The organism is Roseateles sp. P4_D2, assembly GCF_056401875.1.
The window spans coordinates 1-54,816 of the sequence record NZ_JBFUIM010000019.1; the positions used below are offsets into that span (position 1 = coordinate 1).

Here is a 54,816-nt window from a genome sequence, read left to right on the forward strand (position 1 = left end):
TTCGAATTCGAAACGACAAACGATGTCAATACGCAGACTTCGGCCGCGCGCCTCCGGATAGCTTGTGTAGATTTCGCCCGATTCGACGAACCCGAAGTAGCGATTTAGCTTTTCTGCAAGGAGCGTTGAGTGGCCACCGATGTCGCTCCACTCAAGGGGATCGACAACAGTCAACACTGCTTCGCCCGAGAGTCGGTCCAGGCCGAGAGCATCTATGGTGGAGGCATCCTTGATCGTCATCGTGCTGGATAACGTCAAAATTCAGCGGTCGCCGTAGGCGTCCGCTGCAATGCCAGGTTAGGCATTGACAGCATCCAGAAGGAAGTGCACGTCATTCTTGACAAACTACTTACCCAATCCGGATGCCTTTGAAGCTCCGGATGATGGTGCATCGGCGATCTGCTGCAGATTAACTTTTCCCACGCCACTTTCATGCAAAGAGGTCATAAGCATCCCAACGGTATTCGGGTTCACGTTGTAGGGAGCAACGACAGACGCATTGAATTGCCTGTTGCCGTGAAGCTTTCTCACGACGCTTCCGACTTCTCTGCAGTTTGATTTCACACCTCCCACGCTACAGCTAGCGTCCGCCAGTATTCGTATTTCAACGTCCAGCGTTAGCTCTGCGGCAATGCAACCGAGGGCGGCGTAAAGCAAAGAACCAAGGAGCCAGTTCTTCATGGTTCTGCCTAACGTGAAAGCTCAGCGGACGGCGAAGCCGTCCGCTGCAGCGAAAGGTTGGGCCTCATGATGCTCAGCATTAACTCATCCGTGTGATGAGGCGGGCAACAATCAAGTCGTTGCGCTGCAGTTCAAAACCTGCCCAGCCTAAGCCGAGTCGCCACTGCGATTCCGCAGAGCAAAACTCATACACCTGATCGCCGTCCGTAGCGGCCGAAATGAACGCAGCGCACTCCTCCTTGAACCGAGCGTGCGTGCTTGTACCTTCTTGCTTTCGGACATCCTCCAGCCCAGCGCGTCGTCGCACTTCGAACTTCGCCGGCAAAAGCTCAGCGGGCGGTTGGTGGCTGGTCATGATGCCCAACGTCGGCGTTGAGTGGCAGCCCGAAGCGCAGCTTTGGGCTGTCCGCTTGAACAACTGGTTGGGCGTCCCGTGAGCATGTACCTAGCCGCCTGAAACAAATAGCTCATGCTCGGATGCGTCGCGAATCGAACCATCCGGCGCGAAGACCAGACCCTGTTCGTGGTGGAAGCTGACAAGGCCAGCCATCGCGCGCCGTGCTACCTGTGCCACAACGAGCCTGCCCGTTGAAATGGGCTGCGCGAAAACTGTGAGCTGGCAACGACGGCCAGCAACGACGACTTCAGTGTCAGTCGCCTCGGGCAACGCCGACGCCTCGGTATGCGAGAGCTGCCGCAGCTTGCCAACATGCTCTTGCACCAACCGCTGGGCTTCGACGTCGAATGTCGCGATTTCGTTCATTGAGACGACCAACGTGTGAGCTCAGCGGACGGCGAAGCCGTCCGCTGCAGCAAAAAGTTGGGCAGCCGGATGCTCACAAGCGCCACCGCTCGTCGATGGCCGCTTTGATGACCGCCGCTGGGTCAGAACCAAGCTCGACGAGCTTCCGCCGAAGAACTTCAATGTGCCACCAAGGGCAGCCGGGATCACCGCACGGTTCATCAGGATCTCCCTGATGTTCGAATTCCAGATGAAAGCAGAGCCAATGCATGCGCTCGAAAACTTCATACGATTCTGCGTTTTTCTCCACCGGCAAATTGCAGCGGGCACAAATGAGCGGCGCGGCTGTCACGTCATCTCCCGTATGCCCAACGTTCGCGCTCAGCGGGCGGCGTAGCCGTCCGCTGCAGCAAAGGGTTAAACCGCCTCATAGTTGAAAGAACTTTCTTGCCGCTGGATGCATGTTGGCGATGGTTGCAGGCGGTGCCGAACCTTTGCGACGCCAGATCTCGGATAGAGATTCGCCCGCCGCATCTGCCACGTCGGGGTCCTCCGTGAGGTTGAGAGCGATCGCAAGCAACGCAGCCTCAACCTCCGGTTCGTCAAAGACACCAAGATCCATAGCGGCGTCGTGCCGATCGCCATATTCGGAAGTTGAATCCGTCAACACCGTCAGCAAGCCACGAGGCTGGTCTGCGCCGGGGATCAAAGCGGGCATAACAGGAGCGGTTTAACGTTTGAGCTGAGCGGGCCGCCGCCGGTATGGCGCTTGGCCCGCGCGGACGATGATAGACAGCACGGCCGCGCCGGCCAAGTGCCATGCCGGTGGAGGTCCGCTCGAGCGAAGGGTTAGCCGTCAGCTCCAACCGTGCTCCCAGATGTGGTGAGCACGGTCGGCCTTGTGGGCGGCCAGCCACTCCTGCTGACACTTGTTGATCAGCCCGCCGAAGATTCGAACCTTGGACAGAAGCGGTGCTTGACGTCCCCACGCCGCATGGACGTGTGTGGAGCACTCCCACCGACCGTTCTCGATCTGCAGATTAGTTGCGAGGGAGGAAGTCCATTCGCCAGCACAAGACTTGCAGAGTCCAGGGTGCTCGGCAAGCCATGCCTTCGCTGAAGGCGCCGCGAGGGAATTGAGTACCCACGCCCGATCTTCGCCTCCGCGGGCCGCCCAGTCAGCCAAGGAGGACGCGAGATGGGAAATCAGCTGGCGATTGAACTTGGAGCCTGCTTCCGGCGATTCATAGAACGCTCCGCGATAGCCAGTGCGGGAGTTGAAGAACCAGTCGAAGAGTGATGGGCTCACAGTACCGCAGAAGACGGCGCGCTCAAAGGAAGGATCCGTGTGCCCATGATCGCGATGGAAGCAGACGAGCTTCAGCTCCGTACGCAGCGCTTCCGGAAGGTCGGCAGGCGATCGAAGTTGCGCAAGTGTGGCAAGGCGCTCGGGTGTGGCGCCTCCAACAAACCGCCAGGATGATGGAGAAGACACGGCGCTCCCTCTGACGGCTAACGTTGGAATTCAGCCGACCAGCCAGCGAAGCTGGCGCAGGTCGGCTGCAATGAGAGGTTAGAAGTCATTGCGGCCTGCGCACAAGAACAAATGATTCCGCTTGCTCGGAAGGAATATGCAATACACCGGCGAAGTCAGTCTCAAGAATGACGCCATTTTCCAAGTAGCCCCACTCCAACCTCGCGAAGTTCTCGGAATACTCGCCCGAATCGAGGTTCGCTTGCACCGTGCCTCGGCCGCCCATAAGCGCGACCAGGTCGCCGACGCGAAGAACGGTTCCATCTGCGTAGCGGTGCATGACTTCTAACGTGTTCTCGGGAGACCGCCGCTGCTGCCTAGGCAGGCAAGCTGCGCCACAACATCGCCGTGGTGAATCGTGGCAAGTGCTTGACTCACCTTCAGAATTTTCCAGTTGACTGTTGTTTTATACAGCATTAAATTTCCGGCAAAAGCGGCACGTTGTTACAAGTTCTCGCCGGGCCTGTTCGGCGCCGCTGGAGTGGCCATGATGCCAGTCAGCTCACTCAGTTCGCCAGCTCGGGGAAACCTGCGGCCTGCGCCATCGGCGGCGCTGCCGCCGCTTCGCTCGGTGCGGGTGCTTGACCAGTTGCGAGAGCGGCTGCGCCTGATGCACTACAGCCTGCGGACCGAGGAGGTCTATGCCTATTGGCTCAAGGCCTTCATCCGGTTTCATGGCATTCGCCACCCCGCGGAAATGGGCGGCCCGGAGGTCGAGGCCTTCCTGACGTACCTGGCCAATGACCGCAATGTCTCGCCCTCCACGCACAGCCAGCGGCCGCACCGTGCTTCACATTGTCCGCAGGGTGTATTTCGTGCTGACGTTCGACCCTCAGGGTCGTGTCGATACCGACCGGATGCATCGGCAGCAGCGTGCCCTGGCAGGCTTGGCGATTGACGCCGTGTTTACTCAAGCGCGACCGTCTCGCGAGGTGTTGGACGCCGCGGATCGCTTCGTAGCGCAGGGCGGGCGCTGGCAACCTACACATGCCCTGGCTCAGCGGATCGATGCGGCGGCCCTTGGCGGACTGTGATTCAGTCGTACGCGACCACCGCCGGCCACCGCTGGTCGCTGCGCGAATACTCATGGCGGCGCCGGGCTGAACTGGACATCGGTACTTCCGCTTTGGTCACTTTGCTGACGCCCGCGTCGTTCGGGCCTGCGGCCGCGATAGCTGTCGTTGACCGGCCCGGTGACTCGCCAAGCGCGGGCATCGGTGGGTGGCCGGTCCCGGTGGTCCAGCATTCGCTCAGGCTGCGAACCGTTCAATGACCGTTGCCGCGGACAGCTGCCATTGGATCGCAAAGTCTGGGTGACAGCAGCCAGCCTGAAGCCGACAGCCGCTTTTCCGTGTGATCGACCAAGTGGGCTCCTGTTCCGCGAGCCCGGCTTGGGCTCAGCCCGGCGCCTTCGCCCACGCGGCGCACCAGCCTTTGTTCGCCACTTGCGACTTGCGGCCAAACATCGCGCAGCCGCTCCACGCGTCGGTGGGTTTGGCCTGCCAGAACTGGCAGTTGGCGCAGTGCTGGCTGGCCTGGTGCTTGGGGAACTTGGCGGTATCGACCTTGGTGGTGTCGTGCCGGTAGCCCAGAGCGACAGCGGTCTCGCTGGCTTCGTCGACCGGCGACGTCTGCGCGATGGCCGGGCAGGCGAGGGTGGCCAAGGTGGCTTGCATCATGAAGATGCGGCGGGTGGGGTGGGACATCAGGAACTCCAGGCGAGGATGCAAGACGAGCCCCTCAAGCGGCCGTCGTGGAACCGGCTTTGGCTTCGGCATCACATCGCTGCGCGATATGAGCCTTCACCGAAGCGCAAGCGCTTTGCCGGGCCACTGACGGCGCCCCCTTGAGGGGGCTCGCGAAGCGAGTAGGGGGTGGGCCTATTTCGGCAGCTTGAACACCCAGACCATGCCGCCCTGCTCCAGGAAGCTGACCTTCTTGGCCACGTCGCCGCCCCACAGCGGCACGGCGCCGCCCCAGCCCGACACGACGCTGATGAACTGCTCGCCGTTCTGCTGCCAGGACACCGGCGGTGCGACGACGCCCGAGCCGGTCTGGAACTGCCAGACGACCTTGCCGGTCTTGGCGTCCGCGGCCTTGAGCCAGCCTTCCGGCGTGCCCCAGAACACCAGGTTGCCGGCGGTGGTCAGCACACCGCCCCACAGCGGCGCGCTGTTCTTGATCTCCCAGACGATCTTGCCGGACTTGGGGTCGACCGCGCGCAGGGCGCCGATGTAGTCGTCGTTGAGCGTCTTGATCGTGAAGCCGGCGCCCAGGTAGGCGGCGCCCTTCTTGTAGGCGATGGGTTCGTTCCAGATCTCCATGCCCCATTCGTTGGCGGGCACGTAAAAGAGCTTGGTGTCGGGGCTGTAGGCCATCGGCATCTGGTTCTTGCCGCCCAGGAAGGACGGCGACGAGAACACCGAGTTGCCCTTCTTGCCATCGGCGCCGGCGGTCGGGTCGCCGGGGCGGTTCTCGGGCACGAAGTTGGGCCGGCCGGTCTTCAGGTCGATGCCGGTGGCCCAGCTGATCTTCTTGACGAAGGGAAAGGCGTTGGCGAGCTGGCCGTTGGTGGCGTCCAGCACGTAGAAGAAGCCGTTGCGGTCGGCCTTGGCGCCCATGCGCTTGCCGTCCTGGTCGAAGGTGATGAACTCGTTGACGCCGTCGAAGTCCCAGCCGTCGTTGGGCGTGCCCTGGTAGTGCCACTTGATCAGGCCGGTCTTCACGTCGATGGCGACGGTGGAGCAGCTGAACAGGTTGTCGCCCTGGCGCAGGTGGCTGTTCCACGGTGCGGGGTTGCCGGTGCCGAAGTAGGCCAGGCCGGTCTTGGGGTCGTAGGTGCCGCCCAGCCAGGTGGCCGCGCCGCCGGTCTTCCACAGGTCGCCGGGCCAGCTCTTGCCCTGCGTGCCGGAGATGCCGTTCTCGTGCTTCACGCCGGCCTTGTCCCAGGTGTAGCCCATGTGGCCTTCGACGGTGGGGCGGGTCCAGACCATCTTGCCGGTCCTGGGGTCGCGCGCTTCCACACGGCCGACCACGCCGAACTCGCCGCCCGACACGCCCGTCAGCAGCAGGCCCTGGGCAATGATGGGTGCGGCCGTGGCGGAGTAGCCGGCGGCGTAGTCATCGATCTTTTCCTTCCACACCACGTCGCCGGTGGCCTGGTCCAGCGCCACGAGCTGGGCGTCCAGCGTGGCGAAGATGACGAGGTTGTCGAACAGCGCCGCGCCGCGGTTGACGACGTCGCAGCAGGGCATGATGCCTTCGGGCAGGCGGTGCTCGTACTTCCACAGCTTGGCGCCGGTGGCGGCGTCCAGCGCAAAGATGCGCGAGTAGGAGGCCGTCACGAACATCTTGCCGTTGTGGATCAGCGGCTGCGACTCCTGGCCGCGCTGCTTCTCGCCGCCGAAGGAGAAGGCCCAGACCGGCGACAGCTTGGCCACGTTGCCCACGTTGACCTGCTTGAGCGTTGAGTGGCGCTGGCCCTGCGTGCCCAGGCCCCAGGACAGCACTTCCTGGCCCGACTTGGCCGAGGCCTCGATCATCTGGTCGGTCACGGCGGCGGCGGCACTGCCGGCGGCCACCAGGCCGAAGCTCACGGACAGCAGTGCGGCGAGAGGGTTGAGTTGCATGGCGTTGTCTCCTTTGTTGATGGATATGCACCGCCGTGCCGATGGGCATGCGGATGGCCGGTCAAGGCGCAAGCTCCATGCCAGTTGAAATCGCGCAGTTTTCGCGGCGCGATGGAGCAATGCGGCGGCGCGCGGGCAGGGTTGCTCCGGGGCCGGTGTCAGCCCCGTGAACAGGCTGCGCCGCGCGGTGACAGCGGGCGCCTGGAGCACTGCCGGCAGGTGCCGCGGCCTGTGTTTGCGCAGCGCTGTGCCGTTCTGTGCCGGACTGCTCCAGCCTGCAACAGCCCAAGGGTGATTTCCCTTGGCTACGACCCGTGCAGCGGGCTCTGGCGTGCCCGCCGTGTGCTGGCACGGGTTCTGCGTTGATGGACATGCCTCAACCCATTCGCAGGAGACAAGCCATGACTGTTTACGCCGCCCCCGGTGCTGCCGGCGCCAAGATCGCCTACAAGGCGCGTTACGACAACTTCATCGGCGGCAAGTTCGTGCCGCCCGTGGAGGGCCAGTACTTCGACGTCATCACGCCCATCAGCGGCAAGGTCTACACGCAGGCCGCGCGATCGAGCGCCGCCGACATCGAGCTGGCGCTGGACGCCGCCCACGCCGCTGCCGCGAGCTGGGCCGCCGTGCCGCCGGCCGACCGCGCCAACCTGCTGCTGAAGATCGCCGACCGCATCGAGCAGAACCTGGAGCTGCTGGCCTACGCCGAGACCGTGGACAACGGCAAGCCCATCCGCGAGACGTTGAACGCCGATATCCCGCTGACAGTGGATCACTTCCGCTACTTCGCCGGCTGCGTGCGTGCGCAGGAAGGCGCTCTCTCTCAGATCGACGGCAACACCATCGCGTACCACTTCCAGGAGCCGCTGGGCGTGGTGGGCCAGATCATTCCGTGGAACTTCCCCATCCTGATGGCGGCATGGAAGCTGGCCCCGGCACTCGGCGCGGGCAATTGCGTGGTGCTCAAGCCCGCTGAGAGCACGCCGGTCAGCATCCTCGTGATGGCCGAGCTGATCGCCGACCTGCTGCCGCCGGGCGTGCTGAACATCGTCAACGGCTTCGGCCGCGAGGCCGGCATGCCGCTGGCCACCAGCAAGCGCATCGCCAAGATCGCCTTCACCGGGTCGACCGCCACCGGGAAGGTCATCGCCCAGGCCGCGGCCAGCAACCTGATCCCGGCCACGCTGGAGCTCGGCGGCAAGAGCCCCAACATCTTCTTCGAGGATGTGATGGCCGAGGACGACGCCTTCCTCGACAAGGCCATCGAGGGCCTGGTGCTGTTCGCGTTCAACCAGGGCGAGGTCTGCACCTGCCCGAGCCGCGCGCTGATCCAGGAGAGCATCTACGACAAGTTCATGGAGCGCGCCTTGAAGCGCGTGGCCGCCATCAAGCAGGGCAATCCTCTCGACACCGACACGATGATGGGCGCGCAGGCTTCGGCCATGCAGATGGACAAGATCCAGACCTACCTCGCGCTGGGCAAGGAGGAAGGCGCCAAGGTGCTGATCGGTGGCGACCGCGCCCATCTCGGCGGCGACCTGGCGGGCGGCTACTACATCCAGCCGACGCTCTTCCAGGGCAACAACAACATGCGCATCTTCCGCGAGGAGATCTTCGGCCCGGTGCTGGCCGTGACCACGTTCAAGACCGAGGCGGAGGCGCTGCAGATCGCCAACGACACGCCTTACGGCCTGGGCGCCGGTGTATGGAGCCGCGATGGCAGCCGCGCCTACCGCATGGGCCGCGCCATCCAGGCCGGCCGCGTGTGGACGAACTGCTATCACGCCTATCCGGCGCATGCGGCATTTGGCGGCTACAAGGAATCCGGCATCGGCCGCGAGACCCACAAGGCCATGCTGGACCACTACCAGCAGACGAAGAACCTGCTGGTCAGCTATTCGCCGAACGCGCTCGGGTTCTTCTGAGCGAAGCGGCTCGCGCCGATCAGCGCGGGCGGCCTCGCACCAGCGGCAGTACACCTGACGTCAGCAAGGCCAGCATCGCCAGCGGCAACGAGCCAGGCAAGGGCAGTTGATTGGTCGTGCGCATGGCGACGCGCAGGTTGTCCAACCCCGTCTCTTCGTTGCCGCCGTTGCCTTCATGCGCTTCGGTCCAGCGGAAGGCCGCGATGGCACTGGTCGAGATCACGCCGACGAAGATCGGCGCGCCGCTGCCGCCCGAGATGGCGAGGTCCTGCGTCGTGCCGTCGCTGAACAGGAAGGAGAGCAGGCCCTGGTCGACTGCGGTGCTGGGAACGCCGGGTGTGGATTCGAAGGCGGTGATGTCCAGCGCGGCGGCCAGGAAGGGCAGGGCGTAATGGCCCTCGAAATAGGCATTGCCGAGGTTGCGCGCGCCAAAGGCCGTGGCCGTCTGCGCGAAGGCCTGCACCGGGCCGAGGTTGCTGGTCAGGGTGACGCCGGGCAGCACCGCCACGCCCGTCAGATTGCTGCCGGACGAGTAACCGGAGAAGTCCTGCGTCTGCGCCGCCCCGCTGATGGCACCCTGCCATGCCGCGAGGCTGTTGTAGACCGACACGCTGGCGGCCTGGGCTACGCCCAGGGTGGACAGGGCAAAGGTGAGCAAGGCACGGCGCATGGTGGTTCTCCCGAGGAGGCTGTCGCGCCATTGGGCGACCGAAATCCCCGCGGCGCCCACCCCAAAGCCTGGGGGGCGCCCCGCAGATGGAGGGGGCAGCCGGCAGGCCGCAGGCGTGCCCCGCGGCGGGCAAAGGGCATGGGCTTGGCGCCATCATTTGGCCCTGCCCCAGCAACCCCTGCCGCCATGACCGAAACCGCTGCACGCCGCGTCCTCATCCTCCTCGCCAGCACCCGCGCCGATGGCAACGCCGAACTGATGGCCCGCGCCGCGGTGGCGGCGTTGCCCGCCGGCACCGAGGTGCGCTGGCAGCGCATGGCTGAATTGGCCCTGCCGCCCTTCGAGGACATCCGGCACAGCGTTGGCCAGTACCCGGCCCCCACTGGCGACCTCGCCCGTCTGCTGGACGACACCTTGTGGGCGACGGACCTCCTCGTCGCCTCGCCGCTGTACTGGTACAGCCTGCCCGCACCGCTCAAGCTCTACCTTGACCACTGGAGCGCCTTCATGCGCGTGCCGGGCCTGGACTTCAAGCCGCAGATGGCCGGCAAGGCGATGTATGTGCTGTGCGCCACCAGCAGCGGCGACGAGCCCCACCTGGCTGCGCCCCTGGTGGACAGCCTGCGCTTCAGCGCCGGCTACATGAAGATGCGCTGGGGCGGCGTCGTGCTGGGCGACGGCACGCGGCCCGGCGACGTGCTGAAGGACGAGGCCGCGATGGCCGCTGCGGCGAAGCTGCTGGCGGCGTGATCGCCATGACCTCAGACTGGCGGCTGACCGCGCCGTTAGGCTCTGACTCATGCTGCACTTTCGCCCGCTGTTCCCGCAGGACCAGTCCACGCTGTGGGACTGGCTGCACATCGCGCTGTGGGACCCGCCGCCCGCGCCGCTGCGCCCGCGCGAAGTGCTGGACAACCCTGGCGTGCGTATCTATGCCGAGGACTGGGGACGGCCGACCGACATCGGCCTTGTGGCCGTGCAAGAAGGTGCGGACGCGGGCGCCTGCTGGATGCGTGTGCTGCCCGAGGGCGTGGGCCTGGCGTCGGTGGATGCGAGCACGCCGCAGCTGGGCATCGGCTTGTGGCCGGCCTTCCAGCGCCAGGGCATCGGCAAGGCGCTGATGCTGGCGGCACTGGACGCCGCCTGGCGGGCCGGCCATGCCCAGGTCGCGCTGACCGTCCATCCCGAGAACCCGGCGCGGCGCATGTACGCCAGCTGCGGCTTCGAGGAGGCGGGGCTGCGTGGCAGCTACCACCTGATGGTGGCGCGCCAGACAAGCTGATGTCGTTTGATCCCCGCGGCGAAGCGCGCGGGCCACCCAGCGACCACCGTGGAACCGGCTTCGCCGGGCCACTGGTGGTGCCCCCTTGAGGGGGCCGGCGAAGCCGGTAGGGGGTGGGCTATTTTTGCCCGGTGCAGTTGGCGTAGAAGCTGACGGTGGCCGGCCAATCCGAGAACACGCCGATCACGCCGACCTGCTCGGCCAGCACGTCCAGCATGCGGAACATGTCGCCCTCGCGGGTGATGGCGCTGTCATAGGTCTGGTAGTAGGAGCCGTTGTTGCCGTCGGCCAGGATGCCGCTGCGCTCCAGCGACCAGGTGATGATGTCCAGGCCGGCGGCCCTGGCGTTGCGCGCGTATTGCGAGGGCAGCAGGTTGCCGCTGGTGTCGGCGGCCAGCAGCACCCACAGCGGCGGCGCGACGATGCGCACGCCTTGGGCGCGGTAGGCCTTGAGCTGCTCGGCGGTGGGCACGTCGGCGGGCACGTTGGCGTCATCGAGGTAGACGGCCTGGCGGCCAAAAGACGGCTCGTTCTTGACCCAGTACAGGATGTCGTTGAGGTCGAAGCTTTGCGCCCACACGTCTCGCGCCGGCACGCCCGCGGCCTTGTGTTCGTCGATCATCTTCTGCGCATAGGCGGCCTGGCTGAAGCCGTCGAAGGGCATGGGCACGCTGGGCGACTTCAGCTCGGGTGTCATCTTCACGCCGAGCTGCTTGAACAGCGCGATGGCTTCCTTCAGCGTCAGCAGCGTGCCGCTGGTGGGGCCGGCGTAGAGGTCGGTGCGGAAGTTCGGCGTGCCGGCCATGTACTCGGCCACCGTGCGGCCGCGCGGGTTGGAGGCGTCCATCTTGCCGCGCAGCGTCTTGAACTCGGCCAGCGTCAGCTCGCTGGTGCGGCATTCGGCGGCGGCCGGTGCAACCAGAGTGCCGGCGGCGTCGAAGGCGGCCGGCGTGAAGGGCTTGATGCATTTGCTCGCCAGCGGCGTGGCGAGGATGTTGGTGGTCGTGTGCAGGTCGTTCTGCGCGTGGCGGCAGACCAGCTCCTTGTCCTTGGTGAAGGTCACGTCGCACTCGACGATGCCGGCGCCCATGCGCGCGGCGGCCTCGTAGCTCTCCTTGGTGTGCTCGGGGAACTGCAGCGGCGCGCCGCGGTGGCCGATGGAGAACAGCGTGGGCCTGTAGCTTTCGCGCGAGGCGGCGCAGTGCTGCAGGCGCTTCTTCAGCGGGCTGTCGTTCATCTCGCTGACGAGGAAGAAGGGGCGCGGGCCGAGCTGCACGCTGGCGATGCCGGTGTTGCCGCCGCGGCGGTCGCCATCGGCATCGTGGGCCCAGGCGGGCAGGCTGGCGGCGGCAAGCAGCAGCAGTGCGAGGCGGGTAAGGGTGCGGCGCATGGATGTCTCCGTTGGTTCAGCACGGCAGGCTAGGCAGCCGCCGTGAAGCCGGCATGACAACGGCGCCCGGGCGCGCAAGCTAGGGGGCGCGCGCAACAAACGAAACCAACCGCGTGCGCCGCTGAAGCGGGGCTGCAACGGGCGCTGTCGAGCATGAGGGTTCTTTGACACGGAGCCTTCCATGCACCCGACCTACAAGCCTTTCGCCCTCAGCTTCATCGCCGCCGCACTGTTGAGCGTGATGAGCCCCGCCTCCAGCCAGACCCAGGCCCGCACAGAGCCGCAGGCCGCCGGCCTCATCATCAAGTTCAAGGACGGCAGCCGCACGCCGGTGGCCGCCAAGGCGGCGCTGCAGGGCTTTCGGGCCATGAGCGAGGCGCGCGGCCAGCGCGTGGCTTTCGATCGCGAGAGCGCACTGGGCCATCGCGTCATCCGCCTCGCCCAGCGCGTGCCGGCCAGCGCACTGGCCCAGCTGGCGCGCGACATCCAGCTGTCGGACCCGAGCATCGAGTCCGTCGAGATCGACCACGTCATGCAGCCCACCTTCACGCCCAACGACACGAACTGGGCCAACCAGTGGGACATGAGCGACCCGACCGGTGGCATCAACGCGCCCAAGGCCTGGGACATCGGCATGGGCTCCGGTGTGCGCGTGGCGGTGCTGGACACCGGCGTACTGCCGCATGCCGACATCGCGGCCAACCTGCTGCCGGGCTATGACTTCATCATTGACAGCACCCGCGCCGGCGACGGTGGCGGGCGCGACAGCAATGCCGGCGACCCCGGCGACAACGTCACAGCCAACCAGTGCGGCGCGGACAAACCAGCCCAGAACAGCAGCTGGCACGGCACCCACGTCGCCGGCACCATCGCCGCCGTGGGCAACAACGCGCTGGGCGTCACCGGCGTGGCGCCCAAGGCCAGGATCGTGCCGGTGCGCGTGCTGGGCAAATGCGGCGGCGCCACATCGGACATCGCCGACGGCATCGTCTGGGCCGCCGGCGGCTCGGTGGCCGGCGTGCCGGCCAACGCCAACCCGGCGCTGATCATGAACCTGTCGCTGGGCGGCGAGGCGGCCTGTGCCAGCATCACGCAGTCGGCCATCAACTACGCCTACAACAAGGGGGCGGTGATCGTTGTCGCGGCCGGCAACGACAGCCAGGACGTCGCCAAGCAGACGCCGGCCAACTGCAAGCATGTGATGGCCGTGGCCGCGACGAACAAGGTCGGCGCGCGCTCCAGCTATTCCAACTACGGCGACATGGTGGACATCGCGGCGCCCGGCGGCGACGCGACCTACGGCAATGTGCTGTCGCTATCCAACACCGGCATGAGCGGCCCGGTGGCCGACGCCTACAGCTGGCTGCGCGGCACGTCCATGGCGGCGCCCCATGTCGCCGGCGTGGCCGCGCTGATGGCGGCCGTCAACTCGACGGTGTTGCCGTCGGACATGGCCTCCTTGATGCGCTCTACCGCGCGCGCCTTCCCGGGCAGCTGTACAGGCTGTGGTGCCGGCATCGTCGACGCCGAGCAGGCCATCATTGCGGCGCGCGGCTTGCGCCTGGAGAAGGAGCCCAACGACACGCTGGCCCAGGCCCAATACCTGAACGTGTTCCCGGCGCGGGTGCGCGGCACGCTGCAGCCGGCCTACCCGCAGTTCGTCGACATCTACTCGGTCAACCTGGCCGCTTCGACGACGCTGCAGAGCACGCTGACGCTGGACCCGCCGACGCTGCTGGATATCTTCCCCTTCAATGCGACGATGGAGCTCCTGGACGCCAGTGGCAAGCTCATCAAGAGCGCCGTGCTGATCGGCGGCAAGCCGGAAGTGAACTACTTCAACGCGACGGGCAAGACGATGGCCGTCTACCTGCGCGTGAAGAGCACCTCGTCGTCGCTGAGCACCAGTGACCGCGGCTACGAGGTGCAGTTGCGCAAGATTGCCTACGCGTTCTGAGCCCGGCGTTCAGGGCGCCGCGTAGGGGCCGCTGCGCAAGGCGTCGGCGATGCCCTTGCGGTTCTGCGCCAGCGCCGCCATGCTGAAGTGGATGTGGCCGCTGCCCGGCGAGGCGCGCCGGATGATGTCGATCTGGGCCAGCACCTCGTCGGGCTGCCAGCTTTTGTCGGTGTCGTTGATGCGGCTGGTGAACAGGCCCGGATGGATGGGCCGGCCCAGCGGGTTGGACGCGCGCCAGGCCTGCAACAGCGGCTCGAAGGACTGGGCCGTCTGCGCGCGCGGCCAGTAGAGCTGGGGCGCGAGATAGTCCATCCAGCCCTCGCGCAGCCACAGCTCCACGTCGGCATAGAGCTTGTCGTACTGGCTGAAGCCACTGATGCCGGCCGGGCGTGCGTCGGGCTTGGGGATGCCGAAGGGGCTGACGCCGACGCGCGTGCCGGGGCGCACTTCATGGGCCAGCGCGTACAGGCGCTGCACCAGCGTGTTGACGTTGTAGCGGCGCCAGTCGTGGCGGCTCAGGGACCCGCCCTTGGCCGTGTAGCGCTGCCAGCTCGGTTCGTCGGGGAAGTCGACCTCCTGCTTGGTGGCCGGATCGTTGATGGGATAGGGGTAGAAGTAGTCGTCGATGTGGATGCCGTCGACGGCATAGCGGCTCAGGATGTCGCGCGCCACGGCCAGGGTCTGCTCGGCAGCGGCGGGCTCGCCCGGGTCCATCCAGAGCTGGTCGCCATAGCGCTTGACCCAGTCGCGGCTGCGGCCGATGTGCGTCTCGGCCAGCGCGGATTTGGCCGTGCTGTGCCGCGCGCGGTAGGGGTTGATCCAGGCATGCAGCTCCAGGCTGCGGGCGCGAGCCTCAGCCAGCCAGACGGCCAGCGGGTCATAGCCGGGGTGCTGGCCCTGGGTGCCGGTGAGGTATTCGCTCCAGGGTTCCAGCTTGGATTCGTAGAGGGCATCGGCGCTGGTGCGCACCTGCAGGATCAACGCGTTGAGGCCGATGCGCACGGCGATGTCGCACAGGGACTTGATCTCGGCCTGCTGCGCTTCAGCGCTCAGGCCAGGCTTGCTGGGCCAGTCGATGTTGGCGACGGTGGCGATCCAGGCGGCGCGCCATTCGCGGGGCGGCGGGGCCAGAGCGGTGGCGGCCGATGCTGCGGGCGCTGGCGGCGTGGCCGCCAGCGCTGCCTCGCCCGGCGGCACGGGGGCGGGCGCCGTGGCGCAGGCGGAAAGCAGCGGAACGGAGGCAAGGCTGAGCAGGTCGCGGCGTTTCATGGCATCAGACTTTCATAAACCAGCGCTTGCGATACATGAGCCAGGCGATGGCGTACATGCAGAGCACGAAGGCGATGGCGTGCAGCAGGGAGGCGCTCTTCGGTGCGAGGCCCGAGTCGCGCAGTGGCGCGTACAGCGCGCGGCCGAGGCTGGCGCCGTCGGCAAGCTTGACGGTGTAGAGCGTCTTGGCAACGAGGCCCGACAGCGCAAACAGGAAGAGGGCGTTCATGCCGAAGACGACCAGTGGGTGGAACACGCGCGCCCAGCGCTGGCGGGCCAGCGGTTGCGGCATGGCATCCAGCAGCCAGTAGAAGACGGCGAAGACGAGCAAGGCCCAGCCGGCCATGGCGAAGACGAAGGACGGCGTCCACAGCGACTTGTTGATGGGCATCAGCAGCGCGTCGAGCACCTGGCCCAGCCACAGCGAGGCCAGGCCATAGAGCACCCAGGTCATGGCCTTGTCGGCGGGCTGCCTCTTGGAGGCCAGCACATAGCCGGCCAGCACACCCAGCAGTTGCGTCGACACGGCAGGCAGCGTCGACAGCAGGCCCTCGGGGTCCCAGACCTTGGCCTGCTTCCACAGGTGGCCGTCCAGCAGCAGGCGGTCCAGCCAGGAACTGGCATCCTTGCCCGGCTCCAGCAGGCCGACGTGGACGATGCCGTCTGCGTCGGGCACCGGCAAGCAGAGCTGTATTGCCGAGTAGATGGCCATCAGCAGCACGGCCCACAGCGCCACGCCGCGTGCGCTGCACCAGATGACGATGGGCGCCGCGGCCAGCGTGCACAGGCCCAGGCGCTGCAGCACGCCGGGGATGCGCAAGGTCTCGAAATTGAAGCTGGGGATCAGGTTGAGCAGCAGGCCGATGCCGATGATGACCAGCGCCCGGCGTGAGGTGCCCAGCAGCAGCTCGGTCTTGTTGGCGCCGGCCTGCGCGCGGCGCGCGAGGCTGAGCGTCATCGCCATGCCGGAGATGAAGATGAAGAAGGGGAAGACCCAGTCCGTGAAGGTCCAGCCGTTCCAGTGCGCGTGCAGCAGCGGCGCGTAGACGTTGCCCCAGTCGCCGGGGTTGTTGACGAGGAGCATCGCAGCGATCGCGAAGCCGCGGAAGGCATCAAGGCTGAGCAGGCGGCCGTTCACGCCTCGACCTTTTTGCCGAAGTTGTCCGGCACCTTGATCAGCGCCGCCATGACAAAGCTCGGCAGCGTGGCCACCAGCACCCAGGCGAAGAAGGGCACATAGCCGATGTGGTCCTGCAGCCAGCCGCTCCACATGCCGGGAATCATCATGCCCAGGGCCATGAAGCCGGTGCAGATGGCGTAATGCGCCGTCTTCTGGGCGCCATCGGCGACGTGGATCATGTACATCAGATAGGCCGTGAACCCGAGGCCGTAGCCGAACTGTTCGACGGCCAGCGCGCCGCTGATGACGGCGAGGCTGGTCGGATGCGTGATGGCCAGCAGCAGGAAGGCGACGTTGGGCACATGCATGGCCAGCACCAGCGGCCACAGCGCGCGCTTCAGGCCGATGCGGGAGATGATCCAGCCGCCGGCCAGGCCACCCAGCGTCAGTGCCGTCAGGCCGACCGTTCCATAGGCGATGCCAACGGCCTTGGTGGACAGGCCCAGGCCACCCTTGCCGACGGGGTCGAGCAGGAAGGGGCTGGCGAGTTTCAGCAGCTGCGCCTCGGGGAAGCGGTAGAGCAGCAGGAAGCCCAGCGTGATGGCGATGCCGGGCTTTTTGAAGAAGCTGGCGAACACGGCCATGAATTCGGCCGCCAGCCCGCGCGCGGCGCTGCGGCCTGGACCGCGCACGTCGGCCGCGGGCCGGGGCAACACAAGGGCATGCCAAGCCGCCAGCAGCACGAACAACCCGCCCAGCAGCCAGAACACCCAGGTCCAGGCCTGCACGACGCTGCCCGTGCGCTCGGTCAGCTCACCGGCCAGGTAGACCAGGCCGCCCTGGCCGCCGATGTTGGCGAGGCGATAGAAGGTCGAGCGCACGCCCACGAAGGCGGCCTGCTGGTGCTGCGGCAGGGCCAGCATGTAGTAGCCGTCGGCCGCGATGTCGTGCGAGGCGGACGCGAACGCCATCAGCCAGAAGACCGCGAGCGACAGCTGGAAGACCTTGTCGGTCGGGATCGTCAGCGCCACGCCGGCCAGCGCCGCGCCGACGAAGAACTGCAGCACCGTGACCCAGAGCCGCTTGGTGCCGAACAACTCGGCCAACGGCGACCACAGCGGTTTGATGACCCAGGGTAGGTAGAGCCAGCTGGTGTAGAGGGCGATGTCGGTGTTGGAGATGCCGAGGTTCTTGTAGAGCACCACCGACAGCGTCATGACGACGACGTACGGAATCCCCTGAGCGAAGTAGAGCGTCGGGATCCACGCCCAGGGCGAGCGTTGCTGGGTGTTCACGCAGCCAGTGCCCGGCTCACGCTGCCATCGACCTTGTCCAGCAAGGCCTGCGCCTCGCGCGCATCGACACCGCGCTTGAGCATCACCAGCGCCGTCTTCACATGGTGGTCGCATTGCGCCAGCGCAGCCTGCGCATCGGCCTCACTCGCGCCCGACGCTCGCACGGTCAGCGCCACCGCCCGCTTGACGAGCTTCACGTTGGTCGCCTTCAGGTCCACCATCAGATTGCCGTAGACCTTGTTGAGCCGCACCATCAGGGCCGACGAGAAGGTGTTCAGCGCGATCTTCTGCGAGGTGCCGGCCTTGAGCCGCGTGCTGCCGGAGATGACCTCGGCGCCGGTGTCCAGCGTGATGCCGATCTCTGCCTGCTGGGTGACCGGCGCGCCGGGGTTGTTGGCAAAGCCGATGGTCAGCGCGCCGGCCGCGCGGGCGGCCTCAATGGCACCCAGCACATAGGGCGTGCCGCCGGACGCGGCCAGCAGCAGGGCCACGTCATTGGGGCCGGGGTTGAGCGCGTTCAGGTCAGCGGCGCCCTGGGCGCGGTCATCCTCGGCGCCTTCGACGGCGACAAACATCGCGCCCTGGCCGCCGGCGATGACGGCAACGGCCCGTTCCCGTGGCCAGGAAAAGGTGGGGTAGAGCTCCACGCTGTCCAGCACGCCGAGCCGCCCGGAAGTGCCGGCGCCGGCATACAGCAGCCGGCCGCCGGCGCGGATGCGCGGCAGTGCGGCGTCCACGGCGGCGGCGAGCTGAGGCGCGGCGGCTTTGACGGCTGCGACGGCATCGACCTGATCGGCGATGAATGCATCCAGCAGTGCCGGCGTGGCGTAAGTGTCCAGGTCGGGATGCCGGGTGCTCGGGGTTTCGGTGTTCAGCATGGGGATCGGAAGCGAAGCTGACGGACTCTAGCGGCTGGCGCCGGACCATGACGAATGCCACGCGCCATTGCAGTCATAACGTCAGGTAATCAGAATCTGCCTGTCGGTTGTAAGGAGTTGGGCATGGCCCCCGACAGAAGCTGGCAAGTCGATGTCGGATGCATCCGGAATCGGCCTGTGGTGAAACCTCTCACATTCATCCACTTTTATCTCCTGGAGACTCGATATGAACGCATCCCTCAAGACTGGCCTGGGCATCGCTGCCGCCGCTGCTGCCCTGTTCGCCACCGCCGTGCCGACGACCGCCATGGCCGCCGACGGCATGGTCAAGTGCTCCGGCGTGAACGGCTGCAAGGGCACTTCCGAGTGCAAAACCGCCAAGAGCGATTGCAAGGGCCACAACGGCTGCAAGGGCCAGGGCTGGGTCAGCAAGAAGAGCGCTGACGAGTGCACCAAGGCTGGCGGAAAAGTTGAAAAGTAAGCCGGCCTGAAACGGGCGAGGTCGCATGCGGCCTCGCCGCCATCTCTGAAATTCAGCCACAGAGACACGGAGGCACAGAGAGGCTCGGCTGCCGCGATGTGCTGGTGATTTCCTCTGTGTCTCGGTGTCTCTGTGGCTGTGTTCTCTTCATCGACTGAATGACCAAGATTGAAGGCTTCGGCCTGGGCTTGCGCGTCGAGCATTACGCGGCCTTCGAGGCGGGCGTGGATGCCGCCGTGCGGCCCGACTGGCTGGAGATCATTTCCGAGAACTACATGGTGCCCGGCGGCCCGCCGATGGCGCATCTGGAGCGCATCCGCGCGGACTACCCGCTGGTCATGCACGGCGTGTCGCTGTCCGTGGCAGGGCCCGCACCGCTGGACCTGGGCTATCTGCGCGAATTGAAAGCGCTGGCGGACCGGCTTGAACCCGGCTGGGTGTCCGACCACCTCTGCTGGAGTGCCGATGCCCACAGCCAGCTGCACGACCTCCTGCCGGTGCCGCTGACGCGAGCGGCGCTGGACCATGTGGGCGGCCGCATTGCCCAGGTGCAGGACATCCTCGGCCGGCCGTTGGTGCTGGAGAACGTGTCCAGCTATGTGCGCTTCGCGGCCGACGAGATGACGGAGTGGGACTTCATCGCCCAGTTGCTCAAGGCCACCGGCGCCCAGTTGCTGCTGGACGTCAACAACGTCTACGTCTCAGGCCGCAACCACGGCTTCGACCCGATCACCTACCTGGACGCCATCCCCGTAGAGCCCGTGCGCCAGATCCACCTCGCCGGCCACGAGGACCGTGGCGACATCGTCATCGACACCCACGACCACCCGGTGCGTGACGAGGTCTGGGCGCTGTACCAGCATGCCGTGAAGCGCTTCGGCGCGGTGCCGACGATGATCGAGCGCGACGACCACATTCCGCCGCTGGAGAGCCTGCTGGCCGAGCTGGCCGTGGCCCGCCGCCTGGCGACCACCTCATGAGCGTCATCCAGCAACAGCGGCGGCTGGCCGCTGCGATCCGCGACGGTGCCGACGCGGCCGACTTGCTCGCTGGCGACCACGCGACGGGCCTGGAGGTCTACCGCCATGCCTATCGGGCCCGCCTCGTGGCGGCGCTGACCGACAACTACACCGTGCTCGCCCGGGCATTGGGCGACGAGGCTTTCGACGCCCTGGGCCAGGCCTATCTCGCCGCGCGGCCCAGCCAGCACCCGTCCATCCGCTGGTTCGGCCATGAGCTGGCCGACTTCATGGCCGCAGCAGACGATGAACTCGTGCCCCATGCCAGCCTGATCGATTTCGCGCGCATGGACTGGGCTCTGCGTGGCGCCTTCGATGCGGCCCAGGCACCCCCGCTGGAGCCGGCCTCGCTGGCCGCACTTGGCGCAGACGACTGGGCCGGTCTGGTGCTGCACCTGCAGCCCAGCGTGCAGCGCGTGGTGCTGGCCTACGCCATCGAGCCCGCCTGGCGCGTGCTGCGCGAGTGGGAGCCGGAGTCCGGCGACGACCAACCCGAGCTGCCTGAGCCGGTGGTGCATGAACACACGCTGCTGGCCTGGCGCCAGGCCGGCGAGACCCGCTGGCGCTCGCTGGAGCCGCTGGAGGCCGCTTTGCTGGGCGCGGTGGCCGAGGGCTTGCCGTTCGCGCAGCTCTGCGAGCGCGCCGCCCAGGCGCTGGGCGATCCAGGCGCCGCAGCGCCCGCCGTCGTCGGCGCCCTGCAGCGCTGGCTCGCTGACAGTCTGCTTCAGGAGCGCGCGTCGTAGACCAGCGGGTGGTTGGCCTGGCGTTCGCCGAGGAAAGTACCGTGGCCGTTCATCGTCGGCGCGATGGTGCCGCGAGAGGATTTGGTCCAGGTCACCGTGAGCTCGCAACGGCTGACGGCCGCGGTCTTGGGATCGCTGTTGTTGGCATTGCGGCTGGCGATGTTGAGGTTGTCGTCCACCAGGGCCGGCTCCAGCCGGTAGCCGCCTGCCACGCTGCTCTCGATGCGTGCGGCCAGGTTCTCGTTCTTGACCGTGAAGCTGCTGCCATCGCTGCGGCTGCAGCTGCCGCTGCCCGTGGCGACGGCGTCGCTCACGCCGGACAGGTTCAACCGCACCGGCAGGGCGGTGCCGCTGCGTGTCAGCAAAGGGTTGCCAGTGGGCTGCAGCACCGTGAAGCCAACGGGCAGCGTGACCTGGCTCACATGGCGCACACCGGCCCGCGTGAACACCAGCTGCACCACCGGCTGGGCGCTCGCGGCGGCCAAGCTGGCGGTGTAGCCCAGACGCTCGCCGTCGGGGTTGCTCATCGTCACCTCGGGGCCGCCGTCGACGCTGACCGACAGGCGCTCGTTCGGCGCCATCAGCACCGTCGTCAGTACGTTGGCGGACTTGCCGAGGAAGCCGTCCACCACCACGCGGTTGTCGCCCGTTGCCTGGGCCGCGCTGAAGCGAGGGCTGATCTCGTCGACGTTCAGCGTCGAGGATTCGGTGCAGTTGCGCAGGCCGCACACGATGCCGTCGGCCATGGCGCCGACGACGTCAGCGACGTCGTGGCCTACGCCGCCACAGCCTGCCATGGCGAGCAGGGAGAACAGCAAGGGCGCCGTCACGCGGCAGCAGGAGGAAAAGGTCATCGGTACACCTTGAATTTCGAGCGAGTGGATACTAGGCGCAAGCCGGCTTTGGTTGTTGGTGCCGGCCCCGTGATTGTTCACCTGTTGGAGTCGTTATGTCGTCGCGCCTTGCTCCCCTGTTTGCCTCGCTATCCCTGCTGCTGGCCCTGCCAGGCCACGCCGCCCTCAGCGTCGGCGCCCCGGCCCCCGACTTCAGCACTGACGCCGCCGTCGGCGGCCAATCCTTCAAGTTCAAGCTGGCCGAGGCCCTCAAGCAAGGCCCGGTGGTGCTGTACTTCTATCCCAAGGCCTTCACCAGCGGCTGCACCGTCGAGGCCCACCAGTTCGCCGAGGCGACCGACAAGTTCAAGGCGCTGCACACGACGGTCATCGGCATGTCCAACGACGACATCGAGACGCTGAAGAAGTTCAGCGTCGAGGCCTGCCGCAACAAGTTCGCCGTCGCGGCCGACGCCGGCGGCAAGGTCATCAAGGACTACGACGTCACGCTGAAGATGGTGCCCGGCACCATGGCCGACCGCGTGTCCTATCTGATCGGCACCGATGGCAAGGTCGCTGCTGTGCATGCCAGCATGAACCCGGACGGCCACATCGACGCGATGCTGAAGGCGGCTCAGCAACTGAAGAAATGATTGCCGGCCCGGAAACGGCGGTTGTGCGCGTCCGAGGGGCTGGCGAGGCGGGTTGCCCGCAAGGCGAGACGACGCAGCGGGCTCGTGCCCGCAAGGAAGAACAACGCAGCCGGCAGCCCGAAGCGCCAGACCAGCGGACGTGCAGCGCTGGTGATCGAAGTGGCATGCGAGGCTGGCAAGCGGTCTTGTCGAAGCGTCAGGCCTGCGATGAGTAGCGAGCGGTCAACTGCCGTTTTCGGTCTCGGGGCGGCCGAGCTGATCGCCGCCTACCGCAGCGGCGAACTGTCGCCCGTCGAGGTGATGGGCGCCGTGCTGTCCCAGGCCGGCAAGCGTGAGGGCGAACTGCACGCACTGTGCGCCATGGATGCCGAGGGCGCTTTGGCCGCGGCCCGCGCCAGCGAGGCGCGCTGGCGTGCCGGCACTGCGCTGGCGCTGGACGGCGTGCCGGTCACGCTGAAGGAGAACATCGCCGTGCCCGGCGCGAGCTACCGCCTGGGCACTGCCGCGACGGCGGATGACGCGACTGCCGACTTCGAGGCTCCGCCCGCCGCGCGGCTGCGCGAGGCCGGTGCCATCGCCTGGGCGCGCACCACCATGCCCGACTACGGCATGCTGAGCTCGGGCCTGTCCAGCCTCTATGCCGAGCCGGCACGCAACCCCTGGAACGTGGCGATGACGCCTGGTGGTTCCAGCGCTGGCGCCGCGGCGGCGGGTGCGGCCGGCTATGGCCCTCTGCACCTGGGCACGGACATTGGCGGCTCCATCCGGCTGCCGGCCGGCTGGTGCGGCCTGGTCGGCCTCAAGCCCAGCCATGGCCGCGTGCCCATCAAGCCGGGCTATGCCGGCCGGGTCGCCGGGCCGCTGACGCGCACGGTCGAGGACGCCGCGCTGATGCTGGCCGTGCTCGCGCAACCGGATGCGCGCGACCCCACGCAGCTGCCGCCGGGCTCGGTCACGCCGCGGCCGCTGGAGCTGCGTGGCTTGCGCATCGGGCTGATGCTCGATGCGGGCTGGGGCGATGCCGTGCAGCCGGAGGTCGAGGCGGCGGTGGTCGCGGCGGCGCGTGCCTTCGAGCAGGCTGGCGCCATCGTCGAGCCGCTGGCCGCCTTCACGACGCGCGAGATGGCCGACGGCATCGACCGTTTCTGGCGCATGCGCTCCTGGCTGGATATCTCGGCCCTCGCCCCCGAGCGCCGTGCCAAGGTTCTCCCCTACATCCTCGGCTGGGTCGCGCCCGCGGCCGGCTACGACGGCGGCACGGTCTTTCGCGGCTACAGCCAGATGCAGGCCTTGCGCGAGGCGGCCAATGCAGCCTGCGAGCCGTTCGACTTCGTGCTGTCGCCCGTCGCGCCCATGCCGGCCTACCCGGCCCACCTGGCCAGCCCGCTGCACGACCCGGCGCGGCCCTTCGAGCACATCGCCTTCACGCTGCCCTACAACATGAGCGAGCAGCCGGCGCTGTCCATCAATGCGGGCTTCACGTCGAGTGGCTTGCCGATTGGGTTGCAGATCATCGGCCGGCGCTTCGACGACGCTGGCGTGCTGGCCTTGGGCGCAGCGTGGGAGCGGTTGCGACCCGAGCAACGCCCCTGGCCCTTCTGGGAGAGCCCACCATGATCCTCGTCCTTGGCCATGTCACCGCCCGCCCCGAGCATTTCGACGAGGTGCTGAAGCTCAGCCATCAACACGTCGAGCGCTCGCGTGCGGAGCCAGGCTGCCTTGTCCATGCAGTGCACCGAGACACCGAGAACCCGTTGCGCCTCGTCTTCGTCGAGAAGTGGAGCGACATGGCGGCCCTGCAAGCCCACTTCCGTGTGTCGGCCTCGCGCGAGTTCGGCAGGGCGCTGGCAACGATGGCGTCCGAGCCGCCGGAGCTGGAGTTGTTCGATGCGAACGTGATCAGCGCAGGCGGCTGACGCGCTTCGCGCAATCGATCAGGTTTTGCGATGGGCTCGCAGCCGGCCGGCAAACAGCGCCATGCCGGCGACGAGCAGCAGCGCTTGTGACGGCTCAGGTACAGCGGTGGGAATCTCGACGATGCTCGAAATGATGTCGCTGGCAAAACGGTCTGAGTAGTTGTAAGCGATCCAGGAGCTTTGGGCAGTGCCTGCGACCGAGTAGAGGAAGCTGATGTCGTGGTAGCCGCTGACTCCGCTCAACGTGATGAAGAAGTCATTCACGCCGGGCGCCACGCCGCCGGCGCCGTTGCCCTTGCCGCCAAAGGTGTAGGACGGCGGAAACGGCGCACCTTGCCAGTTCTCGAAGGCAAGGTCTGCCAAGCTGTAGCTGTGACCTGCGATGCTCAGGTCGATGGCGCCGATGCTGGTGACCGGTTGGCCCAGCGCATCAGCCTGGAAGATGATCGAGCCCGACACCGGATCCTGCGGCGCAGGGGCGGGTGCCAGCACCGACGTGAAATGCGTTGCAGTAAAGGTGAGCTGGTAGGTCTTGGCCTGGGCCTGCTGGCTCGGCAGACAGGCCAAGACGCAGGCGATCGCGGCAATGGTGTGCATTTTTTCTCCCTGGTGCCGGGGTGCGCGGGTGCGCCTCCGGGGCGATGCCACTTTAGGCGCAGACAGGGGCGACCCGGCCCCGAAGATGAGGGGCCGTACGAACCCCAGGGCAGCGGCTAACGCCGCTTGACGAACCCTAGCAGCGCGGCCATCGGCAGCACCGAGCGTGGCCGATAGGGCAGGCGCCACAGGCCGCCATGGTTGGCGGTGTGCACCAGCAGCTTGAGTGGATGCGCGAAGTCGCGGGCCTCGGTGCGCAACTGATGCACCCACATCGCGGCCATCAGCGCATTCGTCGTCGCCGGCGCAAAGACCTCGACGCCAAAAGCCTTGGCGCCGCGAAAGCCCGCTGCCAGCAGCGGATTGGAGACAACTGAGGCCGTCGTGGTGCTGGGCGCCACGTTGAAGGCGACGCGGTGCCCATCGGCGCGGGCCACCAGGGCGCGCCACTGCTGCAGCCGCTTGGCCAGCGCGTAGTTCGGGCCTTGCTCGACGACTAGCGCGTCGACCAGGCCCCATTTCCCAGAGTCTCTGCCGAAATCACCCGCGTCGACGAGCCCCTCGATATGCGGAGCGAAGCCGCGGCCGCCGCTACCCAGCCGTGCGCCGAACTGGGCCAGCTTCTTGACGAGGCCACGCTCGGCATAACGGCGCATGACGTCGCGCGCCAGCTGCTCCGGCACGGCGAAGACGTCGGTCGGCGTGGCCATGTAGGCGAGCTGGGTGCGGGCGTCGGCGGCGCACAGCGTCGCGCTGATGGCGTCCATCGCGAGGGACACGCGCACATGGCGCTCGCCGTCCAGGTAGGCGAGGTTGGCGATGGACAGCGGCTGTTGCCGAGACGCCAGCCAGGCGGCTATCTCCGGCGTGTCGGCCAGCAGGTCGGCGCCGGCATGGGCGACGTCCAGCGGCTGGCCCGGCGCGACGGGCGCGATCAGCGTGGCGTTGCCCGCGGCGACGATGGCGGCGATTCGCTTCCAGGTCGCGGCGCGGGCGAGGTCGATGCCGACGAGATTGGCGCGCCATTTCGCCAGCCAGGCCAGCGGCCCGGCCTCGCTGCCGGCACCGAGCAGCACGAGGTGCTGGTCGGACAGGTCGAACCATTCGGGGTGGGCCAGGCAGTCGCGCAGCGCGCCCGCGTGGGCGGCCTCGCAGATGCCACCCTTCTCCCAGCGGTCGATCTGGCGGGCGAGGGCATCGCCATGCAGCTCGCGGCCTTGGTGGGGCACGGTCCAGCGCGCGGGTGCCGCATCGCCGCTGCCGCGCAGTTGCAGCGTTTGCAGGCGGCGCTGGGGCGTGTTCATTGCGTCGGCCAGAGCGTGGGGTTGGCCGGCGCGCATGAAGGGCAGTTCGCGCCAGGCCGCGGCGAGGCCGGCGCGTGCCGAGGCGACGACACCCACGGGCCGGGCCGCTTGAGCTTGCACCAGGGCGCACCAATGGGCGGGGTAGGCGTGGCGCCAGTCGTGTTCGGCGGCGACGGCGTCGGCCGCGGTTGCGTCCAGCCCACGCAAGGCGGCCGCGATGATGCGCTGGCCCGGCGCGCCGGTGGCACGCTTGCCCTTGGCGTCGAGGGGCCATTGCAGGCCGGGCGCGTCTGTCATCGGCGCACTGGCGGCTCTTGCGTCGGCAGGCCGGCTGCGGCCAGGTCGGCGTTGACCAGGGCCCAGGCGGACTCGAAGTTGTCGGCGCGGCGCACCGGGCGGCTGGCGCGCCAGATGTCCATCAGCGCCGGCAGGCGCTCGATGCCGGGGATGCCGGGGCGCACCAGGAAGACGGTGGACAGGGAGACGATGCCGCGCGAACCGAAGGCATCGATGCTGGCGCGCAGCTCCTGCAGCGCATCGGCGTCCATCTGCAGGCTGCCGCGGATCTCGAGCAGGTCACCGAAGCGGCGGTCGGCCGGCAGGCGCTTGCCGGCCAGCGCGACGGCGCGCTTGACGGCTGCCATCAGCGGTGCGTCGAAAGGTCCCTCGGCGATCGACACCATGACGCGGCCATGCACGCCGACGCTGACGCGGCCGAAGCTGGGCTTGACGACCGGATGCCGGGAAGGGGGAAGCGAGGGGCCGGGGCTCATGATGTGAGACGATTTTGCATGCTCGAGAGCACGCTCGATGAAGGAGTCATGGCAATGTTGACCTTGTACGGCACCAAGGGTTCGGGTTCGGCGGCCATCGAGGCGGCGCTGGCGCGCGCCGGCCTGGCTTACACGACCGTGGACGCAGCCTCGTGGAACCCCGGGCCCGGGCGCGATGAGCTGCTGCGCGTGAATCCGCTGGGGCAGATTCCGACGCTGGTGCTGGCCGACGGCACGGTGCTGACGGAGAGCGCCGCCATCCTCATCCACCTGGGCCTGACGGTGCCGCCGGGGTTGCTGCTGCCCGCCGACGCCAGCGCGCGGGCGCGCGCCATCCGAGGCCTGGTCTATGTGGCGGCCAACTGCTATGCGGCCATCAGCGTCATCGACTACCCCGAGCGCTGGTGCGAGCCCTGCGACGACGCGATGAAGGCGCAGATCCGCGCCGGCACGCGGGCCCGCCTGCACGAGCACTGGCGGCTGTTTGCCGACCAGTTCGAGATCGGCTTCGAGGCCGGCGTGCCCGGCGCGCTGGAGCTGCTGGCCACGGTGGTGTCCAAGTGGTCGGGGTCGCGGCCCTTCCTGCAGGCCGAGCGGCCGAGCTTCTTCGCCCAGTTGCTGCGCGTGGAGCAGCATCCCGAGGTGGCTGCAGTGTTCCAACGCCACTGGCCATGAAGCGGGGGCTGGCAGACGCCGGCCAGTTAATCGGTTCGCAGGTCAGGGAGCACCGCACAGGCAGTGCACGGCGGCGGCCTTGTCCCACTGGCCGCGGGCGGCGAACTGCGACAGATCCTTCAGCATCGCCAGCTCCTCGCGCACCGGCGCGGGCAGGGCGTCCAGGCCCAGCGAGCTGCCGATGGCCGCGGCGATGGACGGCGCCAGTGTGTCGGTCAGCGACGCCAGCAGCCGCTCGCTGCGGCTGAGGTCGCGCTCCACATAAGCCAGGCGCGGCTTCTCGCCCTCCTTGACCTCAAGCTTGGCCAACTGGACGGCCGTCTGCACGGCATCGTCGAAGCTGCCCAGGCGGTCGACGAGGCCGCGCTCCTTGGCTTGCGAGCCCGTCCAGATACGGCCCTGCGCGACGGCATCAATTTTCTCCGGCGTGCTCTTGCGCGCCTGGGCCGCGAGGCTGGTGAAGCGGCCATAGATGTTGTCGATGCTGGCCTGCACGGTGGCCTGCAGGCGCGGGTCCAGAGCGCGGCGCGGGTCGTAGCCGCCGGCCAGCCAGGTCGTCGTGACGCCGCCGGTGTGCAGCGACAGCTTGTCCATCAGCCCTTCGGCGGTGGGCAGCATGCCGAACACGCCGATGCTGCCGGTGATGGTGCCGGCGTCGGCGATGACGGTGTCGCTGGCCATGGAGATCCAATAGCCGCCCGAGGCCGCCACGTCACCCATCGACACGACGACTGGTTTGCCGGCCTTGCGGGTCAGCTCCAGCTCGCGGCGCAGGATCTCGGAGGCGAAGGCGCTGCCGCCCGGCGAGTTCACGCGCAGCACGATGGCCTTGATGGCCTCGTCCTCGCGGGCCTTGCGGATCAGGCGGGCGGTCGAGTCACCGCCGATGCGGCCCGGGCCGGCATCGCCATCGACGATCTCGCCCTCGGCCACGACGATGCCAATGCCGGGCTGCAACTTGTTGGGCGTGCCGGCGTCCTTCACATAGGCCAGGTACTGGTTCAGCGAGATCTGGCGGAAGCTCTTGCTGTCCTCGTCCTTGGCGCCCTTGGCAATGAGCAGTTCGCGCATTTCGTCGCGCGTCTTCAGGCCGTCGACCAGCTTGGCCTGCAGGGCCAGCCTGGCCGTGTCGCCCTGCGTGGCGGCAAGCAGTTGCGGCAGCCCGGCGATGCCCTTGGCGATGCTGCCCGCCTCCAGTTTGCGTGCGGCCTCGATGCTGCCGGTGAAGCCGCTCCACAGCTCGCCATAGACCAGGCCCTCGGACTCCAGCGTCGCGGGGCTGGGGCCATTGGCCGTGTAGGTCTCGGCAAAGTTCTTGTAGGTGCCGACCTTGATGACGTGCGGCGTCACGCCGATGCGGTCCAGCGCGTCCTTGTAGTAGGTGCGGTAGCGGCCAAAGCCTTCGATGCCGACCATGCCCATGGGATGCAGATAGACCTCGCCGGCCTGGGCGGCGAGGAAGTAGCCGCGTTGGCTGTAGCTGTCGGCATAGGCCAGCACCGGCTTGCCGCTTTGCTTGAAGCGCTGCAGCGCGCCGACGACCTCGTGCAGGCCGGCCAGACCTGCGCCTTGCAGCTCCTCGACGTCCAGCAGCAGGGCGCTGATCTTGTCGTCCTTGGCGGCCTGGTCGAGCACGGCGAGCACGTCGCGCAACCGTGTCTGGTGCGGCACGCTCTGGCCGCGGGCCTGGGCGGCCAGCTGCTCGCGGGGGCTGCCGGAAAACTGTTCGACGAGGCTGCCGTCGAGCTTGAGCACCAGCGTCGTCTTGTCGGCCAGCGGCTTGGGACCGCGCGTCATCACGGCGGTGACGAAGATGACGAGGAGCAGCAGCACGAAGAGATTCATCAGTGCGCGGCGCGTGCCGTCAAGCAGCCACCAGGCCTTGGAGAACAGCCAGCCCAGCGTGGAAAAAAAGGACTTCATCGACAGCTACCTTGAGGGTTGATGCGGGCAATTGTGAGGTCAGGAGCCTGAGCGGCAGCGGGCGTGGCCCGCGCCGAGGCGATTTGCGGGGCCAGGCCAGGCGCCGGCGAGGCGTGGGTAGGGACCCACAACGAGCCGGTAACGCCGCATGGCCCCGCAAATCGCTCGGCCCTCCGGGTTGTGACTGGCAAGGGCGCAGGCGTTGTTGCTCGTCGTTGCGGGTACGCACCCGCTGCCTCCTCGCGCCTAGCCTGCGCCCTTGCCAGTCACAACGCGGGCCACGCCCGCTGCCGCTCAGGCTCCTCCGGCCTTAGCATCCGTCGGTCACGGTTTAAGGACCCCTCATGCTTGCCTGGCCCAGCTGGACACGACGCATCAACGAGTATTTCCCGCTGCGCTATCTGACGTGGATGCTGTGCGGCCTGTTCGCGCTGTTCTTCGCCATCGGTTGGATGGGTGGGCTCGTCGACGGCGTGCTGGTCGTCGTCTTCCTGGGCCTGACGTTGCTCGGCCTGCGCGATACCCGCCAGACGCGTCATTCCATTCTGCGCAACTATCCCGTCATCGGCCATCTGCGCTTCCTGCTGGAGTTCATCCGCCCCGAGATCCGCCAGTACTTCCTGGAGGGCGACAACGATGCCGCGCCGTTCTCGCGTGCCCAGCGCTCCATCGTCTACCAGCGCGCCAAGGGCGAGGCCGACCAGCGCCCTTTCGGCACCCAGCTGGACGTCAGCGCGCGCGGCTATGAATGGATCAACCATTCCCTGGCGCCGACCCATCTCACCAGCCACGACTTCCGCATCACCATTGGCGCGGGCCGGGCCCAGCCCTATTCGGCCAGCGTCTTCAACATCTCGGCGATGAGCTTCGGTGCGCTCAGCGCCAACGCCATCCTGGCGCTGAACAAGGGCGCGAAGCTCGGCGGCTTCGCCCACGACACGGGCGAAGGCTCGATCAGCGCCCACCACCGCGTGCATGGCGGCGACCTGATCTGGGAGATTGGTTCGGGTTATTTCGGCTGCCGCAATGACGATGGCAGCTTCAGCCCTGAGCGCTTCGCGGCCGCTGCCCGCGATCCGCAGGTCAAGATGATCGAGCTCAAGCTCAGCCAGGGCGCCAAGCCCGGCCACGGCGGCGTGCTGCCCGGCCCGAAGGTGACGGCGGAGATTGCGGCCGCACGTGGCGTTCCCGAGGGCGTGGCCTGTATCTCACCGGCCCGGCACAGCGCCTTCTCGACACCCATCGAGATGATGCAGTTCATCGACAGGCTGCGCACGCTGTCGGGTGGCAAGCCCACCGGCTTCAAGCTTTGCATCGGCCACCCCTGGGAGTGGTTCGCTGTGTGCAAGGCCATGCTGGAGACCGGCATCACGCCCGACTTCATCGTCGTCGATGGCGCCGAAGGCGGCACGGGCGCCGCGCCGCTGGAGTTCACCAACCATGTCGGCGCGCCGGTTCAGGAGGGCCTGCTGCTCGTGCACAACTCGCTGGTCGGATTGAACCTGCGCGACAAGATCAAGATCGGCTGCGCCGGCAAGGTCACGACCGCCTTCGACCTGGTGCGCCTGATGGCGCTGGGCGCCGACTGGTGCAACGCCGGGCGCGGCTTCATGTTCGCTCTGGGTTGCATCCAGGCCCAGGCCTGCCACACCGGCCATTGCCCGACGGGCGTGACCACGCAGGACCCGGTGCGCCAGCGCGCCATCGTCGTGCCCGACAAGGCCCAGCGCGTCGCCAACTTTCACCAGGGCACGCTGAAGGCGCTGAAGGAACTCGTCGAGGCCGCCGGGCTGTGCCACCCGCAGGAAATCACGGCCCAGCACATCGTGCACCGCCTGGACAAGCACGAGGTCAGGTTGCTGGCCAACCTGCTGCCTTTCGTGGAGCCGGGTTCGCTGCTGCGCGGCGACATGAGGCACAACACCTTCAGGATCTACTGGCCGCTGGCCAGCGCCCACAGCTTTGCGCCCCAGGGGGCCATCGAGCGCACCGCTGCCGCGTGAATTTCGGGCCGGGCGCCTGGCGATCCCCTCCTTGGACGAGGGGCCCGCGCCCGCGGGGGATGGTGCCTACAAATTAGGGGGATGGCGACCAAAACGCGCACAATGCGCAGCGGTTACATCCGCGCATCATGCCCACCGTCTATCTCCTCCGTCTCAGCGAGCCCACGCTGCAGCGCACGCGCTCGCTGCTGCTGCAGGCCGACGGCGTGGAGCTGGCCGGCAGCAGCACCCTGCTGGCCGACGCGCTGGACGAACTCGCCGCGCTGGCGCCCGACATCGTCGCTAGCGACCTGCGCCTGGTCGACAGCCATGCGATGCGTGTCGCCCATGAACTCGGCCGCCTGCCGGTGCGGCCCCAGCTGCTGCTGCTGACGCCGACGGCCGATGACCTGCAGCTGTTCGCCGCGCTGAGTGCCGGCGCCAATGCCTATCACGTGGACGACGGCAGCGGTGCCGGCCTCGTCCAGGCGCTGACTCGCCTGCATGAACGCCGCTCCATGTTCAACCCTCAGCTGGCCCGCCAGGCCCTGGCGGCCTTCGGCATCGAGCGCAGCCCCATCGTCACGGCCCGCCAGGCCGCAGCGCCGCTGGATGCCAGCCCCGCCGGCCGCCAGATCGACCAGGCCAGCCGTCATCTGCTGACGCTGCTGGCGCAAGGCCTGCTACTGGCCGAGATCGCGACGCTGTGGAAGCTGGACGTTGCCGAAATCGAGCGTCGCATCTGGCGCCTGGTGCGTCTGCTGCATGTGCGTTCGCGGGAACTGCTGATCGCCTAGGCCGGCACGGTGTCCGCAAAGCTCTGGCGCTGGGACAGCTTGTCCATGTGGCGAGCCAGATTGGGGTAGTCCTCGCGCCAGTTGATCTCCGGGAAGCGGAATTCCAGCCAGCCCAGGGCGCAACCGACGGAGATGTCGGCGAGCGAGAAATGGTTGCCCGAGCACCAGGCCTTCTCGCCCAGGCCCTGGCTCATCGCGGCCAACGCGGCGTTGACCTTGGTCAGCTGACGGTCAATCCAGGCCGGGCTGCGCTGCTCCGCGGGGCGGTGCGCCCAGGTGCGCTCCAGGCGCACGAGGATGCCGGCATCGACGATGCCGTCGGCCAGGGCCTCCCAGGTGCGCACCTCACAGCGCTCGCGGCCGCGCTCGGGGATCAGCTTGCCCACGGGTGACAGCGTGTCCACGTACTCGACGATGACGCGCGAGTCGAAGACGGCGCCGGTGATCGAATCCTGGCCTTCCATGACCAGGCAGGGCACCTTGCCCAGCGGGTTCATCTTCAGGATGGCGTCGCTGCCCCAGACGTCTTCAAGCACCAACTGGTAATCGAGCTTCTTCTCGGCCATCACGATGCGAACCTTGCGCACGTAAGGGCTGGCGAGAGAACCGATCAACTTCATCGTCATAGGGCAGGCAAGGGGATCACAAGTCGAAACGATTCTAGCGAGCGCTTCTTGGCGGACTGCCCGTGAAAAAGGCCTGTCGGCTGGGGCCGACAGCCACCGCAAGCAGGGGTTGCCAGCAGGGAGGGCGCCCTGCACAGTGCTGCCGCTCAGACACCGGCGCCGTCCCCGGAAGCCGGGACAAAGGACATCCGAGGGAGGATGAATGCTTGATTCCGACACGACCGCGACGACTCGGTCCAGGTCTTTTTCGGCTTCGTTCTCAAGCCACCCGGGCGACGAAGAGCGCATCGCCTTCTTCAGGCAGCCGTAAAAAATCACATCACGGGGCCTGACAAACCAGAGTTGCCAGGCACGCTGGCCACCGCCAAAGTCTCGGCCGGCACGCCGCGCTGAACAGCGGCCCGCTAACAGGGAGATTCCATGCAAGACCTCGACGCCGCGGCCGATGCGGCCCCCGTCGCCACGCCGCCCGCTGCGCCGCGGGTGCTCGACATCCGCTTCACCGGCTCGGGCAGCGAGTATTTCCGCATCTGGTCGGTCAACCTGCTGCTCATCCTCGTCACGCTGGGCCTGTACCTGCCCTTCGCCAAGGCCAGGCGCATCCGCTACTTCTATGCCAACACCCTGGTCGATGGCCAGGCGCTGAGCTTTCATGGCGACCCGTGGAAGATGTTCCGCGGCTTCGTGCTGCTGGTCGTGTTGATGGGTGTCTACAGCGGCGCGGGCCGGCTGTCGCAGCTGGCGGCCTTCATCGCCTTCCTGATCCTGTGCGCCGTCTGGCCGGCCCTGTGGCGGGCCTCGATGCAGTTTCGCCTGGGCAACACCAGCTGGCGCGGCCTGCGCCTGCGCTTCGAGGGGTCGCTGCAAGGGGCCTATCTGGCCTGCGCACCCAGCTATCTGCCGGCCATCGCCATGGTCGCCGGCACCGCACTGATGGCCTCCGCAGACGCAGGCACGGCCAAGGAGATGACGCCCGCGCTGTGGCTGAACGTCGTCGGCCTGCTGGGCATGATGGTCCTGATGCCTTGGTCATTGACCCTGTTCAAGCGCTACCAGCACAACGGCTACCGCATCGCCGGACAGCATGCCCGGCTCAAGCTGTCGGTGGCCAAGGTCTATCTGCTCGGGCTGAAGACCATCGGCGTCTCGTTGCTGCCCATGATCGGTTCCGGCGTGCTGATCGCGTTGTTCGTCGCGCTGGGCAGCACCATGCAGCAGAGCATGGGTCGTGTCGTCAGCATGGCCGCGCTGGGCTTTGGGGTGCTGCTCGCCTACCTGCTGTATTTCGCGGTCGTCATGCCCTACAGCGCCGCACGCATGCAGAACCTGGCCTGGAGCGGCACGCGCAGCGAAGCCTTGCGCTTTCGCAGCACGCTGAGCTTCTCGTCCCTGTTCGGCCTGACGCTGAAGAACTGGCTGCTGACCGGCCTGACCCTGGGCCTGTACCGGCCCTTCGCGGCGATCGCCACGGCGCGGCTGCGCCTGGAGGCCGTCAGCATCGGCTGCGACGAAGACCCGGCCGACTGGGTGGCCGCAGCCCATGCCGGCCACGCCGACGCGACGGGCGACATCGCCGGCGACTTCTTCGGCATCGACATGGGCCTGTGATGGATGCTTCGCCCCGCCTCGCCGCGGACTGGTTTGATGGGCGCAGCGCCCGCGCGCGGCCCATTGAGGTCTGGATGGACGGTGCGACGCTGCACTTCGGTGAGCAGAGCGCGCCGCTGTCAGGCCTGACCTGGCCCGAACGCCAGCGCCATGGCCAGCGCCAGATCCTGCTGCCTGGCGGCGGCCTGCTGAGCTTTGCCGATGCCACGGCCTTTGATGCCTGGGCGAGCGCGTCCGGTCGCAGTGACAGCGCCATCGTGCAGTGGCAGCAGAGCTGGCTGCTGGCGCTGCTGGCGCTGGTGTTGCTGGCGGCGGGCCTGGCAGCGGGTTGGCGCTGGGGACTGCCGTGGGCGGTCGACACCGCCGTCGACGCGCTGCCCCAATCCGCTGAGCGGACCCTGGGCGAGCATTTGTTGAACGGTCTGGACGGCGATTGGCTCAAGCCGAGCGCCCTCAGCGCGGCCCAGCAACAGGTCTGGCAAGACCGTTGGACCAAGGCCATCGCGCGAGCCCACGCCGACGGTGGGCCGGCGGTGCCGGAGCGCTTCGAGATCCATTTCCGCAACGGGGGCAAGGCGCTGGGACCGAATGCGTTTGCGCTGCCCGGCGGCGACATCGTCATCACCGACGAGTTGCTGGAACTGCTGGCCGACGAGCCTGACGCGGTGATGACCGTGCTGGCGCACGAGCTGGGTCACGTGCGTCACCGTCACGGCCTGCGGCTGATGCTGCGGGCGGGTGCGGTCGGCGTCGTCGCCTCGGTCATCGTGGGCGACTTCTCCACGCTGCTTGCCGCGGCGCCGGCCTTGCTGGCGAGCAACGCCTACTCGCGCGACAACGAGCGCGAGGCTGACCTCTACGGCCGCACGCTGGCCCGGGCCGGCGGCGTGGACACCTCGCGCATGGCCGTGTTTTTCGAGCGTCTGGCCAAGAAGCATGCAACGGTGGACAACAACCCGTTGGCCATCGCGATCTCGTCCCACCCCGCAGACGAGGAGCGCATCGCCTTCTTCAGTCAGCGGTGAACAATCACGTCGCGAGCGGAGCTCGTGACGCGCGCCGGCAATGCCACAGTCACGGGCAGCCCGCTGCAGCAGACGGCGGCGCCTTCACCCAGGGAGTTTCCATGCACACCGCCGCAGCCGTCCCGACGACGGCCGATCTGCCCCCGCCCAACACCGAGCCCGCGCCGCGTGTTCTCGAGATCCGCTTCACAGGCTCCGGCAGCGAGTACTTCCGCATCTGGGCCGTCAATCTGCTGCTGATCCTGCTGAGCTGCGGGCTCTACCTGCCGTTCGCCAAGATCAGGCGCATCCGCTACCTCTATGCCAACACGCTGATCGACAGCGAAGCGCTCGCCTTCCACGGCGACGCGTGGAAGATGTTCCGCGGCTTCGTGCTGCTGGCCGTGCTGATGCTCGTCTACACGTTTGCCGGAGAGTTCTCGCCCATGGCGGCGCTGCTGGCCTTCGTGCTGGCGGGTGCCGCCTGGCCGGCACTGTGGCGGGCATCGATGCAGTTCCGCCTCGGCAACACCAGCTGGCGTGGCTTGCGGATGGGCTTTGAGGGTTCGCTGGGCGCGGCCTATCTCGCCTACCTGCCGGTGTTCGTGCCTGCCGCGCTGGCGCTGGCCTGGAGCCTGGAGAGTGAGGGCCCAGGCGGTGGTGTCCTGGCCTGGCTCGGGCTGGCGTTGCAGTTGGTCGCCCTGCTGGCGGCGCCCTGGTCCACGGCGCTGATCAAGCGCTACCAGCACAGCGGCTACCGCATCGCCGGCGAGCACTGCGGCATCCGGCTGCACACCCGCTCGGTCTACTTCATCGGCTTCAAGTCCGTCATGTTGGCGGTGCTGATGCTGGTGGTCGTCTCGATATGCGCTTTCGCCCTGGGCAGCCTGCTGGGGCTGGCCACCACCGGCAAGATCGACGCCAAGGGTAGCAGCACCTACGCCGGGTTTGCCTGGGCGGGGATGGTCTACCTGTTCGTCGGCAGCGTCGTGCTGCCCTACTACGCCTCGCGCATCCAGAACCTCGTCTGGGGCAATACCCACAGCGCGTCCCTGCGCTTTCGCAGCGAACTCTCCGGCCTGAGGGGGCTGACGCTGAAGAACTGGCTGCTGATCGTCGCCACGCTGGGCCTGTACCGGCCCTTCGCCGTCATCGCCACCATGCGGCTGCGGCTGGAGTCGGTGAGCATCGAGAGCAGCACGGACCCGGCCACATGGGTGGCGCCTGCCGGGACTGAGCGCACCGACGCCAGCGGCGAGGTGGCGGGAGATTTCTTCGGCATGGACGTGGGGCTCTGACATGAGCGCATCGACTTTCATCACCGGCCGTTGGTTCGACGGCCAATGCGGCATGGCCCAGCCCGTCGAGGTGAGCCTCCACAACGGCGCGCTGCGCTTCGGCGACCGCGCCACCCCGCTGGATCAGGTGCAATGGCCCGAGCGGATGCGCCATGGCCAAAGGCAGATCCTGCTGCGCGGCGCGGGTGTGATCAGCTTCCCCGATGCCGCCGCCTTCGACGCCTGGGCCGACAGCGTCGGCCAACTGCCGGGCCTCGTCGCGCGCTGGCAACTCAGCTGGCATCTGGCGCTGATGTCTCTGGCCTTGCTCACGGTGCTGCTCGCTGCTGGTTGGCGCTGGGGCCTGCCCTGGGCCAGCGACCGCCTCGTCGAGCGCGTGCCCCTCAGCGCCGAGCAGCCAATCGGCGAGCAGGCCATGGCGCTGATCGACAGGCAGATGGTGCGACCCACCCAGCTCAGCGAGGCAGAGCAGCAGGCCTGGCGCCAGCGCTTCGAGCGCATGCTGACCACGGCGCGCGCCGCCGGCATGCGCGACCTGCCTGAGCACTGGCAGCTGCATTTCCGGCGCACCACCCCTGCGCTGGGACCCAATGCCTTTGCGCTGCCCGGCGAGCAAATGTGCGTGACCGACGAACTCCTCGAAATGCTGAAGGGCGAGCCCGACGCGGTGCTGACCATCCTCGCCCACGAGGCCGGCCATGTCAGGCACCGCCACGGCCTGCGCATGGGCTTGCGCGCGGGCGTCACGGCCGCCGTCACGGCGTTGTGGCTGGGCGACTATTCCAGCCTGCTCAATGGTCTGCCCCTCGCGTTGCTCACCAAAGGCTACTCACGCGACTACGAGCGCGAAGCTGACGCCTTTGCCCGCGAACTGGCCAGCCGGGGCGGTGTCGACCCGGCGCGCATCGCTGTCTTCTTCGAACGCATCCGCGAAAAGTATGGCGGTGCCGAGAGCCCTTTGGCCATTGCGTTCAGCTCCCATCCTGGCGACAGTGAGCGCATCGCCTTCTTCAAGGCCGAAGGCCCCGCAGCCCCCAAAAACTAGAATCGCGGGTTTTCCACGCTCCGCCGGCCCGCCATGACAACGTCCGAATACTCCGCCATCAGCGCCCTCTCGCCGCTGGACGGCCGCTACGCCGCCAAGGTGGCCGCCCTGCGCCCGCTGCTGTCCGAGTACGGCCTGATGCACCGCCGCGTGCAGGTCGAGGTGGAGTGGTTCATCGCGCTGTCGGACGCCGGCTTCAAGGAGTTCAAGCCGCTGTCGTCATCCGCCCGCTCGCGCCTGCGCCGGCTCGTCAAGAAGTTCAGCGAGGCCGATGCCGAAGAGATCAAGGCCATCGAGCGCACGACCAACCACGACGTGAAGGCGGTGGAGTACTGGATCAAGCGCAGCTTCGAGGGCCAGCCCGAACTGCTGGCGGCGAGTGAGTTCGTCCACTTCGCCTGCACCAGCGAGGACATCAACAACACCAGCCACGCGTTGATGCTGAAGGCGGCGCGCGATGAGGTCATGCTGCCTGCGCTGGACGGCATCATCGAGAAGCTGCGTGGCATGGCCCACCAGTTCGCGGCCGTGCCGATGCTGAGCCGCACGCACGGCCAGACGGCCAGCCCGACGACGGTTGGCAAGGAGATCGCCAACGTCGTGGCCCGCCTGCAGACGGCGCGCGCGCGCATCGTGGCGGTCAAGCCGCTGGCCAAGATGAACGGCGCGGTCGGCAACTTCAACGCCCACCTGTCGGCCTGGCCCAAGCACGACTGGGAAGCCTTCTCCAAGGGCGTCATCGAGAAGCAGCTCAAGCTGAGCTTCAACCCGTACACGATCCAGATCGAGCCGCACGACTACATGGCCGAGCTGTTCGACGCGTTCACGCGCGCCAACACCATCCTGATCGACTGGTCGCGCGACGTCTGGGGCTATATCTCGCTGGGCTACTTCAAGCAGCGCACCAAGGCCGGCGAGATCGGCAGCTCGACGATGCCGCACAAGGTCAACCCCATCGACTTCGAGAACGCGGAAGGCAACTTCGGCCTGGCCAGCGCGGTGCTGACGCATCTGAGCCAGAAGCTGCCGGTGAGCCGCTGGCAGCGCGACCTGACCGACTCCACCGTGCTGCGCAACATGGGCGTGGGCCTGGGCTATGCACTGCTGGGCTATGACTCGCTGGCCAAGGGACTGGGCAAGCTGGAGGTCAATGAGGCCGCGCTGGCCGACGATCTCGACGCCGCCTGGGAAGTGCTGGCCGAGCCCATCCAGACCGTCATGCGCCGCTTCGGCCTGCCCAACCCCTACGAGCAGCTCAAGGAGCTGACGCGCGGCAAGGCCATCACGCAGGAATCCATCCGCGCCTTCATCGAAGGCCTGGACCTGCCCAAGGCCGAGAAGGCCCGGTTGCTGAAGATGACGCCGGGCAGCTACACCGGCCTGGCGCAAGACCTGGCGAAGCGAATCTAATGGCTTTGCGGGACAGACCGAGCGAGCGCAAGCGAGTAGCTCTGTCCCCAACTGATTAGGGAAGCTTTGCGGGACAGACCGAGCGAGCGCAAGCGAGTAGCTCTGTCCCCAACTGATTAGGGAAGCTTTGCGGGACAGACCGAGCGAGCGCAAGCGAGCCGCTCTGTCCCCAACTGGCTAGAGAGCCAAGCGGAACACCCTCGAGAGATCGTTGTAGCCCTCGAGCTGTTCCTGGCCCTGCTCGATGAAGCCCAGCTTGCCCAGCAGGGCCACGCTGGGCGTGTTGTCAACGGCCGTGATGGCCATCAGCACCGGCCAGCCCAGCGCCGCCTTCGCATGCGCCACGCAGGCCTGCGCCGCCTCCAGCGCGTAGCCATTGCCTTCATGCTCGGCCAGCAGCGCATAGCCGAGGTCGGGCTCGGGCAGGGCGGGGCGCTTGAACAGGCCGCACATGCCCACAAGCACGCCGTCGGTGCGCCGCTCCAGGGCCCAGAAGCCGTGGCCGAGCTCCCGGTAGGCCTTGAACAGCCGCCCCTCGGCCCAGGCCAGGGCGTCATCGACGGTGCGCACGCCGGGGTTGTTGATGTTGCGGATCCAGCCCGGTTCGTTGACCAGGCGGAGCAGGAAGGGCGCGTCTAGCGGTGTGAATTCACGCAGCGACAGGCGTTCGGTATCCAGGATATGCATGAGGTCAGACAATAACCGGTCATGCTCCAATTCCTGCCCGCCCACCGGACCCCTGCCGCCGTATAGCCCGTTCATGAGCTTCGCGCCCGACTCCAGCGACAACCCCGCGCTCAGCCAGGCTTTGCGCGAACTGGATGTCATCCTGGCCAACGCGGGCGTCGGCGTTGTCTTCGTGAAGGCGCGCACCCTGGTGCGCTGCAACCAGCGCTACGCCGAGATCTTCGGTTTTGACAGCCCGGATGCGGCCGTTGGCACCAGCAGCCTGGAGTTGTACGAGAGCGAGCAGGACGCCCGCAGCCTGGGCGCCCGGGCCTACCCGGTGCTGGCCGCCGGTGAAACCTTCCGCGACGAGCAGTTGATGCGGCGCCAGAACGGCGAGCTGTTCTGGGCCCATCTGACGGGCCGCCTCATCCATGCCGACGATCCGGCCGATGGCTCGATCTGGATCGTCGATGACATCCACGAGCGCAAGCTGGCCGATGCCACGCTGCAGGACCTGCACGCCGAGCAGCAGCTCATCTTCGACCACGCCATGGTCGGCATCGTCTTCCTGCGCGGCCGCCGCGTGACGCGCTGCAACCGCGCCTTCGAGCAACTGTTCGGCTATGCGCCGGGCGAGCTCGACGGCCAGTTGTCGCGCGCCTGGTACCTGACCGACGAGGACTGGAAGGCCGCTGGCGACGCCTGCTACGCGCCGCTGGCGCGCGGCGACGCCTTCCACGCCGAGATGCTGCTCGCCCGCAAGGACGGCACCTCCATCTACTGCGAGGTGCGCAGCAAGGCCATTGACCGCAGCGACCTGTCGCGCGGCTCGATCTGGATCACCCAGGACATCACCGCCCGCAAGCAGGCCGAGCTGGAGCTGGTGCAGGCCAAGGCCCAGCTTGAGGCCCTGGTGGTGCAGCGCACCGAGCAGCTCAGCCAGACCGTCGCAGCCCTGGAGCTCAAGATTGCCGAGCAGCAGGCGGCGGAGGCACGCGCCGAGCGCCTGGCCCTGTTCGACGGCCTGACCGGCCTGCCCAACCGCCACCTGCTGGCCGACCGCGCCAGCCAGGCCATCGACATCGCGCGCCGCGGCGACGAGCCGCTGGCCGTGCTTTTCCTGGACCTGGACCACTTCAAGAACGTCAACGACTCCCTCGGCCACCGCGTCGGCGACAGCCTGCTGACCCAGCTCGCCTCACGGCTGCGTGGCGCGGTGCGCGAGCAGGACACCGTGGCCCGCATGGGTGGCGATGAGTTCGTGCTGGTGCTGCCGCTGACCGACATCGCTGGCGCCGCCCACCTGGCCACCAAGCTGATGGCGCTGGCCAGCGCGCCCTTTCACGTCGAGCAGCAGGAGCTGACCGTCACGCCGTCCATGGGCATCGCGATGTTCCCGACCGACGGCGACGACTTCGACACGCTGTGCAAATGCGCCGACGCGGCCATGTACCGCGCCAAGCGCGACGGCCGCAACGCCTACCGCTTCTTCACCAGCGAGATGCAGGCCCAGTCGGCCCGTGCCCTGCAGTTGGAGAACGCGCTGCGCCGCGCCCAGGAACGCAACCAGCTCAGCCTGCATTACCAGCCGCAGTTCTCGCTGGATGCCGATGGCGACAGCACCATCGTCGGCGCCGAAGCCCTGCTGCGCTGGAACCATCCCGAGCTGGGCTGGGTCTCGCCGGCCGAGTTCATCCCGGTGGCCGAGACCTCAGGCCTGATCCTGCCGATCGGCGAATGGGTGCTGCGTGAAGCGCTGTCGCAGCTGCGTCGCTGGGATGCCGCCGGCCTGCCCGGGCTGACGATGGCCGTCAACCTGTCGGCCGTGCAGTTCCGCCATGACGACCTGCCCGAGCTCGTTGGCCGCGTGCTGGACGAGGTCGGCATGCCGGCCGGGCGCCTGGAGCTGGAGCTGACGGAGGGCGCCGCCATGGACAACCCGGCCGTCGCCATCACCGTCATGAACGAACTGCATGCCCGCGGCGTGCATCTGTCCATCGACGACTTCGGCACCGGCTACTCATCGCTGAGCTATCTGAAGAAGTTCCGCGTCAGCAAGCTCAAGATCGACCAGTCCTTCGTGCGCGACCTGACCGACGACGCCGAAGACCGCGCCATCGTCGACGCCGTCATCCGCATGGCCGGCGCCCTGGGCCTGCAGACCCTGGCCGAGGGTGTCGAGACCGAGGGCCAGCTCGCCTTCCTGCGCCGCCAGGGCTGCCATGCCGTGCAGGGCTATCTGTTCAGCCGGCCGCTGCCGGCCGAGGCCTTTGCAGAATTCGTCCTTGCCCGAACCCTTCCCATTTCCGCCTACTGATGACCTTCGTCGCCCAGCTCCAAGCCCTGACTCCCCAATCGCGCCTTTGCGTCGGCCTCGATCCCGAGCCGTCCAAGCTGCCGGGCGCCTGGGCCGGCGACGCGTCGAAGTTCTATGACTTCTGCGCGGCAATCGTCGACGCGACCAAGGACCTCGTCTGTGCCTTCAAGCCGCAGATCGCCTACTTCGCCGCCCACGGTGCCGAAGGGCAGCTCGAGCGCCTCATCTCGCACATCCACGAGGTCGCGCCCGGCGTGCCCGTCATCCTCGACGCCAAGCGTGGCGACATCGGCTCCACCGCCGAGCAATACGCCCGCGAGGCCTTCGTGCGCTACCAGGCCGACGCCGTCACGCTGTCGCCCTTCATGGGCTTCGATTCCGTCGAACCCTATCTCGCCTACGAAGGCAAGGGCGCCATCCTGCTGTGCCGCACCTCCAACAAGGGTGGCGACGACTGGCAGATGCAGCGCCTGGCCGACGTGCCCGGCCAGCCGCGGCTGTTCGAGCATCTGGCCCATCTGGCCGAGACGCAGTGGAACCGCAATGGCCAGCTCGGCCTTGTCGTGGGCGCCACCTACCCTGGCGAGATCGCCCGTGTGCGCGAGCTCGCACCGACGCTGCCGCTGCTGGTGCCGGGCGTTGGCGCACAGGGTGGCGATGCGGCAGCCGTCGTGCAGGCCGCGGGCCGCAGTGCGCCGCTGGTCGTGAACTCCTCGCGCGCCATCCTCTACGCCAGCAGCGGTGCCGATTTCGCCGAGCGCGCCCGTGCCGTGGCCGAAGCCACCAGATTGGCGCTCGCCTGAACATGGTGCGGACCGGCGAAGAACTCAGCAGCCTCGTCGGGCACGCCGAACCGCCCGAGCAGCAGCGGGAACGATTGCAAACCAGCATGCGCTGGCAGGCCTCGCTGGTCTTCCTGATGGCTTGCGGCCCGGTCTTCGTGCCGGTGGCCGCGCTGCTGTGGCTCACGCGCCAGCGCGGTGAATGGCTGGACGGCTGGCCGCCGGTGGCGCTGGCGCTGCTGATTTCGGTGCTGGCCCTGCTGCGCCTGGTCGTGCTCTCGCGCGCGCCGCGCCGCAAGGAACAGCCTCTCATCACGCTGGGCATGATGGCGCTGGTACTGGCCCTGCCGGTGGCCGCTGCCGTGTCGCGCGACCTGGGCCTGTGGTCGCTGTGCCTGCCGCTGATGAGTCTGGTCGTCGCCTTCGCCACGGGATTGCTGGGCCTGTTTGCCGGCGCCGTGCTGACGTTGCTGGGCGCCGTCGCGCTGGCGGGCCTTGGCGCCGGCGAGGCACTGGGCTGGGTCACGCATCCCATGGGGGCGTCCAGCCTCGTGCTGCGTGTCATCGTGCAGTTCGGCCTGCTGGGCTCGGGCCTGGTGGCCGGCCTGGGCCTGTTGAGGATGGTCAAGCGCTCGCTGGCCGAGGCCGACGAGCGCACGGCGCGTTTCCGCGGCCTGCTGGGCATGGCCGTGGACTGGTACTGGGAGATGGACCGCGAGTTCCGCTTCACCCATGTCGCCGAGGAAAGGCCCGGCACCTCGGGCCTGGACCTCAATTCACGCCTGGGCAAGACCCCGTGGGAAATCGACGGCATGGGCCTGTCCGATGACGAGCTCGACGCTCACCGCGCCGATCTCGAATCGCACCGACCCTTCCATGGCATGGTGGCGCGACGCGTCGGCATGGACGGCAGCGCGCGCTGGGTCTCCATCAGCGGCGAACCGCGCTTTGACGCGCAGGGCAACTTCCGCGGCTATTGGGGCGTGGGCCGTGACGTGACGGGCGAAGTGGCCGCCGAGCAGACCGTGCAGGCGACCGAGACGCGCTACCGCGAGTTGTTTCGCCGCTCGCCCAGCCCGCTGGTTCTGCACCGCTGGGGCCGCGTCGTCGACGCCAATCCGGCGGCCATGGCGATGTTCGGCTACGCGCAGCGCTCCAGCATGATCGGGCAGGACCTGTTCAGCCATTACGAGCCCGGCGACGACGAGACCGCCCGCCAGCAGGCCGCGCGGCTCGAAGGCATGGCCCCAGGCGCGATGCAGCCCATGGCTGAGTACCGGCTGCGCACGCTGTCGCGGCGGCGCCGCCTGGTGCAGGCCACCAGCGTGCGTGTCGAGACCGCCTCGGGTCCGGCCACGCTGACCTTCTTCACCGACCAGACCGAGCAGAGCCGCGCCCAGGACGCGCTGCGCCGCTCGGAGGGCCTGCTGTCGCACCTGGTGGCCACCAGCCCCGACGTCATCACGCTGACCGAGGCCGAGAGCGGCCGCTATGCGATGGTCAACAAGGCCTTCGAAAGCTTGACCGGCTGGAGCAATTCCGAGGTGCTGGGCCGCACGGCCGAGGACATCGGCATCTGGCACAACGCCGCCGACCGCACCGCCATCCGCGAGGCCATCCACCGCGACGGCCTCGCCAACAACGTGCCCATCAGCTTCCGCCGCAAGGACGGCAGCGCCGTCTCCATGCTGGTGTCGGTCGCGCCTTTCGAGATGGACGGGCAGAACTACCTCGTGCTGTATGCGCGCGACGTGAGCGAGAGCGAGCGCACCCGCCTCGTGCATGGCGCCATCCTGGAGAACGCGTCCATCGGCATTGCCCTCACGCGCGACCAGCAGTTCGTGCTGGCCAACCCGCGCGTGGAGGCCATGTTCGGCTGGGAGCGCGGCGCGTTGATCGGCCAGCATGGCAGCGTCGTCTGGCCCGGCGTCGAGGAGTGGCAGGCCGTGGGCCGCGACCTCGGGCCGCAGCTCGCGGGCGGCCAGCAGGTCGAGGCCGAGCGCATCATGCGCCGCCGCGACGGCTCCACCTTCCTGGCCCGCCTGCTCGCCCAGGCCGTCGACCCGGCCCACCCGAGCCGCGGCGGCACGATCTGGATCATCGAGGACGTCACCGAGCGCCGCCGCGTCGAGCAGCAGCTTGCCCACGCCAAGGACGAGGCCCAGGCCGCCAGCCGCGCCAAGAGCGCCTTCCTGGCCAACACCAGCCATGAGATCCGCACACCGCTCAACGGCCTGCTCGGCCTGGGCCGCCTGGCCCAGCAGCCCGACCTCTCCGACCAGCAGCGGCGCGACTACCTCAACCAGATGATGGACAGCGCCGAAAGCCTGTCCGGGCTGATCTCCGACATCCTGGACCTGTCCAAGATCGAGGCCGGGCGGCTGACGCTGGAGAGCCAGCCGTTCTCGCTGCGCGAGCTGCTCGCCTCCATCCGCCTGGCCTACCTCACGCTGGCCCAGGCGCGCGGCCTGACCTTCGCCGTCGAGATCGACCCAGCCCTGCCGAGCTGGGTCTTCGGCGACCCGCTGCGCACGCGCCAGATCCTGTCCAACTACCTGACCAATGCGCTGAAGTTCACCGAGACCGGCGGCGTCACGGTCAGCGTCAAGGCCCTGCCCGCCAACGCGCGCGGCAGCGCCGGCGAGTGGGTGCACATCGAGGTGCGCGACACCGGCCCCGGCATCGCGACCGAACAGCAGGGCCGGCTCTTCCAGCCTTTCACCCAGGCCGACGAGTCGACGACGCGACGCTTCGGTGGCACGGGCCTGGGCCTGTCCATCTGCCGCGAACTCGCCATGCTGATGGGCGGCGAAGTCGGCGTCAACAGCGCCCCGGGCGAGGGCTCGGCCTTCTGGGCCGAACTGCCCCTGCCCGCCGCGCCGGCGCCCATGGCCCACCAGCCGCGCGAGACGCGTGCCCAGAGCGCGACCCATGAGGCCCTGCATGGCCGGCGCGTGCTGATCGCCGAGGACCACCCGGTCAACATGCTGATCGCCGTGGCTCAGCTGGAGCAATGGGGCATGGAGGTCGCCCAGGCCAGCGACGGCCGCCAGGCCATCGAGGCCGTGCTGGCCGCGGCCAGCGTCGGCAAGCCCTTCGACATCGTGCTGATGGACGTGCAGATGCCCGTCATGGGCGGGCACGACGCCACCCGCGAACTGCGCAAGCACTTCTCGGCCGCCGAGCTGCCCATCGTTGCGCTGACGGCGGCGGCCCTGATCTCGGAGCGCGACGATGCCTTCGCCGCCGGCATGAACGACTTCCTGACCAAGCCGATCGACACGCCCAAGCTGCATCAGACCTTGCTGAGACTGGCCCACCCCCTACCGGCTTCGCCGGCCCCCTCGAGGGGGCGCTCCACGCAGCCCGGCGAAGCCGGTTCTGCGGGAGCCACTGGAGGGGCGGGCACACTACGTGGCCCTGTGAACACCGATTGAAAGCGCCATTGCCATGAACTCTGCAGCGCCCCGCAGCTTCAAGTACTACGACTTGATCATGGCGGCCTTTGTCTGCGTGCTGCTGTGCTCCAACCTGATCGGTGCGGCCAAGGCGGCCCAGCTGACCTTGCCGGTCATCGGCACGGTCACCTTCGGCGCCGACCTGTTCTTCTTCCCGATCAGCTACATCTTTGGCGACATCCTGACCGAGGTCTACGGCTACGGCCGCGACCGCCGCGTCGTCTGGGCCGGCTTTGGCGCCCTGGTGTTCTCGGCCTTCATGGCCTTTGTCGTCGTCAACCTGCCGCCGGCGCAGAACGACTTCATGGCGGCCTACCAGCCGCATCTTGACGCCGTGTTCGGCAACACCTGGCGCATCGTCGCGGGTTCGATGATCGCCTTTGCCTGCGGCAGCTTTGCCAACAGCTTCGTGCTGGCCAAGATGAAGATCGCGACGCAGGGCCGCATGCTGTGGGCACGCATCGTCGGCTCCACGGTGGTTGGCCAACTGGTCGACACGGGTGTCTTCTTCCTGATCGCCTTCTACGGCATCTGGCCCAACGACCAGCTCTTCGCCGTCATCGTCACGCAGTACCTGTTCAAGACCATCTGGGAGGCCGTCATGTACCCGCTGACTGCCAAGGTCGTCGCCTTCCTGAAGCGCGCCGAAGGTGAAGACCATTACGACCGCGGCACCAACTTCAACCCGTTCTCGATAAAAGTGTGAGCCCCTCGCCCGGTCCCCCTGGAGGACGGCGATGCTTGCCGGATCGACCGGCAAGCACATCGTCAGACGGGCCGGCTTGGTGAACTGGAGCCGGACACAAGCAGTCCCTGCGGACTGCTTGTGCCTACGGAAGGCCATTGGCCTCTGGCCAATGGCAGGCCCGGCGCTTGGTCCGGAATACCGCGGGCCCAAAGCAAAACGGCGGCCCGCGGGCCGCCGTTTTTCATGGAGGACTGTGGGTTCAGCTGCGGCGACGGCGCGCGCCGACCGCGACGACCAGTGCCAGGCTGGTCAGCGCCAGGCCCGTGGGCTCGGGCAGGCCGAAGACCTCGACCGCCGTACCCTGCACGCCAACCGTGAAGCCATTCCAGTACTCGTTGGTCAGGCTGTTCCAGGTGACGGTGTCGAAGCTGCCCTTGAAGCGGATGGCGCCGTGGGGCTCGCCGCTGCCGATAAGCTGGTACTCGAACACGCCGCCGCCGTGGTCGATGACGTTCTTGGTGACATTGCCGCAACCCCAGTAGCCGCAGCCGACGCTGAGGATGTCGAAGTCCTGGTCGAAGCCGTAGCCGTTGCCGTTCAGGCTGATGAAGGCAAACACCGGATTGGCGATGGCCTGGGAGAAGTGCAGCGTCTGTGAGCCGGCAGCCGCCAGTGCGATCTGGTCAGAGCCGGTAGGCCGGTTGTCGACGGCGCTGCTGGTGTAGGACGTGCCGTAGGCCCAATAGTCGAAGCCGCTGCCGGTGTCGTAGAAACCGACGCCCTGGCGGTTGGTATAGGTCACGTTGACCGTGGCGGTGGTCGTCGTGATGACGCCATAGCCCTCGAAGCCGGCGGCGTTGGGATTGCTGCTTTGCCAGTCGGTCCAGTAGACGGGTGCGGCCTGGGCAAACGCGGTGCCCGCGAGGAGGGCGGTGGCAAGCAGATGCTGAAGAGTTCTCATGGCGCCGCCCTCGAAAGAAGAAATGATCTACGGCACGCAAACTTCGCGCCATTGCCCATTCTTCCTGGGCGGTAAGCGGCCGCTTCGTGCGACGGAGAGCACGACTGTCAGCTGCATCGACACCCCGTGAACGAGGGGGGCGGCTGCCCTCAGGCCCGCAGCGGCAGGCTGCGCCGGCGCTCGCCCGTCAGCGCGAACCAGGCATTGGCCAGGGCTGGCGCAACCGGCGGCAAGCCAGGCTCGCCGACGCCGCTGGGCAGGCCGTCACTGGGCATCAGATGGGTCTCGATGACAGGGCATTGGGCCAGCGTCATCAGCGGGTGGTCGGGGAAGCTCTTCTGCTGCACCTCGCCGCCCACGATGTCGATGCGTCCCCACAGCGCGGCTGTAAGCCCGAAGACGATGCAGCTCTCCATCTGGCGCACGACGATGCTGGGGTTGACGACAGTGCCGCAGTCGATGGCGCAGACGACCCGCTTCACGCTGGGCCCCTGGTTCCGCGTCACTTCCACGACCTGGGCCACGACGCTGCCAAAGCTTTCGTGCACGGCCACGCCACGTGCCACGCCGGCCGGCAGCGGCTGGCTCCAGCCGGCCGCCTCGGCCGCGCGCCGGAGCACGGCCTGGTGGCGTGGCAGGCCCTCCAGCAGCGCCAGGCGAAAGGCCACCGGGTCGGCCTTGGCGGCGTGGGCCATCTCGTCGATGAAGCTTTCCTTGAAGAAGGCGTGGTGGGAATGACCCACGGCGCGCCACATGCCGACCGGCACGCCGCTGTGCGTGGCCTGGTGGGCGACGCGCGTGTTGGGGATGGCATAGGCCACGTCGAACAGGCCCTCAGAAGCCGTCTTGTCGGGCGCGTCGCCGCGCTTGAAGAGGGCGGCCGGCGCGCGGCCATCGGGGAAGGCGTTGCGGTTCAGCACGTCCAGCGTCGGCGCCAGCCCGGGCATGACGCGCTCGGCCCAGCGCGGCAGCAGGGCGTCCGCGGCATTGGTGATGGCCAGCGCCACAGGGCGGCCTTGGGCGTCCAGCCCGCCCTGCAGCACGGCCACCTCGGCGGGGCGATAGAAGTCGTGCGTCATGTCCTCCTCGCGCGACCAGACCAGCTGCACCGGCAGCCCACCCATCTCCAACGCGACGCGCACGGCCTGGCCGATGAAGTCCACCTCCAGCCGTCGGCCGAAACCACCGCCGAGATAGGTCACGTGCACCGTCACCGCTTCCGGCGCCACGCCGGCCATGCGCGCGGCGATGTCGCGTGCAAAGCCCGGCACCTGGGTCGGCGCCCAGACGCTGACGTGGCCGTCCAGCACCTGGGCCGTGCAGTTCATCGGCTCCATGGTGGCGTGAGCGAGATGAGGCGCGCTGTAGATAGCCTCCAGTTTCGTCGCGGCCCCGGCCAGCGCGGCTTTCACATCGCCCTGCTTCAGGAAGGCGAAGCCATCGCCGGCTTCGTGGGCGCGGTGCGCCTCACTTTCCAGCGACGCGAGGATGGCCCTGGAATCCAGCCTGCCGTTCGGTGGTGGCTGCCATTGCACTTCCAGCGCCTTGGCAGCCTCCAAGGCATGCCAAGTGGTGCGGGCGACGACGGCATAGGCCGCCGTGGAGCCCGCGATGGGGCCGAGGGCCACGACGCGCAGCACGCCGGGCCGCGCACGCACCGCGTCGACGTTGGCCGGCCCCAGGCCGCCGCCCAGCATGGGGCAGTGGCGAATGGCGGCGAAGACCTGACCATGCTCGCGCACGTCCAGGCCGAAGCGCGCACTGCCGTCCACCTTGGCGGCCAGGTCCAGGCGCGGCAGGGCCTGGCCGATCTGCGTCCACTGGCTGCGCGGCTTCAGCGCCACGTCACCAGGCGGCGTCAGCGCGGCCTGGGTGGCGAGCTCGCCATAGTGGCTGAGCGCGCCGCTGGCATGGTGGATGACGCCGGCCTTGACCGACAGCTCGGCCACCGGCAGCTTGTGCTTCAGCGCCGCGGCGCCCAGCAACTGGGCGCGCGCCGTGGCGGCGGCCAGGCGCAGTGCATCCCAGGCGTCGGCGACGGTCGAGGAGCCACCCGTCAGGTTCAACCCGAGCTCGCGTGCGACCTTGGCCGTGACCCAGGACGAGAACCTGAAGGCGCGGCGCTCGTGGTCGCGTGGGCCGAAAGGGATATTGCCCAGGGAGGTGGCGATATTGCCGTAGATGGCGTCATGGCCGGCTGGCGTCAGGCGCACCGTGTGCAGCGGCACGTCGAGCTCTTCGGCCACCAGCTGCGCCAGTGCGGTATGCACGCCCTGGCCCATCTCGCTGCGGTTCATGGCCAGCAGCACCGTGCCATCGGCGGCGATCTTGATCCAGCCATTCAGCCCGACCTCGCCTTCGACCGGCGGCAGCGTGTGGGCGTTGCCCAGGCGTGAGCGTGGCGGCATGAAGCCCCAGCCGACGATCAGCGCCCCCAACGCGCCAGCCCCGGTCAAGAGCAGCGTCCGTCGCTTCATGTCGGCCCCTCGCCCGATGGGTACATCGGTCGGCCTTGCAGGCCGCGCTGCGGTCGGTGCCGCAGCTCTTCGGCAGGCATCGCCAGCCCACCGGGCTGGCGAAGTCGGGCCTCAGCCCCCGAGGGGATGCGGGCCGGCTCGGGAGCGGCCCAGCGCTCGGCCCGCCTCATGGCTTGGCCTTCATCTGTCTGGCCGCTTGCTTGATCGCGGCGCGCACGCGCGGGTAGGTGCCGCAGCGGCAGAGGTTGGTCATCGCCGCGTCGATGTCGGCGTCGCTGGGGGCCTGATTCTTGGCCAGCAGCGCCGCGGCGGCCATCAGCATGCCGCTCTGGCAGTAGCCGCATTGCGGCACCTGCTCGGCCAGCCAGGCGAGTTGCAATGCATGGGGATGGTCTTTGCCTGCGAGGCCTTCGATGGTCGTGACGGACTTGCCCGCGACAGCGCCCACCGGTGTCACGCAGGAACGCGTTGCTGCGCCGTCGACATGCACCGTGCAGGCGCCGCAGGCGGCAATGCCGCAGCCGAACTTGGTGCCGGTCAGGTTCAGGCCGTCGCGCAGCGCCCACAGCAGCGGCATCGCCGGGTCGCTGGCGATGCCTGGCAGCGTCATGGCCTGGCCGTTTACTTTCAGTTCCATCAAGGCGGGCCCGGGTGGGGCGAAACATCAAAACAGCAGCGCAGGATAGCGGGCAGGACCGAAAATACAGGCATGAGCCTCCCTCAAGATGCAACAGCGCCCGGCCTGCTGTTCGCCCTGCTCCCTGACAGCGGCATCGCCCCCGATGGCCCCGACACCCTCGCACCGCTGGCCGCGGCCCTGCACGCCCAATATCCCAACGCGCTGACGCTCAATCTGCACCCGCCCCTGCGCGACGCCGAGGGCCGCTGCCGCTGGTGGCTGGACGCTGCGCCCGGCGCCGAGGGCGTCAGCGCTGCGCTGCCCCATCTGATCGAGCGCCTGCGCCTGGAGGCCCGCAAACTGGATCTTCCCTGGCAGCGCGTTGCGCTGGCCGGTGTTGGCGACGGCGCGTTGCTGGCGCTGGAGGCCGTGCAGGCTGAACCCGAACTCGTCGGCCGCGTGCTGGCCTTTGCCGGCGGCTACCTGGCCCGGCCGGAACATGCGCCGCAGGACGTCTGCGTGCACCTGCTGCATGGGCTGGCGGACCAGCGCTTCCCCTACCGCCACCTGGTGGACGCAGCCCAGTCCCTGGTCGACCTCGGTGCCGATGTGACGGCCGATCTGCTGCCCCATCTCGACCATGGCCTGCACCCGGCCCTGATCGACAAGGCCATGGAGCAATTGCGCACCTTCATTCCCTCGCGGCTGTGGCGCGAGGCGGTGGTGGCGGCGCAGGAGAGCGAAAAGACCGCGAGCTAAGCCGCTGCGATGGCGCGCGCGGCCAGCTCCGGGATCAGCGCCGCACGATAGGCCGCCGTGCCGTGCAGATCGCTGTTCAGCCCATCGGCGCTGACCTTGACCGCACGTGCCGCGGTCGCGCTCCAGTCGCGGCCGAGCACTGTCTCCAGCTCGCTGCAGCGGAACACACCCGGCCCAGCGCCGGTGACCGCCACGCGCACGCCGCCGTCCAGGCGCGCCACGAACACGCCCACCAGCGAGAAGCGCGAGGCCGGCTGCTTGAACTTCTGCCAGGCGGCCGCCTTCGGGATGGGGAAGCTGACCGCGGTGATCAGCTCGCCGTCCTGCAGCGCCGTCGTGAACAGGCCCTGGAAGAAGTCGTCGGCGGCGATCTGGCGGCTGCTGGTGTGGATGGTGGCGCTTAAGGCCAGCACGGCGGCCGGGTAGCAGGCGGCGGGGTCGTTGTTGGCCAGGCTGCCGCCCAGCGTGCCGACGTTGCGCACCTGGCGGTCGCCGATGCGGCCGGCCAGGTCGGCCAGCGCGGGGATGGCGCGCTGCACGTCGCTTGAGGCGGCGACCGTCGCGTGCGTCGTCGCGGCGCCGATGCGCACGGTCTTGGCATCGACCGTGATGCCCTGCAACTCGGGCAGGCGGCGCACATCGACCAGGCCCTCGGGCGCGGCCAGGCCCAGCTTGATGGCACCGAGCAGGGACTGGCCACCGGCCAGGAACTTGTCATCCGCGCCCAGGCGGGCGGAGGCGACGGAGGATGCAGCTTGGTAGTTCATCGTCATCTCCTCAGGCCTTGGCCGATTGCAGCGCCGTCCAGACCGTGCACGGCGTCGCCGGCATGGCCAGGTCCTTGACGCCGATGGCGTCGCAGATCGCGTTCATCACGGCGGCCGGCGAGCCGATGGCGCCGGCCTCGCCGCAGCCTTTCACGCCCAGCGGGTTGTGCGTGCAGGGCGTGCCCTTGGCTGTCTGCACGGTGAAGCTCGGCAGGTCGTCGGCGCGTGGCATCGCGTAGTCCATGTAGCTGCCGGTGAGCAGTTGACCCGATTCCGGGTCGTAGATGCCATGCTCCAACAGCGCCTGGCCGATGCCCTGCGCCAAGCCGCCATGCACCTGGCCTTCGACGATCATCGGGTTGACGATGTTGCCGAAGTCGTCCACCGCGCTGAAGCGGGCTATGCGCACGACGCCGGTGGCGGGGTCCACCTCGACCTCGCAGACATAGCTGCCAGCCGGATAGGTGAAGTTGCTCGGGTCGTAGAAGGCGTTCTCGTTGAGGCCGGGTTCCAGCTTGTCGAGCGGGTAGTTGTGCGGCACATAGGCCGTCAGCGACACCTGGGCGAAGGGGATGGCGCGGTCGGTGCCGGCGATGCGGTACTCGCCGTCCTTGAACTCGATGTCGCCCTCGCCCGCCTCCAGCAGATGGGCGGCGATCTTCCTGCCCTTGGCGATGACCTTGTCCACCGCCTTGACGATGGCCGCGCCGCCCACGGCGAGGGACCGGCTGCCATAGGTGCCCATGCCGAACAGCACCTTGCCGGTGTCGCCGTGCTGGATGTCGATGTCTTCCAGCGGAATGCCGAGGCGATCGGCCACCACCTGCGCGAAGGTCGTCTCATGGCCCTGGCCATGCGAGTGGCTGCCCGTGAAGACAGTGACCTTGCCGGTGGGATGCACGCGCACCTCGGCGGCCTCGAACAGGCCGGCGCGCGCGCCGAGCGCCCCGGCGACGTTGGACGGCGCCAGACCACAGGCTTCGATATAGGTCGAGTAACCGATGCCGCGCTTCAGCCCCTTGGCCGCGCTGACGGCCTTGCGGGCCGCGAAGCCCGCCACGTCGGCGAGCTGCTGCACTTGCGTGAGCGTGGCGTCGTAGTCGCCGATGTCATAGGTCAGGCCCACCGGGGTGGCGTACGGAAACTCCTTGATGAAGTTGCGGCGGCGGATCTCGGCGGGATCGATGCCGAGCTCGTGCGCGGCCGTTTCCACCAGCCGCTCGACGACATAGGTCGCCTCGGGCCGGCCGGCACCGCGGTAGGCGTCCACCGGCGCGGTGTTGGTGAACACGCCGGTGACCTCGGCGTAGATCTTCGGCGTCGTGTACTGGCCGGCCAGCAGCGTCGCGTACAGGATGGTCGGCACGCAGGAGGCGAAGGTCGACAGGTAGGCGCCGAGGTTGGCCGTCGTGCGCACGCGCATGGCCAGGAAGGCACCGTTGCTGTCGGTCGCCAGCTCGGCCGTCGTCACGTGGTCGCGGCCATGGGCGTCGGACAGAAAGCTTTCGCTGCGCTCGGCCGTCCACTTGATCGGCCGGCCCAGCTGCTTGCTGGCCCAGACCAGCGCCGTCTCCTCGGCGTACAGGAAGATCTTGGAGCCGAAGCCGCCGCCCACATCGGGCGCCACGACGCGCAGCTTGTGCTCGGGAATGCCGAGCACGAAGGCGCACATCAGCAGGCGCTCGACGTGCGGGTTCTGGTTGGCCACATAGAGCGTGTAGTGGTCGCTGCTGGGGTCGTAGCTGGCGTTGGCGGCGCGCGGCTCGATGGCGTTGGGGATGAGGCGGTTGTTGCGGAACTGGAGCTTGGTGACGTGCGGCGCGTTGACAAAAGCCGCGTCGGTCGCGGCCTTGTCGCCGCAGCCCCAGGTGTAGCAGCGGTTGTCCGCGGCTTCGTCGTGCACCGTGCCCGCGTGGCCGGCCGCGGTGGCCGTGTCGGCAACGGCGGGCAACTCGTCGTAATCCACCTCGACCAGCGCTGCCGCGGCCTTGGCCTCGGCCAGGGTCTCGGCCACGACCAGGGCCAGTGCATCGCCGACATAGCGCACCTTGCCGTCCGCCAGGATGGGATGCTTGGGCTCCTTCATCGGCGTGCCGTCGATGCTGTTGATGAGCCAGCCGCAGGGCAGGCCGCCGACATCGCGGAAGTGCTCGCCGGTGTAGACGCCCAGCACGCCCTCGGCGGCCAGCGCCGCGGCCGTGTCCACGCGCCTGAGCCGCGCATGGGCATAGTTGCTGCGCACAAACACGCCGAACGTCTG

At 68.0% G+C, this 54,816-nt stretch carries 51 protein-coding genes (1 of these 51 only partly in view); 24 read left to right on the forward strand and 27 right to left on the reverse strand.

Going from position 1 to position 54,816, the window contains the following annotated elements; translation table 11 throughout:
• From AC1DW0_RS26960 to AC1DW0_RS26990, 7 genes are all read right to left on the reverse strand, one after another.
• Positions 1-240: DUF6572 domain-containing protein (locus AC1DW0_RS26960; RefSeq protein ID WP_477949101.1), on the reverse strand; the 240-nt coding region annotated here is incomplete at its 3' end.
• Between the two features lie 105 nt (positions 241-345).
• Positions 346-681, reverse strand: a complete 336-nt coding sequence (locus tag AC1DW0_RS26965; RefSeq protein WP_457320527.1) for a hypothetical protein — start codon at positions 679-681, stop codon at positions 346-348.
• A 445-nt stretch (positions 682-1,126) separates the two neighbouring features.
• Positions 1,127-1,444 (reverse strand): hypothetical protein, encoded by a 318-nt coding sequence (locus AC1DW0_RS26970; protein WP_477949102.1) that lies wholly within the window; start codon positions 1,442-1,444, stop codon positions 1,127-1,129.
• 73 nt (positions 1,445-1,517) lie between these two features.
• Entirely contained in the window at positions 1,518-1,775 is a 258-nt protein-coding gene (locus AC1DW0_RS26975) for a hypothetical protein (RefSeq protein WP_457324732.1), read from the reverse strand.
• A 75-nt stretch (positions 1,776-1,850) separates the two neighbouring features.
• On the reverse strand, positions 1,851-2,141 hold the full coding sequence (locus tag AC1DW0_RS26980) for a hypothetical protein (RefSeq protein WP_457324733.1): 291 nt from the start codon (positions 2,139-2,141) through the stop codon (positions 1,851-1,853).
• Between the two features lie 138 nt (positions 2,142-2,279).
• The gene (locus AC1DW0_RS26985; RefSeq protein ID WP_457324734.1) at positions 2,280-2,918 is read right to left on the reverse strand and encodes a hypothetical protein; all 639 of its coding nucleotides are present in this window, start codon (positions 2,916-2,918) and stop codon (positions 2,280-2,282) included.
• Between the two features lie 85 nt (positions 2,919-3,003).
• Positions 3,004-3,237, reverse strand: a complete 234-nt coding sequence (locus tag AC1DW0_RS26990) for a hypothetical protein (protein ID WP_477949104.1) — start codon at positions 3,235-3,237, stop codon at positions 3,004-3,006.
• Between the two features lie 114 nt (positions 3,238-3,351).
• Between AC1DW0_RS26990 and AC1DW0_RS26995 the strand changes: the two genes are divergently transcribed.
• A complete protein-coding gene (locus AC1DW0_RS26995) occupies positions 3,352-3,855 on the forward strand; it encodes a phage integrase N-terminal SAM-like domain-containing protein (RefSeq protein WP_457350906.1) in 504 nt (167 codons plus the stop codon).
• A gap of 499 nt (positions 3,856-4,354) precedes the next feature.
• On the opposite strand, the gene AC1DW0_RS27000 is transcribed toward AC1DW0_RS26995, so the two are convergent.
• Both AC1DW0_RS27000 and AC1DW0_RS27005 read right to left on the reverse strand, forming a co-directional pair.
• Positions 4,355-4,663: a high-potential iron-sulfur protein gene (locus AC1DW0_RS27000; RefSeq protein WP_477949107.1), complete on the reverse strand. Its 309-nt coding sequence runs from the start codon at positions 4,661-4,663 to the stop codon at positions 4,355-4,357.
• A gap of 174 nt (positions 4,664-4,837) precedes the next feature.
• Positions 4,838-6,586, reverse strand: a complete 1,749-nt coding sequence (locus tag AC1DW0_RS27005; RefSeq protein WP_477949109.1) for a PQQ-dependent methanol/ethanol family dehydrogenase — start codon at positions 6,584-6,586, stop codon at positions 4,838-4,840.
• Between the two features lie 401 nt (positions 6,587-6,987).
• Here AC1DW0_RS27005 and exaC point away from each other — a divergent pair, with 401 nt between their 5' ends.
• Positions 6,988-8,511, forward strand: coding sequence for an acetaldehyde dehydrogenase ExaC (exaC, locus tag AC1DW0_RS27010; RefSeq protein ID WP_477949111.1), 1,524 nt, complete (start codon positions 6,988-6,990; stop codon positions 8,509-8,511).
• A 19-nt stretch (positions 8,512-8,530) separates the two neighbouring features.
• On the opposite strand, the gene AC1DW0_RS27015 is transcribed toward exaC, so the two are convergent.
• Positions 8,531-9,181, reverse strand: coding sequence for a hypothetical protein (locus AC1DW0_RS27015; protein ID WP_477949113.1), 651 nt, complete (start codon positions 9,179-9,181; stop codon positions 8,531-8,533).
• 186 nt (positions 9,182-9,367) lie between these two features.
• Between AC1DW0_RS27015 and AC1DW0_RS27020 the strand changes: the two genes are divergently transcribed.
• Both AC1DW0_RS27020 and AC1DW0_RS27025 read left to right on the forward strand, forming a co-directional pair.
• Entirely contained in the window at positions 9,368-9,931 is a 564-nt protein-coding gene (locus tag AC1DW0_RS27020; RefSeq protein WP_477949115.1) for a flavodoxin family protein, read from the forward strand.
• 49 nt (positions 9,932-9,980) lie between these two features.
• Complete coding sequence (locus tag AC1DW0_RS27025; protein WP_457447564.1) at positions 9,981-10,463, forward strand: GNAT family N-acetyltransferase; 483 nt, start codon at positions 9,981-9,983, stop codon at positions 10,461-10,463.
• Between the two features lie 118 nt (positions 10,464-10,581).
• On the opposite strand, the gene AC1DW0_RS27030 is transcribed toward AC1DW0_RS27025, so the two are convergent.
• Positions 10,582-11,853, reverse strand: coding sequence for a glycerophosphodiester phosphodiesterase family protein (locus AC1DW0_RS27030; protein WP_477949117.1), 1,272 nt, complete (start codon positions 11,851-11,853; stop codon positions 10,582-10,584).
• A 181-nt stretch (positions 11,854-12,034) separates the two neighbouring features.
• Here AC1DW0_RS27030 and AC1DW0_RS27035 point away from each other — a divergent pair, with 181 nt between their 5' ends.
• Entirely contained in the window at positions 12,035-13,810 is a 1,776-nt protein-coding gene (locus AC1DW0_RS27035; protein ID WP_477949119.1) for a S8 family peptidase, read from the forward strand.
• Between the two features lie 9 nt (positions 13,811-13,819).
• Here the strand turns inward: AC1DW0_RS27035 and AC1DW0_RS27040 are convergent, their stop codons facing one another.
• From AC1DW0_RS27040 to AC1DW0_RS27055, 4 genes are read right to left on the reverse strand one after another with little or no spacing between them, the layout of a single operon-like run.
• Positions 13,820-15,079, reverse strand: coding sequence for a glycoside hydrolase family 10-like protein (locus AC1DW0_RS27040; protein ID WP_477949121.1), 1,260 nt, complete (start codon positions 15,077-15,079; stop codon positions 13,820-13,822).
• Positions 15,080-15,083: 4 nt separating this feature from the next.
• Positions 15,084-16,217 (reverse strand): acyltransferase family protein, encoded by a 1,134-nt coding sequence (locus AC1DW0_RS27045; protein WP_477949123.1) that lies wholly within the window; start codon positions 16,215-16,217, stop codon positions 15,084-15,086.
• Positions 16,214-17,494: an MFS transporter gene (locus AC1DW0_RS27050; protein ID WP_477949125.1), complete on the reverse strand. Its 1,281-nt coding sequence runs from the start codon at positions 17,492-17,494 to the stop codon at positions 16,214-16,216. Before AC1DW0_RS27050 ends, AC1DW0_RS27045 begins: the two co-directional genes overlap by 4 nt.
• The gene (locus tag AC1DW0_RS27055) at positions 17,491-18,372 is read right to left on the reverse strand and encodes an N-acetylmuramic acid 6-phosphate etherase (RefSeq protein ID WP_457389222.1); all 882 of its coding nucleotides are present in this window, start codon (positions 18,370-18,372) and stop codon (positions 17,491-17,493) included. The genes AC1DW0_RS27050 and AC1DW0_RS27055 overlap by 4 nt, the downstream gene beginning before the upstream one ends.
• 226 nt (positions 18,373-18,598) lie before the next feature.
• On the opposite strand from AC1DW0_RS27055, the gene bufA2 reads away from it, so the two are divergent.
• The 3 genes from bufA2 (at position 18,599) to AC1DW0_RS27070 (ending at position 20,615) form a co-directional block, all read left to right on the forward strand.
• On the forward strand, positions 18,599-18,853 hold the full coding sequence (gene bufA2 / locus AC1DW0_RS27060; RefSeq protein ID WP_056200244.1) for a BufA2 family periplasmic bufferin-type metallophore: 255 nt from the start codon (positions 18,599-18,601) through the stop codon (positions 18,851-18,853).
• A 158-nt stretch (positions 18,854-19,011) separates the two neighbouring features.
• Positions 19,012-19,833 carry an MNIO family bufferin maturase gene (gene bufB, locus AC1DW0_RS27065; protein ID WP_477949127.1) on the forward strand — a complete coding sequence of 274 codons (822 nt, stop codon included), beginning with the start codon at positions 19,012-19,014 and terminating at the stop codon, positions 19,831-19,833.
• Positions 19,830-20,615 (forward strand): HvfC/BufC family peptide modification chaperone, encoded by a 786-nt coding sequence (locus AC1DW0_RS27070; protein WP_477949129.1) that lies wholly within the window; start codon positions 19,830-19,832, stop codon positions 20,613-20,615. Before bufB ends, AC1DW0_RS27070 begins: the two co-directional genes overlap by 4 nt.
• On the opposite strand, the gene AC1DW0_RS27075 is transcribed toward AC1DW0_RS27070, so the two are convergent.
• Positions 20,597-21,469, reverse strand: a complete 873-nt coding sequence (locus AC1DW0_RS27075; protein ID WP_477949131.1) for a hypothetical protein — start codon at positions 21,467-21,469, stop codon at positions 20,597-20,599. The genes AC1DW0_RS27070 and AC1DW0_RS27075 overlap by 19 nt on opposite strands.
• A gap of 95 nt (positions 21,470-21,564) precedes the next feature.
• Here AC1DW0_RS27075 and AC1DW0_RS27080 point away from each other — a divergent pair, with 95 nt between their 5' ends.
• The 3 genes from AC1DW0_RS27080 (at position 21,565) to AC1DW0_RS27090 (ending at position 24,017) form a co-directional block, all read left to right on the forward strand.
• Positions 21,565-22,101, forward strand: coding sequence for a peroxiredoxin (locus tag AC1DW0_RS27080; RefSeq protein ID WP_082532814.1), 537 nt, complete (start codon positions 21,565-21,567; stop codon positions 22,099-22,101).
• Positions 22,102-22,308: 207 nt separating this feature from the next.
• Positions 22,309-23,718: an amidase gene (locus AC1DW0_RS27085; RefSeq protein ID WP_457322359.1), complete on the forward strand. Its 1,410-nt coding sequence runs from the start codon at positions 22,309-22,311 to the stop codon at positions 23,716-23,718.
• Positions 23,715-24,017, forward strand: a complete 303-nt coding sequence (locus AC1DW0_RS27090) for a putative quinol monooxygenase (protein ID WP_477949133.1) — start codon at positions 23,715-23,717, stop codon at positions 24,015-24,017. Before AC1DW0_RS27085 ends, AC1DW0_RS27090 begins: the two co-directional genes overlap by 4 nt.
• Positions 24,018-24,035: 18 nt before the next feature.
• Here AC1DW0_RS27090 and AC1DW0_RS27095 read toward each other — a convergent pair whose 3' ends face one another.
• The 3 genes from AC1DW0_RS27095 to AC1DW0_RS27105 all read right to left on the reverse strand — a co-directional run bounded on the left by AC1DW0_RS27095 (position 24,036) and on the right by AC1DW0_RS27105 (position 26,691).
• On the reverse strand, positions 24,036-24,614 hold the full coding sequence (locus AC1DW0_RS27095) for a hypothetical protein (RefSeq protein ID WP_477949135.1): 579 nt from the start codon (positions 24,612-24,614) through the stop codon (positions 24,036-24,038).
• Between the two features lie 116 nt (positions 24,615-24,730).
• Complete coding sequence (locus AC1DW0_RS27100) at positions 24,731-26,215, reverse strand: hypothetical protein (RefSeq protein WP_457324863.1); 1,485 nt, start codon at positions 26,213-26,215, stop codon at positions 24,731-24,733.
• Entirely contained in the window at positions 26,212-26,691 is a 480-nt protein-coding gene (locus AC1DW0_RS27105) for a hypothetical protein (RefSeq protein WP_056200222.1), read from the reverse strand. Before AC1DW0_RS27105 ends, AC1DW0_RS27100 begins: the two co-directional genes overlap by 4 nt.
• Before the next feature lie 54 nt (positions 26,692-26,745).
• On the opposite strand from AC1DW0_RS27105, the gene AC1DW0_RS27110 reads away from it, so the two are divergent.
• Complete coding sequence (locus AC1DW0_RS27110) at positions 26,746-27,366, forward strand: glutathione S-transferase family protein (protein ID WP_477949137.1); 621 nt, start codon at positions 26,746-26,748, stop codon at positions 27,364-27,366.
• Positions 27,367-27,408: 42 nt separating this feature from the next.
• On the opposite strand, the gene sppA is transcribed toward AC1DW0_RS27110, so the two are convergent.
• Positions 27,409-29,289 carry a signal peptide peptidase SppA gene (gene sppA, locus AC1DW0_RS27115; RefSeq protein ID WP_477949139.1) on the reverse strand — a complete coding sequence of 627 codons (1,881 nt, stop codon included), beginning with the start codon at positions 29,287-29,289 and terminating at the stop codon, positions 27,409-27,411.
• A gap of 344 nt (positions 29,290-29,633) precedes the next feature.
• Here sppA and AC1DW0_RS27120 point away from each other — a divergent pair, with 344 nt between their 5' ends.
• Entirely contained in the window at positions 29,634-31,292 is a 1,659-nt protein-coding gene (locus AC1DW0_RS27120; protein ID WP_477949141.1) for an FMN-binding glutamate synthase family protein, read from the forward strand.
• A 128-nt stretch (positions 31,293-31,420) separates the two neighbouring features.
• Complete coding sequence (locus AC1DW0_RS27125; protein WP_056200213.1) at positions 31,421-32,068, forward strand: response regulator; 648 nt, start codon at positions 31,421-31,423, stop codon at positions 32,066-32,068.
• Here AC1DW0_RS27125 and AC1DW0_RS27130 read toward each other — a convergent pair.
• The gene (locus tag AC1DW0_RS27130) at positions 32,065-32,688 is read right to left on the reverse strand and encodes a glutathione S-transferase family protein (protein ID WP_056201274.1); all 624 of its coding nucleotides are present in this window, start codon (positions 32,686-32,688) and stop codon (positions 32,065-32,067) included. The two genes, AC1DW0_RS27125 and AC1DW0_RS27130, sit on opposite strands and share 4 nt — an antisense overlap.
• 426 nt (positions 32,689-33,114) lie before the next feature.
• Here AC1DW0_RS27130 and AC1DW0_RS27135 point away from each other — a divergent pair, with 426 nt between their 5' ends.
• From AC1DW0_RS27135 to purB, 5 genes are all read left to right on the forward strand, one after another.
• Complete coding sequence (locus AC1DW0_RS27135; RefSeq protein WP_056200210.1) at positions 33,115-34,302, forward strand: YjgN family protein; 1,188 nt, start codon at positions 33,115-33,117, stop codon at positions 34,300-34,302.
• Complete coding sequence (locus AC1DW0_RS27140; RefSeq protein ID WP_056200208.1) at positions 34,302-35,327, forward strand: M48 family metallopeptidase; 1,026 nt, start codon at positions 34,302-34,304, stop codon at positions 35,325-35,327. The genes AC1DW0_RS27135 and AC1DW0_RS27140 overlap by 1 nt, the downstream gene beginning before the upstream one ends.
• A gap of 101 nt (positions 35,328-35,428) precedes the next feature.
• Positions 35,429-36,604: a YjgN family protein gene (locus AC1DW0_RS27145; protein ID WP_477949144.1), complete on the forward strand. Its 1,176-nt coding sequence runs from the start codon at positions 35,429-35,431 to the stop codon at positions 36,602-36,604.
• A 1-nt stretch (position 36,605) separates the two neighbouring features.
• Entirely contained in the window at positions 36,606-37,649 is a 1,044-nt protein-coding gene (locus AC1DW0_RS27150) for a M48 family metallopeptidase (protein ID WP_477949146.1), read from the forward strand.
• Positions 37,650-37,682: 33 nt separating this feature from the next.
• Positions 37,683-39,059: an adenylosuccinate lyase gene (gene purB, locus AC1DW0_RS27155; protein ID WP_477949148.1), complete on the forward strand. Its 1,377-nt coding sequence runs from the start codon at positions 37,683-37,685 to the stop codon at positions 39,057-39,059.
• 177 nt (positions 39,060-39,236) lie between these two features.
• Here the strand turns inward: purB and AC1DW0_RS27160 are convergent, their stop codons facing one another.
• Positions 39,237-39,746 (reverse strand): GNAT family N-acetyltransferase, encoded by a 510-nt coding sequence (locus AC1DW0_RS27160; RefSeq protein ID WP_056200196.1) that lies wholly within the window; start codon positions 39,744-39,746, stop codon positions 39,237-39,239.
• Positions 39,747-39,819: 73 nt separating this feature from the next.
• Between AC1DW0_RS27160 and AC1DW0_RS27165 the strand changes: the two genes are divergently transcribed.
• The 4 genes from AC1DW0_RS27165 to AC1DW0_RS27180 are packed head-to-tail and all read left to right on the forward strand — an operon-like array spanning position 39,820 to position 46,991.
• Entirely contained in the window at positions 39,820-42,045 is a 2,226-nt protein-coding gene (locus AC1DW0_RS27165; RefSeq protein WP_056200193.1) for a putative bifunctional diguanylate cyclase/phosphodiesterase, read from the forward strand.
• Positions 42,045-42,848: an orotidine-5'-phosphate decarboxylase gene (gene pyrF, locus AC1DW0_RS27170; protein ID WP_457350857.1), complete on the forward strand. Its 804-nt coding sequence runs from the start codon at positions 42,045-42,047 to the stop codon at positions 42,846-42,848. The genes AC1DW0_RS27165 and pyrF overlap by 1 nt, the downstream gene beginning before the upstream one ends.
• A gap of 2 nt (positions 42,849-42,850) precedes the next feature.
• Positions 42,851-46,264, forward strand: a complete 3,414-nt coding sequence (locus tag AC1DW0_RS27175) for a PAS domain-containing hybrid sensor histidine kinase/response regulator (RefSeq protein ID WP_477949151.1) — start codon at positions 42,851-42,853, stop codon at positions 46,262-46,264.
• Positions 46,265-46,277: 13 nt separating this feature from the next.
• Positions 46,278-46,991 carry a queuosine precursor transporter gene (locus AC1DW0_RS27180; RefSeq protein WP_457389237.1) on the forward strand — a complete coding sequence of 238 codons (714 nt, stop codon included), beginning with the start codon at positions 46,278-46,280 and terminating at the stop codon, positions 46,989-46,991.
• 241 nt (positions 46,992-47,232) lie between these two features.
• Here AC1DW0_RS27180 and AC1DW0_RS27185 read toward each other — a convergent pair whose 3' ends face one another.
• From AC1DW0_RS27185 to AC1DW0_RS27195, 3 genes are all read right to left on the reverse strand, one after another.
• Positions 47,233-47,934 (reverse strand): PEP-CTERM sorting domain-containing protein, encoded by a 702-nt coding sequence (locus tag AC1DW0_RS27185; protein ID WP_056200180.1) that lies wholly within the window; start codon positions 47,932-47,934, stop codon positions 47,233-47,235.
• A 149-nt stretch (positions 47,935-48,083) separates the two neighbouring features.
• The gene (locus AC1DW0_RS27190; RefSeq protein WP_477949154.1) at positions 48,084-50,411 is read right to left on the reverse strand and encodes a xanthine dehydrogenase family protein molybdopterin-binding subunit; all 2,328 of its coding nucleotides are present in this window, start codon (positions 50,409-50,411) and stop codon (positions 48,084-48,086) included.
• Positions 50,412-50,577: 166 nt separating this feature from the next.
• Complete coding sequence (locus tag AC1DW0_RS27195) at positions 50,578-51,048, reverse strand: (2Fe-2S)-binding protein (protein ID WP_477949156.1); 471 nt, start codon at positions 51,046-51,048, stop codon at positions 50,578-50,580.
• Positions 51,049-51,120: 72 nt separating this feature from the next.
• Between AC1DW0_RS27195 and AC1DW0_RS27200 the strand changes: the two genes are divergently transcribed.
• Positions 51,121-51,789, forward strand: a complete 669-nt coding sequence (locus AC1DW0_RS27200; RefSeq protein ID WP_056200170.1) for an alpha/beta hydrolase family protein — start codon at positions 51,121-51,123, stop codon at positions 51,787-51,789.
• Here the strand turns inward: AC1DW0_RS27200 and AC1DW0_RS27205 are convergent.
• Both AC1DW0_RS27205 and AC1DW0_RS27210 read right to left on the reverse strand, forming a co-directional pair.
• Positions 51,786-52,556, reverse strand: a complete 771-nt coding sequence (locus AC1DW0_RS27205) for an FAD binding domain-containing protein (RefSeq protein ID WP_477949158.1) — start codon at positions 52,554-52,556, stop codon at positions 51,786-51,788. The two genes, AC1DW0_RS27200 and AC1DW0_RS27205, sit on opposite strands and share 4 nt — an antisense overlap.
• Positions 52,557-52,566: 10 nt before the next feature.
• Positions 52,567-54,816: the 3' portion of a xanthine dehydrogenase family protein molybdopterin-binding subunit gene (locus AC1DW0_RS27210; RefSeq protein WP_477949160.1), read on the reverse strand. The gene runs 108 nt beyond the window's last position; 2,250 of the gene's 2,358 nt are visible here — the last part of the coding sequence; the start codon falls outside the window, past its right edge; its stop codon occupies positions 52,567-52,569.

What these genes read in the sequence shown, in the direction of transcription:
- AC1DW0_RS27135 (WP_056200210.1), top strand. Translation starts at nt 33,115, where the DNA reads ATGCAAGACCTCGACGCCGCGGCCGATGCGGCCCCCGTCGCCACGCCG.
- AC1DW0_RS27185 (WP_056200180.1), bottom strand. Translation starts at nt 47,934, where the DNA reads ATGAGAACTCTTCAGCATCTGCTTGCCACCGCCCTCCTCGCGGGCACC.
- AC1DW0_RS27070 (WP_477949129.1), top strand. Translation starts at nt 19,830, where the DNA reads ATGAGCGTCATCCAGCAACAGCGGCGGCTGGCCGCTGCGATCCGCGAC.
- AC1DW0_RS27095 (WP_477949135.1), bottom strand. Translation starts at nt 24,614, where the DNA reads ATGCACACCATTGCCGCGATCGCCTGCGTCTTGGCCTGTCTGCCGAGC.
- AC1DW0_RS26965 (WP_457320527.1), bottom strand. Translation starts at nt 681, where the DNA reads ATGAAGAACTGGCTCCTTGGTTCTTTGCTTTACGCCGCCCTCGGTTGC.
- AC1DW0_RS27100 (WP_457324863.1), bottom strand. Translation starts at nt 26,215, where the DNA reads ATGACAGACGCGCCCGGCCTGCAATGGCCCCTCGACGCCAAGGGCAAG.
- purB (WP_477949148.1), top strand. Translation starts at nt 37,683, where the DNA reads ATGACAACGTCCGAATACTCCGCCATCAGCGCCCTCTCGCCGCTGGAC.
- pyrF (WP_457350857.1), top strand. Translation starts at nt 42,045, where the DNA reads ATGACCTTCGTCGCCCAGCTCCAAGCCCTGACTCCCCAATCGCGCCTT.
- AC1DW0_RS27195 (WP_477949156.1), bottom strand. Translation starts at nt 51,048, where the DNA reads ATGGAACTGAAAGTAAACGGCCAGGCCATGACGCTGCCAGGCATCGCC.
- AC1DW0_RS27030 (WP_477949117.1), bottom strand. Translation starts at nt 11,853, where the DNA reads ATGCGCCGCACCCTTACCCGCCTCGCACTGCTGCTGCTTGCCGCCGCC.
- AC1DW0_RS27175 (WP_477949151.1), top strand. Translation starts at nt 42,851, where the DNA reads ATGGTGCGGACCGGCGAAGAACTCAGCAGCCTCGTCGGGCACGCCGAA.
- AC1DW0_RS26980 (WP_457324733.1), bottom strand. Translation starts at nt 2,141, where the DNA reads ATGCCCGCTTTGATCCCCGGCGCAGACCAGCCTCGTGGCTTGCTGACG.
- AC1DW0_RS27160 (WP_056200196.1), bottom strand. Translation starts at nt 39,746, where the DNA reads ATGCATATCCTGGATACCGAACGCCTGTCGCTGCGTGAATTCACACCG.
- bufB (WP_477949127.1), top strand. Translation starts at nt 19,012, where the DNA reads ATGACCAAGATTGAAGGCTTCGGCCTGGGCTTGCGCGTCGAGCATTAC.
- AC1DW0_RS26990 (WP_477949104.1), bottom strand. Translation starts at nt 3,237, where the DNA reads ATGCACCGCTACGCAGATGGAACCGTTCTTCGCGTCGGCGACCTGGTC.
- AC1DW0_RS26970 (WP_477949102.1), bottom strand. Translation starts at nt 1,444, where the DNA reads ATGAACGAAATCGCGACATTCGACGTCGAAGCCCAGCGGTTGGTGCAA.
- AC1DW0_RS27075 (WP_477949131.1), bottom strand. Translation starts at nt 21,469, where the DNA reads ATGACCTTTTCCTCCTGCTGCCGCGTGACGGCGCCCTTGCTGTTCTCC.
- AC1DW0_RS27140 (WP_056200208.1), top strand. Translation starts at nt 34,302, where the DNA reads ATGGATGCTTCGCCCCGCCTCGCCGCGGACTGGTTTGATGGGCGCAGC.
- AC1DW0_RS27085 (WP_457322359.1), top strand. Translation starts at nt 22,309, where the DNA reads ATGAGTAGCGAGCGGTCAACTGCCGTTTTCGGTCTCGGGGCGGCCGAG.
- AC1DW0_RS27130 (WP_056201274.1), bottom strand. Translation starts at nt 32,688, where the DNA reads ATGAAGTTGATCGGTTCTCTCGCCAGCCCTTACGTGCGCAAGGTTCGC.
- AC1DW0_RS27125 (WP_056200213.1), top strand. Translation starts at nt 31,421, where the DNA reads ATGCCCACCGTCTATCTCCTCCGTCTCAGCGAGCCCACGCTGCAGCGC.
- AC1DW0_RS27005 (WP_477949109.1), bottom strand. Translation starts at nt 6,586, where the DNA reads ATGCAACTCAACCCTCTCGCCGCACTGCTGTCCGTGAGCTTCGGCCTG.
- AC1DW0_RS27110 (WP_477949137.1), top strand. Translation starts at nt 26,746, where the DNA reads ATGTTGACCTTGTACGGCACCAAGGGTTCGGGTTCGGCGGCCATCGAG.
- AC1DW0_RS27200 (WP_056200170.1), top strand. Translation starts at nt 51,121, where the DNA reads ATGAGCCTCCCTCAAGATGCAACAGCGCCCGGCCTGCTGTTCGCCCTG.
- AC1DW0_RS27145 (WP_477949144.1), top strand. Translation starts at nt 35,429, where the DNA reads ATGCACACCGCCGCAGCCGTCCCGACGACGGCCGATCTGCCCCCGCCC.
- AC1DW0_RS27020 (WP_477949115.1), top strand. Translation starts at nt 9,368, where the DNA reads ATGACCGAAACCGCTGCACGCCGCGTCCTCATCCTCCTCGCCAGCACC.
- AC1DW0_RS27105 (WP_056200222.1), bottom strand. Translation starts at nt 26,691, where the DNA reads ATGAGCCCCGGCCCCTCGCTTCCCCCTTCCCGGCATCCGGTCGTCAAG.
- AC1DW0_RS27000 (WP_477949107.1), bottom strand. Translation starts at nt 4,663, where the DNA reads ATGTCCCACCCCACCCGCCGCATCTTCATGATGCAAGCCACCTTGGCC.
- AC1DW0_RS27055 (WP_457389222.1), bottom strand. Translation starts at nt 18,372, where the DNA reads ATGCTGAACACCGAAACCCCGAGCACCCGGCATCCCGACCTGGACACT.
- AC1DW0_RS27190 (WP_477949154.1), bottom strand. Translation starts at nt 50,411, where the DNA reads ATGAAGCGACGGACGCTGCTCTTGACCGGGGCTGGCGCGTTGGGGGCG.
- AC1DW0_RS27180 (WP_457389237.1), top strand. Translation starts at nt 46,278, where the DNA reads ATGAACTCTGCAGCGCCCCGCAGCTTCAAGTACTACGACTTGATCATG.
- AC1DW0_RS27090 (WP_477949133.1), top strand. Translation starts at nt 23,715, where the DNA reads ATGATCCTCGTCCTTGGCCATGTCACCGCCCGCCCCGAGCATTTCGAC.
- AC1DW0_RS27165 (WP_056200193.1), top strand. Translation starts at nt 39,820, where the DNA reads ATGAGCTTCGCGCCCGACTCCAGCGACAACCCCGCGCTCAGCCAGGCT.
- bufA2 (WP_056200244.1), top strand. Translation starts at nt 18,599, where the DNA reads ATGAACGCATCCCTCAAGACTGGCCTGGGCATCGCTGCCGCCGCTGCT.
- AC1DW0_RS27150 (WP_477949146.1), top strand. Translation starts at nt 36,606, where the DNA reads ATGAGCGCATCGACTTTCATCACCGGCCGTTGGTTCGACGGCCAATGC.
- AC1DW0_RS27025 (WP_457447564.1), top strand. Translation starts at nt 9,981, where the DNA reads ATGCTGCACTTTCGCCCGCTGTTCCCGCAGGACCAGTCCACGCTGTGG.
- AC1DW0_RS27040 (WP_477949121.1), bottom strand. Translation starts at nt 15,079, where the DNA reads ATGAAACGCCGCGACCTGCTCAGCCTTGCCTCCGTTCCGCTGCTTTCC.
- AC1DW0_RS27015 (WP_477949113.1), bottom strand. Translation starts at nt 9,181, where the DNA reads ATGCGCCGTGCCTTGCTCACCTTTGCCCTGTCCACCCTGGGCGTAGCC.
- exaC (WP_477949111.1), top strand. Translation starts at nt 6,988, where the DNA reads ATGACTGTTTACGCCGCCCCCGGTGCTGCCGGCGCCAAGATCGCCTAC.
- AC1DW0_RS27205 (WP_477949158.1), bottom strand. Translation starts at nt 52,556, where the DNA reads ATGAACTACCAAGCTGCATCCTCCGTCGCCTCCGCCCGCCTGGGCGCG.
- sppA (WP_477949139.1), bottom strand. Translation starts at nt 29,289, where the DNA reads ATGAAGTCCTTTTTTTCCACGCTGGGCTGGCTGTTCTCCAAGGCCTGG.
- AC1DW0_RS27120 (WP_477949141.1), top strand. Translation starts at nt 29,634, where the DNA reads ATGCTTGCCTGGCCCAGCTGGACACGACGCATCAACGAGTATTTCCCG.
- AC1DW0_RS27080 (WP_082532814.1), top strand. Translation starts at nt 21,565, where the DNA reads ATGTCGTCGCGCCTTGCTCCCCTGTTTGCCTCGCTATCCCTGCTGCTG.
- AC1DW0_RS27035 (WP_477949119.1), top strand. Translation starts at nt 12,035, where the DNA reads ATGCACCCGACCTACAAGCCTTTCGCCCTCAGCTTCATCGCCGCCGCA.